This window comes from Collinsella sp. AM44-11 (genome assembly GCF_003467145.1).
In the GTDB taxonomy this organism is placed as follows: Bacteria; Actinomycetota; Coriobacteriia; order Coriobacteriales; family Coriobacteriaceae; genus Collinsella.
This window is the reverse complement of sequence record NZ_QSFE01000002.1, coordinates 1-57,363: the sequence shown is the minus strand read 5'-3', so window position 1 is coordinate 57,363 and position 57,363 is coordinate 1. Positions and strand designations below refer to the sequence as shown.

The 57,363-nt window shown below is 60.4% G+C and carries 57 protein-coding genes and 1 riboswitch (1 of these 58 only partly in view); of the genes, 14 read left to right on the top strand and 43 right to left on the bottom strand.

From position 1 onward, the window contains the following. From DW943_RS01685 to DW943_RS01655, 7 genes are all read right to left on the bottom strand, one after another. On the bottom strand, window positions 1-754 hold the 5' portion of the coding sequence (locus DW943_RS01685) for a YitT family protein (protein ID WP_117861998.1). The gene continues 137 nt to the left of window position 1, outside the view; only the first 754 of its 891 coding nucleotides appear in the window; its start codon is at window positions 752-754; the stop codon falls past the left edge of the window. A 131-nt stretch (window positions 755-885) separates the two neighbouring features. Next, window positions 886-2,034 (bottom strand): peptide chain release factor 2, encoded by a 1,149-nt coding sequence (prfB, locus tag DW943_RS01680; protein WP_117861997.1) that lies wholly within the window; start codon window positions 2,032-2,034, stop codon window positions 886-888. Then, window positions 2,034-4,841 (bottom strand): preprotein translocase subunit SecA, encoded by a 2,808-nt coding sequence (gene secA, locus DW943_RS01675; RefSeq protein WP_117861996.1) that lies wholly within the window; start codon window positions 4,839-4,841, stop codon window positions 2,034-2,036. Before secA ends, prfB begins: the two co-directional genes overlap by 1 nt. 306 nt (window positions 4,842-5,147) lie before the next feature. After that, window positions 5,148-5,573 (bottom strand): 50S ribosomal protein L31, encoded by a 426-nt coding sequence (gene rpmE, locus DW943_RS01670; protein WP_006235303.1) that lies wholly within the window; start codon window positions 5,571-5,573, stop codon window positions 5,148-5,150. A 186-nt stretch (window positions 5,574-5,759) separates the two neighbouring features. Further along, window positions 5,760-7,442 (bottom strand): ABC transporter ATP-binding protein, encoded by a 1,683-nt coding sequence (locus DW943_RS01665; RefSeq protein ID WP_158566051.1) that lies wholly within the window; start codon window positions 7,440-7,442, stop codon window positions 5,760-5,762. Between the two features lie 279 nt (window positions 7,443-7,721). Beyond that, window positions 7,722-8,462, bottom strand: a complete 741-nt coding sequence (locus DW943_RS01660; protein WP_117769450.1) for an ATP-binding cassette domain-containing protein — start codon at window positions 8,460-8,462, stop codon at window positions 7,722-7,724. Window positions 8,463-8,467: 5 nt separating this feature from the next. After that, window positions 8,468-10,690, bottom strand: coding sequence for a hypothetical protein (locus DW943_RS01655; protein ID WP_117734371.1), 2,223 nt, complete (start codon window positions 10,688-10,690; stop codon window positions 8,468-8,470). A 552-nt stretch (window positions 10,691-11,242) separates the two neighbouring features. On the opposite strand from DW943_RS01655, the gene DW943_RS01645 reads away from it, so the two are divergent. The 6 genes from DW943_RS01645 (at window position 11,243) to DW943_RS01620 (ending at window position 15,854) form a co-directional block, all read left to right on the top strand. Further along, window positions 11,243-11,755 (top strand): DUF2975 domain-containing protein, encoded by a 513-nt coding sequence (locus tag DW943_RS01645; RefSeq protein ID WP_006235293.1) that lies wholly within the window; start codon window positions 11,243-11,245, stop codon window positions 11,753-11,755. Between the two features lie 9 nt (window positions 11,756-11,764). Then, window positions 11,765-12,016, top strand: a complete 252-nt coding sequence (locus tag DW943_RS01640) for a helix-turn-helix transcriptional regulator (protein WP_006235292.1) — start codon at window positions 11,765-11,767, stop codon at window positions 12,014-12,016. A gap of 18 nt (window positions 12,017-12,034) precedes the next feature. Then, window positions 12,035-12,742, top strand: coding sequence for a site-specific integrase (locus DW943_RS01635; RefSeq protein ID WP_255360342.1), 708 nt, complete (start codon window positions 12,035-12,037; stop codon window positions 12,740-12,742). Window positions 12,743-13,139: 397 nt separating this feature from the next. After that, window positions 13,140-13,427 carry an ACT domain-containing protein gene (locus DW943_RS01630; protein ID WP_006235289.1) on the top strand — a complete coding sequence of 96 codons (288 nt, stop codon included), beginning with the start codon at window positions 13,140-13,142 and terminating at the stop codon, window positions 13,425-13,427. Between the two features lie 78 nt (window positions 13,428-13,505). Beyond that, window positions 13,506-14,924 (top strand): citrate synthase, encoded by a 1,419-nt coding sequence (locus DW943_RS01625; RefSeq protein ID WP_117757069.1) that lies wholly within the window; start codon window positions 13,506-13,508, stop codon window positions 14,922-14,924. Between the two features lie 87 nt (window positions 14,925-15,011). Continuing rightward, on the top strand, window positions 15,012-15,854 hold the full coding sequence (locus DW943_RS01620) for a Cof-type HAD-IIB family hydrolase (protein WP_117861993.1): 843 nt from the start codon (window positions 15,012-15,014) through the stop codon (window positions 15,852-15,854). A gap of 118 nt (window positions 15,855-15,972) precedes the next feature. On the opposite strand, the gene DW943_RS01615 is transcribed toward DW943_RS01620, so the two are convergent. The 4 genes from DW943_RS01615 to DW943_RS01600 all read right to left on the bottom strand — a co-directional run bounded on the left by DW943_RS01615 (window position 15,973) and on the right by DW943_RS01600 (window position 22,414). Beyond that, a complete protein-coding gene (locus DW943_RS01615; protein WP_006235286.1) occupies window positions 15,973-16,767 on the bottom strand; it encodes a Cof-type HAD-IIB family hydrolase in 795 nt (264 codons plus the stop codon). A gap of 206 nt (window positions 16,768-16,973) precedes the next feature. Then, on the bottom strand, window positions 16,974-18,794 hold the full coding sequence (locus DW943_RS01610) for an adenine deaminase (RefSeq protein WP_117861992.1): 1,821 nt from the start codon (window positions 18,792-18,794) through the stop codon (window positions 16,974-16,976). A 353-nt stretch (window positions 18,795-19,147) separates the two neighbouring features. After that, window positions 19,148-20,359: a tyrosine--tRNA ligase gene (gene tyrS / locus DW943_RS01605; protein ID WP_117743540.1), complete on the bottom strand. Its 1,212-nt coding sequence runs from the start codon at window positions 20,357-20,359 to the stop codon at window positions 19,148-19,150. 96 nt (window positions 20,360-20,455) lie between these two features. Beyond that, the gene (locus DW943_RS01600; RefSeq protein ID WP_158566049.1) at window positions 20,456-22,414 is read right to left on the bottom strand and encodes a U32 family peptidase; all 1,959 of its coding nucleotides are present in this window, start codon (window positions 22,412-22,414) and stop codon (window positions 20,456-20,458) included. 162 nt (window positions 22,415-22,576) lie between these two features. On the opposite strand from DW943_RS01600, the gene DW943_RS01595 reads away from it, so the two are divergent. After that, complete coding sequence (locus tag DW943_RS01595) at window positions 22,577-24,781, top strand: transglycosylase domain-containing protein (RefSeq protein ID WP_117861990.1); 2,205 nt, start codon at window positions 22,577-22,579, stop codon at window positions 24,779-24,781. 184 nt (window positions 24,782-24,965) lie between these two features. Here the strand turns inward: DW943_RS01595 and DW943_RS01590 are convergent, their stop codons facing one another. The 24 genes from DW943_RS01590 to yqeB form a co-directional block, all read right to left on the bottom strand. Next, on the bottom strand, window positions 24,966-25,403 hold the full coding sequence (locus DW943_RS01590; protein WP_117861989.1) for an arginine repressor: 438 nt from the start codon (window positions 25,401-25,403) through the stop codon (window positions 24,966-24,968). Between the two features lie 132 nt (window positions 25,404-25,535). Further along, on the bottom strand, window positions 25,536-26,534 hold the full coding sequence (locus tag DW943_RS01585) for a glycosyltransferase (protein ID WP_158566047.1): 999 nt from the start codon (window positions 26,532-26,534) through the stop codon (window positions 25,536-25,538). A 203-nt stretch (window positions 26,535-26,737) separates the two neighbouring features. Next, a complete protein-coding gene (gene truA, locus DW943_RS01580; RefSeq protein WP_117861987.1) occupies window positions 26,738-27,562 on the bottom strand; it encodes a tRNA pseudouridine(38-40) synthase TruA in 825 nt (274 codons plus the stop codon). A 92-nt stretch (window positions 27,563-27,654) separates the two neighbouring features. Beyond that, window positions 27,655-28,122: a 50S ribosomal protein L17 gene (rplQ, locus tag DW943_RS01575; RefSeq protein ID WP_006235277.1), complete on the bottom strand. Its 468-nt coding sequence runs from the start codon at window positions 28,120-28,122 to the stop codon at window positions 27,655-27,657. A gap of 30 nt (window positions 28,123-28,152) precedes the next feature. Further along, entirely contained in the window at window positions 28,153-29,094 is a 942-nt protein-coding gene (locus DW943_RS01570) for a DNA-directed RNA polymerase subunit alpha (RefSeq protein WP_117861986.1), read from the bottom strand. A 32-nt stretch (window positions 29,095-29,126) separates the two neighbouring features. After that, on the bottom strand, window positions 29,127-29,723 hold the full coding sequence (rpsD, locus tag DW943_RS01565) for a 30S ribosomal protein S4 (RefSeq protein WP_006235275.1): 597 nt from the start codon (window positions 29,721-29,723) through the stop codon (window positions 29,127-29,129). Window positions 29,724-29,742: 19 nt separating this feature from the next. Then, window positions 29,743-30,147, bottom strand: coding sequence for a 30S ribosomal protein S11 (rpsK, locus tag DW943_RS01560; protein ID WP_006235274.1), 405 nt, complete (start codon window positions 30,145-30,147; stop codon window positions 29,743-29,745). 14 nt (window positions 30,148-30,161) lie between these two features. Continuing rightward, the gene (gene rpsM / locus DW943_RS01555; protein WP_022094275.1) at window positions 30,162-30,536 is read right to left on the bottom strand and encodes a 30S ribosomal protein S13; all 375 of its coding nucleotides are present in this window, start codon (window positions 30,534-30,536) and stop codon (window positions 30,162-30,164) included. 14 nt (window positions 30,537-30,550) lie between these two features. Then, complete coding sequence (gene rpmJ / locus DW943_RS01550; RefSeq protein WP_006363204.1) at window positions 30,551-30,664, bottom strand: 50S ribosomal protein L36; 114 nt, start codon at window positions 30,662-30,664, stop codon at window positions 30,551-30,553. A gap of 150 nt (window positions 30,665-30,814) precedes the next feature. Next, window positions 30,815-31,033, bottom strand: coding sequence for a translation initiation factor IF-1 (gene infA / locus DW943_RS01545; RefSeq protein ID WP_035137443.1), 219 nt, complete (start codon window positions 31,031-31,033; stop codon window positions 30,815-30,817). A gap of 104 nt (window positions 31,034-31,137) precedes the next feature. Further along, window positions 31,138-31,926 (bottom strand): type I methionyl aminopeptidase, encoded by a 789-nt coding sequence (gene map, locus DW943_RS01540; protein WP_117564184.1) that lies wholly within the window; start codon window positions 31,924-31,926, stop codon window positions 31,138-31,140. Further along, entirely contained in the window at window positions 31,923-32,549 is a 627-nt protein-coding gene (locus tag DW943_RS01535; protein WP_055252238.1) for an adenylate kinase, read from the bottom strand. Before DW943_RS01535 ends, map begins: the two co-directional genes overlap by 4 nt. 18 nt (window positions 32,550-32,567) lie before the next feature. Further along, a complete protein-coding gene (gene secY / locus DW943_RS01530) occupies window positions 32,568-33,854 on the bottom strand; it encodes a preprotein translocase subunit SecY (RefSeq protein WP_117861985.1) in 1,287 nt (428 codons plus the stop codon). After that, window positions 33,848-34,297 (bottom strand): 50S ribosomal protein L15, encoded by a 450-nt coding sequence (gene rplO / locus DW943_RS01525; RefSeq protein ID WP_006235267.1) that lies wholly within the window; start codon window positions 34,295-34,297, stop codon window positions 33,848-33,850. The genes secY and rplO overlap by 7 nt, the downstream gene beginning before the upstream one ends. Before the next feature lie 3 nt (window positions 34,298-34,300). Continuing rightward, window positions 34,301-34,483: a 50S ribosomal protein L30 gene (gene rpmD, locus DW943_RS01520; protein ID WP_006235266.1), complete on the bottom strand. Its 183-nt coding sequence runs from the start codon at window positions 34,481-34,483 to the stop codon at window positions 34,301-34,303. A 2-nt stretch (window positions 34,484-34,485) separates the two neighbouring features. After that, window positions 34,486-35,010 carry a 30S ribosomal protein S5 gene (rpsE, locus tag DW943_RS01515; protein WP_055252236.1) on the bottom strand — a complete coding sequence of 175 codons (525 nt, stop codon included), beginning with the start codon at window positions 35,008-35,010 and terminating at the stop codon, window positions 34,486-34,488. Between the two features lie 14 nt (window positions 35,011-35,024). After that, complete coding sequence (gene rplR / locus DW943_RS01510; RefSeq protein WP_006235264.1) at window positions 35,025-35,393, bottom strand: 50S ribosomal protein L18; 369 nt, start codon at window positions 35,391-35,393, stop codon at window positions 35,025-35,027. A 75-nt stretch (window positions 35,394-35,468) separates the two neighbouring features. After that, window positions 35,469-36,005 (bottom strand): 50S ribosomal protein L6, encoded by a 537-nt coding sequence (gene rplF / locus DW943_RS01505; protein WP_117564182.1) that lies wholly within the window; start codon window positions 36,003-36,005, stop codon window positions 35,469-35,471. A gap of 33 nt (window positions 36,006-36,038) precedes the next feature. Then, complete coding sequence (gene rpsH / locus DW943_RS01500) at window positions 36,039-36,437, bottom strand: 30S ribosomal protein S8 (RefSeq protein ID WP_006235262.1); 399 nt, start codon at window positions 36,435-36,437, stop codon at window positions 36,039-36,041. 119 nt (window positions 36,438-36,556) lie between these two features. Beyond that, entirely contained in the window at window positions 36,557-36,742 is a 186-nt protein-coding gene (locus tag DW943_RS01495; RefSeq protein WP_022094280.1) for a type Z 30S ribosomal protein S14, read from the bottom strand. A gap of 79 nt (window positions 36,743-36,821) precedes the next feature. Then, a complete protein-coding gene (rplE, locus tag DW943_RS01490; protein ID WP_006235260.1) occupies window positions 36,822-37,379 on the bottom strand; it encodes a 50S ribosomal protein L5 in 558 nt (185 codons plus the stop codon). 307 nt (window positions 37,380-37,686) lie between these two features. After that, window positions 37,687-39,000 (bottom strand): uracil-xanthine permease family protein, encoded by a 1,314-nt coding sequence (locus tag DW943_RS01485; protein ID WP_158566045.1) that lies wholly within the window; start codon window positions 38,998-39,000, stop codon window positions 37,687-37,689. A 127-nt stretch (window positions 39,001-39,127) separates the two neighbouring features. After that, on the bottom strand, window positions 39,128-40,171 hold the full coding sequence (locus tag DW943_RS01480; RefSeq protein ID WP_117854458.1) for an XdhC family protein: 1,044 nt from the start codon (window positions 40,169-40,171) through the stop codon (window positions 39,128-39,130). Between the two features lie 9 nt (window positions 40,172-40,180). Beyond that, a complete protein-coding gene (gene yqeB, locus DW943_RS01475) occupies window positions 40,181-40,975 on the bottom strand; it encodes a selenium-dependent molybdenum cofactor biosynthesis protein YqeB (protein WP_117861983.1) in 795 nt (264 codons plus the stop codon). A 102-nt stretch (window positions 40,976-41,077) separates the two neighbouring features. Here yqeB and yqeC point away from each other — a divergent pair, with 102 nt between their 5' ends. After that, window positions 41,078-41,815 (top strand): selenium cofactor biosynthesis protein YqeC, encoded by a 738-nt coding sequence (gene yqeC, locus DW943_RS01470; protein ID WP_117861982.1) that lies wholly within the window; start codon window positions 41,078-41,080, stop codon window positions 41,813-41,815. Between the two features lie 79 nt (window positions 41,816-41,894). Here yqeC and hydA read toward each other — a convergent pair whose 3' ends face one another. The 5 genes from hydA to dpaL form a co-directional block, all read right to left on the bottom strand. Then, the gene (gene hydA, locus DW943_RS01465; protein WP_117861981.1) at window positions 41,895-43,262 is read right to left on the bottom strand and encodes a dihydropyrimidinase; all 1,368 of its coding nucleotides are present in this window, start codon (window positions 43,260-43,262) and stop codon (window positions 41,895-41,897) included. 9 nt (window positions 43,263-43,271) lie between these two features. Next, window positions 43,272-43,886 carry a nucleotidyltransferase family protein gene (locus DW943_RS01460; protein ID WP_158550967.1) on the bottom strand — a complete coding sequence of 205 codons (615 nt, stop codon included), beginning with the start codon at window positions 43,884-43,886 and terminating at the stop codon, window positions 43,272-43,274. Window positions 43,887-44,036: 150 nt separating this feature from the next. Next, window positions 44,037-45,239: a knotted carbamoyltransferase YgeW gene (gene ygeW, locus DW943_RS01455; RefSeq protein WP_117861980.1), complete on the bottom strand. Its 1,203-nt coding sequence runs from the start codon at window positions 45,237-45,239 to the stop codon at window positions 44,037-44,039. A gap of 201 nt (window positions 45,240-45,440) precedes the next feature. Then, on the bottom strand, window positions 45,441-46,826 hold the full coding sequence (locus DW943_RS01450; RefSeq protein WP_117861979.1) for a YgeY family selenium metabolism-linked hydrolase: 1,386 nt from the start codon (window positions 46,824-46,826) through the stop codon (window positions 45,441-45,443). Between the two features lie 238 nt (window positions 46,827-47,064). Beyond that, window positions 47,065-48,279 (bottom strand): diaminopropionate ammonia-lyase, encoded by a 1,215-nt coding sequence (gene dpaL, locus DW943_RS01445; protein WP_055252227.1) that lies wholly within the window; start codon window positions 48,277-48,279, stop codon window positions 47,065-47,067. A gap of 277 nt (window positions 48,280-48,556) precedes the next feature. Between dpaL and DW943_RS01440 the strand changes: the two genes are divergently transcribed. Beyond that, a complete protein-coding gene (locus DW943_RS01440) occupies window positions 48,557-49,210 on the top strand; it encodes a transcriptional regulator (RefSeq protein ID WP_117583047.1) in 654 nt (217 codons plus the stop codon). Window positions 49,211-49,333: 123 nt separating this feature from the next. After that, complete coding sequence (locus DW943_RS01435) at window positions 49,334-50,320, top strand: hypothetical protein (protein ID WP_117861978.1); 987 nt, start codon at window positions 49,334-49,336, stop codon at window positions 50,318-50,320. A 37-nt stretch (window positions 50,321-50,357) separates the two neighbouring features. Here DW943_RS01435 and DW943_RS01430 read toward each other — a convergent pair whose 3' ends face one another. Continuing rightward, the gene (locus tag DW943_RS01430; protein WP_117861977.1) at window positions 50,358-51,680 is read right to left on the bottom strand and encodes an ATP-binding protein; all 1,323 of its coding nucleotides are present in this window, start codon (window positions 51,678-51,680) and stop codon (window positions 50,358-50,360) included. 269 nt (window positions 51,681-51,949) lie between these two features. Then, window positions 51,950-52,040, top strand: a riboswitch (SAM riboswitch). A gap of 8 nt (window positions 52,041-52,048) precedes the next feature. Here DW943_RS01430 and DW943_RS01425 point away from each other — a divergent pair. The 3 genes from DW943_RS01425 to DW943_RS01415 all read left to right on the top strand — a co-directional run bounded on the left by DW943_RS01425 (window position 52,049) and on the right by DW943_RS01415 (window position 56,028). Beyond that, window positions 52,049-52,414 carry a hypothetical protein gene (locus tag DW943_RS01425; protein WP_117861976.1) on the top strand — a complete coding sequence of 122 codons (366 nt, stop codon included), beginning with the start codon at window positions 52,049-52,051 and terminating at the stop codon, window positions 52,412-52,414. Between the two features lie 381 nt (window positions 52,415-52,795). Continuing rightward, window positions 52,796-54,610 (top strand): hypothetical protein, encoded by a 1,815-nt coding sequence (locus tag DW943_RS01420; protein WP_117861975.1) that lies wholly within the window; start codon window positions 52,796-52,798, stop codon window positions 54,608-54,610. 182 nt (window positions 54,611-54,792) lie between these two features. Next, complete coding sequence (locus DW943_RS01415) at window positions 54,793-56,028, top strand: hypothetical protein (RefSeq protein ID WP_117786172.1); 1,236 nt, start codon at window positions 54,793-54,795, stop codon at window positions 56,026-56,028. A 43-nt stretch (window positions 56,029-56,071) separates the two neighbouring features. On the opposite strand, the gene DW943_RS01410 is transcribed toward DW943_RS01415, so the two are convergent. Beyond that, a complete protein-coding gene (locus DW943_RS01410; protein WP_147348613.1) occupies window positions 56,072-56,551 on the bottom strand; it encodes a hypothetical protein in 480 nt (159 codons plus the stop codon). A gap of 57 nt (window positions 56,552-56,608) precedes the next feature. Next, window positions 56,609-56,806: a hypothetical protein gene (locus DW943_RS01405; protein WP_117861972.1), complete on the bottom strand. Its 198-nt coding sequence runs from the start codon at window positions 56,804-56,806 to the stop codon at window positions 56,609-56,611. A gap of 258 nt (window positions 56,807-57,064) precedes the next feature. Between DW943_RS01405 and DW943_RS10740 the strand changes: the two genes are divergently transcribed. Continuing rightward, a complete protein-coding gene (locus DW943_RS10740) occupies window positions 57,065-57,190 on the top strand; it encodes a hypothetical protein (protein ID WP_255415004.1) in 126 nt (41 codons plus the stop codon). The last annotated feature ends 173 nt before the right edge of the window (window positions 57,191-57,363 follow it).

Below are 57,363 nucleotides of genomic sequence, written 5' to 3'. Positions count from 1 at the left end.
CCGGCTTCTCGGCACCCGAATACATGCCAGTCGCCTTAAACTTGGTACAACCACGACCCAGGCCATACATGATATCGGCAGCGATATCAGGGAACTTGTCCGAGATGATGAGTACCATACGGCGTTTGTTGCCACCATCGACCACGGCATCGATCACGTAGCCGCTAATGACCATCGAAAGGCCTGCATATAGTGCATTTTCGATTGAAAAGACCGGAGCCGACAGCGCGCATACGGCAACATCGATCGCCATGACGGTCGAGCCCACGGGCAGCGAGGTATTACGCGAGATGATTTGGCCAATCGTGTCAGAGCCGCCAGTGTTGGCACCGGCGCGCAACACCATGCCATACCCGATGCCCGTGATAATGCCGCCCCACATAGCGGGCAGCATCAGGTCGGCATGTGCCAGCGGCGCCACAAACGGAGCGAACAGGTCGGTGAAGAAGCCCAGCAGCACAAAGCCCGTCGCCGTCTGGACCACGTAGAACATGCCCCCCTCGCGCATAACGACCAGCAGCAGCAAGGCATTCATCACGATGGTTTGAATACCGACAGGCAGCGAGATGCCATGCGAGGCGCCGACCGCCTGGATAATCGTGGCGAGACCCGTAACGCCGCCGGCAGCAAGACCGTTGGGAATCAAAAACAGATCCGTCGCGATAGCTGCCAGGGCGCAGCCAAACATGATCTTGGGCAAGTCATGAAAGAAGTTCAGCGAAAGAATGCGCTTGATGTCCAGACGATATGCCATGCTGCCTCCCTCAAAAAAGCGCACCCAAACGAGTGCGCTTTGAACTTCTTACTGTATTCGATTCTACCGATTCACCGAGCAAATACCACCCCCTGCGAAGTGTTTGCATCGACCCGGAGCCAACCATGTGCCTAGGCGTCCGAGCCTTCCGCACCGGCGTTGCCGGTAGCCCAACGGTGATAGCCAATTACAAACGGATCCAGATCGCCATCGTCAAGAACGGCCTCGACATTGCTAGTCTCCACACCCGAGCGCAGGTCCTTGACCATCTGATACGGGTAGAGCACGTAGCTGCGAATCTGGTTACCAAAACCGATCGTGGTCTTGGGTCCACGAATCTCGTCGAGCGCCTCGGTGCGCTTCTCGAGCTCGATCTCGTACAGACGGGCCTTGAGAATCTGCATGCACGCGGCCTTGTTTTGAATCTGGCTGCGCTCGTTTTGGCAAGTGACAACGATGCCGCTGGGAAAATGCGTCACGCGTACGGCGGAGTCGGTGGTGTTGACGCCCTGTCCGCCCGGGCCGCTCGCGTGATACACGTCCACGCGGATATCGTCGGGACTGATCTCGATGTCGATATCGTCAGGCAGCACGGGGATGACCTCAACGCCGGCAAACGTGGTCTGGCGGCGCTTCTTGTCGTCGGTGGGGCTAATGCGCACCAGACGGTGGACGCCGGCCTCGGCGCGCAGCATGCCAAACGCGTCCTTACCCTCGACGGTAAAGGTCGCACGGTCGATGCCGATGACCTCGGCTGCGGGGCAGTCGTTAATGGTGACCTTCCAGCCGCGACGCTGGCAGTACTTCATGTACATCTTGAAGAGCATGAAGGTCCAGTCCTGCGCCTCCAGGCCGCCCTGTCCGGGCTTGATGGTCACAATCGCATCGCCGTGATCGAACTCACCGGTAAACCAACTCGAAAGCTCGAGCTCGTCGATAGCGCGGGCCAGGCGTTCTGCCGTAGCGGCAGCCTCCTCGCGCAATGCGGCGGCATCGGGGTCGTCGCCCATCTCCTCGGCAAGCTCCAGCGCCGCGCGGGCGTCAGATAGCTCGCCGCGCGCGGTATCCACGGCAGCGATATCTTCTTTGGCGCGAGCGATCTCCTCCATGGTGGCGCGAGCGGCGCTGGCGTCATCCCAAAAGCCGGGGGCCACGCTTTTGGCCTCGAGCTCGGTCACGCGCGTGCGCTTCTCGTCCAAATGAAGATACGACTCGACCTCGCCGAGCCGGTCCGCAAACGCGTCCAGCTCGGCGGGCGTTATCTCTAAAGCCTCGGCCATTAACGATTCCTGCCGTGGCAGTACTTGAACTTCTTGCCGCTGCCGCAGGGGCAAAGGTCATTGCGGCCAACGTTGACGTACGGATCGTCGCTCTCGTCCTTGCGGTAGGTGGTCACCTTGCCACCGTTGTTGACGGCAGCCGGGCCTCCCTGGACGGCCGTACGGGCCTGCACCTGTGCCTGCTTGCGCAGCACCGAGTTGCCGTTATCGCCATCGACATCGGCGGGGCCGGAGAAGCGCGCGCCCTCGAGCGCGGGGTCCTCCTTGTGCTCCACGGCGTGCGGGGCGGCCTTGATCTCGATGCGCAGGACGGTGCGCAGGTAATCCTCATACATGGTGTCGACGAGCATCTGGAAGGCACCATAAGCCTCGGTCTTGTACTCGACCAGCGGGTCGCGCTGACCAAAGCCGCGCAGTCCGATACCAGTCTTGAGGTAGTCCATCTCCTGCAGGTAGTTCATCCAGCGGGTATCGATGACGCGCAGCATGACCTGGGTGTTGAGCTCGCGCATGAGGTCCTCACCCAAGCGCTCGGCCTTCATGTTGTAGCACTTCTCGACGTAGGCCAGGACATCGGCAGCCAGGGCCTCAAAGTCCTCGTCGGGGAACTTGGGCGTATCGATATGCCCGGTGAGCTCCACGACCCACTTGCGCAGGCCCTCGAGATCGCGCTCGCCATCGTGGCTGTCCTTGGTGCAGAACTCCTGCACGCAGCGGTACACGGTGTCGTGCATGACCTCGGTGATGTGGTCGGTCAGATCCTTGCCGTCCAGAATCTTGTTGCGCTCGGCGTAGATGACCTGGCGCTGCTTGTTCATGACGTCATCGTACTCGAGGACGCTCTTGCGCATGGAGAAGTTGATGCTCTCGACCTTGTGCTGGGCGCTCTCGACGGCCTTGGAGATGATCTTGTGTTGGATGGGCATGTCGTCGCCCATGTCGGCGGTGACCATCATCTTGGAGACACGGTCCATCTTGTCGCCGCCGAACAGGCGCATGAGGTCGTCCTCGAGCGACAGGTAGAACTGAGTCTCGCCCGGATCGCCCTGACGACCGGAGCGGCCGCGTAGCTGGTTGTCGATACGACGGGACTCATGGCGCTCGGTGCCGATGACGGTCAGGCCGCCGGCGGCAAGCACGCGCTCGCGCTCGGCCTTGCAGGTCTCCTTGGCCTCGGCGTTAAACTGCTCGAGCTGCTCGGGTGTCACGTCCTCCATGGTCAGGCCCTCGTACTCAAGGCGCTCGCGCACCAGCTCGTCGGGGTTGCCGCCCAGCAGGATGTCGGTACCACGACCGGCCATGTTAGTAGCGATGGTCACGGCGCCGTAGCGTCCGGCCTGGGCAACGATATGAGCCTCGCGCTCGTGATGCTTAGCGTTGAGGACCTCGTGCGCGATGCCGCGCTTGGTAAGGGCGGCCGACAGTTTCTCGGAGCTTTCGATGGAGACGGTGCCCACCAGGACTGGCTGGCCCTTGGCGTGACGTCGCTCGACGTCGTCGGCAACGGCGTTGTATTTGGCCTGGATGGTGCGGTACACCAGGTCCTCGTGGTCAACACGCTGCACGGGCTTGTTGGAGGGGATGACCTCGACGGGTAGCTTGTAGATCTCGCGGAACTCGGCATCCTCGGTGAGTGCCGTACCGGTCATGCCGGAGAGCTTGTCATACAGACGGAAGTAGTTCTGCAAGGTGATGGTGGCCAGCGTCTGGTTCTCCTCGCGCACGAGCACGCCCTCTTTGGCCTCGATGGCCTGATGCAGGCCCTCGGAGTAGCGGCGGCCTTCCATGATGCGGCCGGTGAACTCGTCGACGATCTTGACCTCGCCGTTGGTGACCACGTACTGCTTGTCGCGGTGGAACATGTACTGGGCCTTCAGCGCCTGCTGCAGGTGGTTGACCAGCTGACCGGAGAGATCGGCATAGATGTCATCGATACCCAGGCGGCGCTCAATCTTCTTAAGGCCGCGCTCGGTGGCGGCGATGGTGTGCTTGGCCTCGTCCATGACGTAGTCGCCCGTGGGCTCGACGTCCTCGGTGGCGGTGAGCATGTCGTGCGAGACATCCTCGCCGCGCTCAAGGCCGCGCACGGCACGCGCGAAGTCCTTGTAGGTGCTGGCGGACTTGGTGCCGGCGCCCGAGATGATGAGAGGGGTACGTGCCTCGTCGATCAGGATGGAGTCGACCTCGTCGACGATGGCGTAGTTGTGGCCGCGCTGTACGCGCTGCTCGGGGCGGGTGACCATGTTGTCGCGCAGGTAGTCGAAACCGAACTCGGAGTTGGTGCCGTAGGTGACGTCTGCCTGGTAGGCCGGACGCTTGAGCTCGAGCGGCATGTTGTTCTGGAGCAGACCGACGGTCATCCCCAGGTACTTGTAGATGCGGCCCATCCACTCGGAGTCGCGCTTGGCAAGGTAATCATTGACAGTAACGACGTGCACGCCCTTGCCGGCAATAGCGTTGAGGTAGCCGGCCAGCGTGGAGACGAGCGTCTTGCCTTCGCCGGTCTTCATCTCGGCGATATGCCCCTCGTGCAGCGCCATGGCGCCGATGAGCTGTACGTCAAAGTGACGCATGCCCGTGATGCGCTTGGAAGCCTCGCGCACGGTGGCAAAAGCCTCGGGGAGCATGTCGTCGAGCGACTCGCCGTTGGCGTAACGCTCGCGGAACTTATCGGTCTGGCCGCGGAGTTCCTCCTCGGTCATCTTCTCAAACTGGGGCTCAAGACCGTTGATCTGGTCGACGATCTTGTAGTAGCGCTTAAGGTCCTTATCGGATCCAAAGGACAGCAGCTTTGACATGAATCCCATGTGGTTTTCCTTTTTGGCCATCGCCCACGCCGTGCAGCTGCGGGCGAGTTAAACACAGATGATTGTACTTTAGCCAAACAAGGCACGGCCTATACGGTCGACCTCGACCGCCACGTAATAACTATGACCAACCTGCCACAATGGGACAGGTTTATTTTGGCAAGTTTTATCTGAGCAAACGCCGTCTATCTGCCATTTGGTGCCACGGGGACAGGTTAGCTTGCACCAATAAAAAGAAAAGGGCCGCGCACCAAATGGATGCACGGCCCTTATGCCATGAATGCGAGCGATTCCGCGGCGAGCTATTTACTCAGCAGCCTCGGTGGTCTCGGCCTCGGCAGCGGCCTCCTCGACGGGAGCCTCTGCGGGAGCCTCGGCGGCCTGCTTGGCAGCCTCCTCGGCGAACTTAGCAGCACGCTTAGCCTTCTCGGCAGCCTTAGCCTCAGCGGCGGCCTTGCGAGCGGCCTCGGCCTCAGCAGCCTTGGCGGCCTTGGCAGCCTTGGCCTCCTCAGCCTTCTTGAGCTGGGCGGCAGCGGCGCCACCGAACTTGTCGGCGAAGCGCTGGACGCGTCCACCGGTGTCGACGAACTTCTGCTGGCCGGTGTAGAACGGGTGGCACTCGTTGCAAAGCTCAACCTTCATCTCGGACACGGTAGCGTGCGTCTTGAAGGTGTTGCCGCAGGAGCACGTCACCGTGCACTCGACATACTGGGGATGGATACCCTGCTTCATGGTAGGACTCCTTATTGGTCAGGCGCTGGTTACCGATCAGCGCATAAGGCGTCTTGGTTTCCGACCAAGACAACAAACTCGGCTATGGTACCACGGCGCCGCGTGTCCCACAAAAGGTTCACGGTCTTTTCGGAACGACACGAGCTGGACCTTAAATATCAACTTCATCCGAACACTCCCCCACATTCATCTCTCGTATGTATCGAGGTATTCCTGCTTGAGCGTCTGCGAGGACGACTTGATCTTTTCCACGAGCGTGCCGGCCTCGATGAAGTAGAACGAGTTGGTGAGGTCTGCCAGGTCGTCGAGCAGATGGCTTGAAATGAGCACGCTTCGTCCCCGCGCCACCTCGCTGCGCATCGCGTCGCAGGAGGTTTTCCGCTTTCCCGGATCGAGGCCGTTCAGCGGTTCATCGAGGATGAGGTACGGGCAATCGGTCGCTATCGCCATGGCAAGCTTTACCTGCTGCTTCATTCCTGTCGAGAGTTTACGGGTCGGCTTGTCGAGATATGGGGAGATTCCGAGGGAGTCGCAGAGCGAGTCGATGTCGGCGGCCGATTTCCACGCCTCCCTAACGAAAGCAAGGTGCTCGAGGGCTGATAGCGTGGGATAGAGATCCGCGCCGCCCGAAGAGCTCAGGTAGACGAGTTCTGCAAATTCGGCTGATCGACGTTGGCAGATTCCGTCTGCCGCCAGGCTTCCCGAGCGGATGCGGGTGGGAAATTGGCCCGACAGCGCTTCAAGAAGGGTGGTTTTCCCCGAGCCGTTGGGAGCAACGAGGCCCGCCGCCGTTCCCGGGCTCAGGAAAAGCGACCCGATTGAAAGTATCGTCGTGCTTCCGTATCCCACGCTCGCGTCCAGAAGCTCGAGCCCATGGTGCTTTTTCGCGGGTCCAGGCTGTTTGGGCGAACGTGTCGCAACGGCGCCGACCGCAAAAAGGACCGCGACGTATGCCAGGGCCACGGCAAGCATCGATGCGCTGCCTGAACCGGAGCCAATGAATTCTGTCGGGAAGCATCCTACGTAACCCGTTGCCTCGATAGGCGAGAATACGGCCAGCGGCAGGAGATTGAGCGCGGCGTTATGCTCCAGCGCCGAATCGGACAGTAACGGGAATGCCGGGGCCGCGACAAGCAGCGCGGAGGTGAGGGGGCCTGCGAAGACGCGCCTCGTTGCGGTCGATAGGACGGCGGAGCAAACGGATATCAAGGTTCCGCCCGCAAGCAGCGCGAGAAGCAGGGCTGTGAAGACGTTTCCCGCGGTCGTGGTGGTAAGCGCGCCGTCATGGAAGAAGGCGATCGGGTACCCAATTTGCCCGAAGCCGTTTAGGGCCAAGGCGTAAATGCCCCCGGGTGCGAGGCCGGCGAGGAGCATCGCGGTCCCCGCGGCGATTATCGAAAACACGATCTGGATAAGGCGCCGGAATTTGGGCGCGGGCGCCTTCGCCGCCAGGGTCGCAGGCCTTGTGGCCCCGAGCAGGAGTATCGACGAGAGAAGGAAGGGGATGAAGGGAAGGAAAGACGGCGCCGTGGCAATGGCGTAAGGCAGGAAGGAAAGGAATGGCAGGTCGTTTGCGGAGGCCGGGATATCCGTGATGCCGGAGCTGCTCAGGGCACGGCAATATGCGAGCGCTGCGTCATTGGTCTCTCGGTCTCCCACGATGGACCCGGATTGGAAGCCTTCGCCCATGAGCGCGTAGTAGCTCTCGGCAGAATCGAGAAAGGCGGCGTCGGTTTGAGCGGCAAGGGCGGCGTTCGCGTATCTTGCAAGCTCCGCGTCATTTTGCTGCTCTGGAGATAGGTCTGTGCCGCTGGCCTGGGGCGCGCGCGTATTGAATGCGTCGACAAAGCTCTGCATGCCCTGTTTCATAAAGAAGGGCCCGTAGATGGGTGAATTGAACGCAATGGGGACGGAAAAGGCTGCAGCGAGAACGAGCGTACAAATCCATACGGCCTTGTCTCTTAGGATTAGTTTGAGAAGAAGTCGACAGTACATTTAGAAGCACCTACGTTCCTCAAAGAATTGTTAGATTAAAAGTAACAGACCGGATGAAGATACGTGCGACGGGGGCGAGGCGAATGGCTGAGCGGTATCGATATGCGGGTTCAACGGTATCACATTGGCCACATAGATTTTTAACTTGCATTTCTACCCGCCCTTTTCGTAGAGTCGCCGATACGTGCTTAGCGCACCCTCGGCGCGTCCGGCAGGCTTTGCGAAATGGGATCCAGGAGACTTCGGCGCAGCATCATCTTGCGGAATGCTTCTAATGAGCCTCCCATCCTTCAAAAACAGAATCTCATCGCACAGCCTATCGACCGAATCCAAGATGTGGGATGACATGATGATGCACGTACCAGAATCGGCCAGCTTCCTGAGAATCTCGGAATGCAAGTCCACCCTGCTGGGGTCGAGCGCGTTCATGGGCTCATCTAATAGAAGGTACCGCGCGCCCGTCGCATACGCAATCGCCAGGGTAAGCTGCTGCTTCATGCCCTGGCTCAGAGTGCGGATCCTCATCTTCGCGAACTCGCCTATCTGCGTTTGTTCCACTATCTCTTCGATATCGCGAGCATGCGGCCACATATCGCAAACCATCTTGAGGTGATCTTCCGCACGCAATCCGGGATACAGCAGCGTCCCCTCACCAGGTGCATAGAAGATCATAGAACGGACCTCTCTCGCACCCGTACCCTGCACCTCATCCAGAACGATGCTCCCGTCCACGCGAGGACCCGGCAAACCTGCCATCGCACGCAGCAACGTCGTCTTTCCATGCCCGTTCGGAGCGACGAGACCGTAGACCGTACCCGGGGCAAACTCAGCGTTCACCGAATCTACGAGCACCTTCTTTCCATAAGAGATCGTCAGCGTTTGAAGGTCAATCATCGAGATCATCCCCTTTCGATCTTTGGAACACTCAGGCGCACCATCAACGGAGATACGGCGCCCAAGACCACCAGCAGAGCGCCCGATGCGCCGACGACCTCTCCAAAAGGCATCGCGTTCGTCCCTCGCCCAAGGAACCCAATCGTCCCCACCTGGGAAGCGGGATCAAACGAGGCGAATGGAGCCAGCAGCGCGACGCCCATGCCCACGCTTTCAACATGAGCGCTCAACGAACCCAACACCAAGAGAACCGCGCAAACCATTCCGGTGACAACGGGGTTGCGGCTAATCGCTGCTGTCAACGCAGCGACGACGGAAATCACGCCGTATGCCATGACCAGCAACGGAATACTGCACAACACCGCCTCCCCCACCATGGACGTTGTCGAAGCTCCCGCCCGAATGAGAGCGACGGGATACTCCGATCCACCCGCACCGTTCTTAATCACGGACACAACGACAGCGGGAACCATCGACACCAAAAGCAGCACCAAGCCAAGCAGGAGAGCCAGCGCAACAGCCGTCAGAAAACGCACATGCGCTGTTGCGGGGATCTGGAGAACCAGAAGGGAACGACACTGCAGGTGGGTGCACGCGAGCGATGTGACAACCACGGGCAACAGCAAAAATAAGGAGGGAAGCGCTGCCTGGAGATACGAAAGGAGGATTAATGGGGGCATCTTCGTACTTAACTCGTAAACCTTGGGGTCCGGCAAGCTCGCGATCGACTCAAGCAGAAGGGCGCGCGCCTCCGCACGAGAAGGAGTCTCCGGCTCGATTCCGATCGATTGCAGGAGAGTCGCATCTGCCGCGCCCAGCTCACCTCGAGCGCGCTCGTACGTCGCAAGGCTTCGAAACCCCTCCGCAGGCATAGGCGCGTACACGAAACCCGAAAGAGCATCCCGCATGTCTTCCAGGGCCGCTTTGCCCTCGACGTCCATATTCGCAGCGTTCTGCTCTAGATACCGATCTATTGAACGGAGCTCCCCATCCCTATACCGAACAGCGGAAACGTTATCAGCGTCAGGAAACATCTCGACCAGAGCCGGGGCCAGCATCGTCGTCGACATTGCAATCGCGCATACGGCGAGGGTAGGAGAACGCAGGAGCAGTTTCCCCATCGTTCTTACGTATGCAACGGCGGAGGCACAAGCGCTCGAACGAGTTGCCGTTCTCGATGCAGTGAAGGAACCTCTCTCAAGACAAATCGGGGATATCGGGCACGCGCAGCCGCTCTTTCCAGCAACGCAAAGCAGGCTAATTGCCAGCACCTCGATCCCGATTGCGCATACGAGGGCAATCGCGCCACGCTCGAAGCAAAGTCCAGGCAGATTCACTATCTGCGTTGTCGGGTACGGGCTATAGGCGCCGACGGTCAACTCAGTGTTCGCATACGTAAGGGGATTCAACAGGGCGAACTCACGTAAAGCGATGGATCTTCCGTAATACCCGGGAACCATCGTCACCCCCATCAGGGCACATACGAACACGATTCCAAGCGTAGGGTTATTGGCAATCTTCACGGCAAGGTGAACGACAAGCGAGATGAACGCTGCCACCAAGAATTGCAAGATGGCCGTCTGCGCGAACACCAGCCAAGCCGGTTTGATAACCGGAGTCGCATATTGAATGTAGCCTATCGGATAGAACGGCGAGCCCGGGCCATTCTTCACAAGCGCGGCGATTATCCCTGGAAGATTGATGGCGAGGACGGCAAGCATTGCAAAAACACTCGCCCATACGCTCGATGCAACAAGTCTACCCAGCTCGCCCATCGGTGCCTGGATGATGAGCTTTTCACGTTTGTTAAGACGCGCGGCAAGGAACGAGACGGCAACGGCCGTTGCGACCCATAGCAAGTACTCCTTCGATCCGTCATAATAGGTGTACTCTCCATCCGATATCTGCAGAAACGGAAGTAGGGGAGAGAGCGGTGCCAAGATAAGACGTCCCGCGGCAAGAGGGTACAGAAGCGCGGGCATGCTTGATGAAGAGGTATAGACACCGTCCTCCCCCGCATTCACAAGCGCATCCGCATAGGATGCTGACAATTCCTGCTCAACACGGGTTATTCCCGACTCGAGGTATTCGACCCGTCCGTCGATGCCAGCCGCGCTCCTGAAGACGGGCAGAGCACAAAGAACCATCAACGCAACAACGACAACACAGAGCGACCTGGAGGAGAGAAGCGACCTAAAGATCGCCTTCGAGATTTTGAGCATATTCATCGCCAACCTTAACCTCATCCAGTCGGAACAGAGGGGCCGAACAAAATGCTCGGCCCTTCCTCGCATCTAGTAGGTGCTATAGACAAATTGCCATTTATCAGTTGTGCCAAGAACACCACAGGAGCACATTGCAGCGAGGCGGGATTCCCTATGATGCGCGGATCGGCGATAGCCATTTCGGTAGGAGATCGTCTTGTAAGAGATGTTGAACATCGAGATGCTGTGCCCGCTTACGCCGCGAGGACAGCTGTAGCTCCAGTAGGTATCGACGACGTCGTCCGTATACCCGAGGGGCTCAACGAGGGCACACTGGCTGCTCTCCTGGGAAGGAGGCATCGGGGTATCCGCAAAAGCGGGGGCTCCCGGCAGCAACAGACAAAGAGCGAGGCCGAGGAAAACCAAGAGCTTACACGACTTAACAGTACCGAACATAATCCTCTCCAATCTAGAGGGGTTTCGGTTGCAGCATGCTGTGATTACTTGCCGGCAAAGTCAATTTAACATAAACTGTTAAAAAGTAACCTGAGTTTTTTAAATTCTTCGGAGGTTATTATGAGTTCCGACAATCGCACTCCCCGGCTTCATTCCTTCCGCATCGCATGTGCGATAGCCTCTGCGACCCTTTGCGCCACCGCCATCGCACAAGTGGCGTTCTCCTTAAAGCCAGCAATCGAAGTGCTCGACAACCCTGTAATTGCAGACTCCCCCGCGTATCCAGCCCTTGCGATCTCGACATTGGTCCCTGCCGTCATCGGTATCGCTACGACCATCCTCAGCGCCGTTCTCGTGTGGACGATCAAGAGCGGAGACCCCTTCAAGAAAGGGTCTGCGACATGCTTGAAGGTGCTCGGCATTCTCTTCGTTGTTCAAGCTGCCACCAGCCTCTACGCCGGCTCACTCAAAACCTCCGTTTCGATGTTTGGCGGCGAGGGGGCCGTCGGCGCCCAAGAGATCGCTTCATCATTCGATTGGACCTCTCTGGTTCTCGGCATCGTCCTGTTCATGCTTTCCCAGCTCTTCTTGTACGCCCGAGAGCTGTACCTCGACTCCGACGAGATTGCGTAAGGAAACGCCATGCCCGTAATTGTTCGCCTCGACAAGATCATGGCCGAGCGAAAGATTTCCTCGAACGAACTTGCCGAAAGGATTGGAACCACGCCCGTGAACCTGTCCCGTATTAAAAAAGGGCATATTCGCGGCATTCGCTTCAACACACTCGAGCAGCTATGCCTCGCCCTTCGTTGCCAACCCGGAGACCTTCTCGAAGTCATGAGCGAAGAGGATGCCCGAAAGGAGTTCGGACTCGATTGGTCCGCCGAGGATTAGAGGGCGGTCGTACTCGCCCTGCACACGGGAATGCGAATCGGCGAGGTCTGCGGCCTTCGGTGGTGCGATGTGGATTTCGAGACGGGCCTGATCTCGATCAGACACTCGGTGGCGTACGCGAAGGGAATGGGTTCGTTCATCAAGGACACCAAGACCCATGACGCCAGGGGTATCCCCATCGACCCGGTCGGCCTACTCCCCTTCCTGAAGGAGACCCACGAGATCGACTGCGGAAAGCTGCGCTTGCGCGGCCTTACCGGGGCGGTCGAGATCGGGGACTGCTACATCCTGTCGGAGCCGGGCGCGACCTTCGCGACGACAAGCTATATCCGCAGGGCGTTCAAGACGTTCTCGGAGACCAACGGCCTCATGGGCACCAACGACGAGCTGATCACGTTCCACGGCCTTCGCCACACGTTCGCAACGCAGTGGATCCGCCAAGGCGGCGATATCAAGGCGCTCCAATCGATCCTCGGCCACAAGGACGCCATGGCGACGCTCAACGTCTACGCCGACATCGAGCCCATCTCCAAAATCCATAACATGCTGCGCGCCACGCCGTGCCTTTGGCGCGGGCACCTCGGGCCGAGGGTCGATCCGGGTCCCATGTTCCAACAGAGGATCCAGGAGTCCATCGAGACGCTCCAGGCGTTCGGCTACGGCATCACCGAGCCGGACGACCGAAATATCGCCATACGCGACGTGAAGACGAACAGTTGGCTCTAGCTCACCGAGTACGCGGCAGTGCTGGGCCCATCCCAACTGAGGTCACGGTGGTCCGATAGGGGCGCCGCCCGCGGCATGCGCCGCGGAGCGGTATCCCCTACCGAAGGGCGGGGATGCCCTCCGCTTCCAGTTCGGAATCAGCCGTCGGAGGCGTTCGGCTGACTGCGGGAACGGCCTGTCCGCTCAATGTGTTCGGCTGAGATCGGAAATCAACCCAACACGAGCCGGACACGCGCCAGACGGCTCTTCCCCGTACGGCCTTCCCCCTTACGCTCATGTTGCAGACGTGTAACGCCGCTGTAAGCGCACCTCTTTTGGCGCCAGACAGGTACAATGATGAACACTGTACCGTAGCGGAGCGCCCCGCGCGCGCCGCAACCACGCGAAAGGGTTTCCCATGGCCGAGATCTCGTCCTCCCGTATCGTCATCACCGTCCTTGGCAAGAACCGCCCCGGCATCGTCGCCGGCGTCACCCGTGTCCTGGGCGAGGCCAACGTCGACATCCGCGACATCACGCAGTCCATTATCGAGGACATCTTCACCATGACCATGCTGGCCGATACCGCCGAGTCCAAGCTCGACTTCGCTGAGCTGCAGAAGGCCCTGGCCGAGGCCGGCGAGCTTTCGGGCGTCAACGTGTCCATCCAGCGCGAGGACGTCTTTAACTTTATGTACCGCCTGTAGCGAACAGGCCGTGCAGGAACAGGCCGGCGCATCTGCACTCAAGCACGCCGCCCCCACACGGCCCGGAGAGGAGCGCACATGGCCTACGACGCCAAGAAAATCTATTACCGCTTCGATGACCACTTGAGCCGACTGGTTCTGGATTACGAAGCAAGCCGCCAGATTTCGTCTGAGAGCGAAAGCCTCTACCACGGCCTGCCGACCGACCCTTATGACGAGGGCTTGTTCGAAGAGCACAATGTCAAGCGCGGCCTGCGCAATGCCGACGGCTCGGGCGTGGTCGCGGGCCTCACTCGTATCTCGGATGTGCACGGCTACAACAAGGTCGACGGAAAGGTCGTGCCCGATCAGGGCAAGCTCACGCTTCGCGGCTACAGCATCGAGGATCTGGTCAACAATGCCCAGGCCGAGAATCGCTACGGCTACGAGGAAGTCGCCTATCTGCTTATCACGGGTTCGCTGCCCAACAAGGAAGAGCTCGACGGCTTTTGCGAGCGCCTGGGCGCCTTTAGACATCTGAGCGACGAGTACGTTAAAGAGTTCCCTATGACCACGGTATCGTCGAGCATCATGAACGTGCTCCAGCGCGCCGTACTGCTGCTCTACGCCTTCGATGCCGAACCAGACGTGATCACGCCCGAGCACGAAATCGACGTCGCCATTTCCATGCTCGCACGTCTCCCGCGCATCGCCGCCTTCGCACACATGGCCTCGGTCGCCAAGCTTCGCGGCTCCGAGGTTCACGTGCCGCACCCCACGCCCGGTCTCTCCACCGCCGAGACCATCCTACAGGTCCTGCGCGGCGGCATGGCGTTCACCCGCGATGAGGCGATGCTGCTCGACGTTATGCTCATGCTGCATGCCGAGCACGGCGGCGGCAACAACTCCACCTTCGCTTGCCGCGTGCTGTCGTCTTCGGCCACCGACCCGTATTCCGCCTACGCCGCGGCTATCGGCTCGCTCAAGGGCCCGCGCCACGGTGGTGCCAATGCCAAGGTCGTGTCTATGCACGAGGACATCCGCGCGCATGTCTCCAACTGGGAGGACGAGGACGAGGTCGCGGCCTACCTGGGCAAGATCCTCGACAAGCAGGCCTTCGACGGCACGGGCCTCATCTACGGCATGGGCCACGCCGTCTATACGCTCAGCGACCCGCGCGCCGAGGTCTGCCGTCGTTACGCGCGCACACTTGCCGCCAAGAAGAACCTGGGCGATGAGTTCGCGCTCATCGAGCGCATCGAGCGCCTGGCACCCCAGGTCATGCGCGACCACGGCATGACCAAGCCCATCTGCGCCAACATCGACCTGTACACGGGCTTTATCTACAAGATGCTCGGCGTGCCCGAAACGCTCTTTACGCCGCTATTCGCCGTCGCCCGCATGGCCGGCTGGTCGGCACACCGTATGGAAGAGCTCTTCTGCGCGCACCGTATCATCCGCCCCGCCTATCGTCCGGTGATCGAGCCGCTGGAGTACAAGCCGCTCGCCGACCGCTAGGACGCGGACCGTTATAGAACTCGAGCGTGGCCAGGGCATCACCGCCCTCGGCCACGCTTTTTATGCCAGTAGAAAGGGCTGCATCAAATGATTGTGTTTTCCGATATGGACGGAACGCTGCTGACGAGCGATAAGCAAATGAGCGATGCCACCTGGGCGATGCTCGACGAGCTCGCACGTCGTGGCATCGAGTTTGTTCCCTGCACGGGACGTCCACTGTCGGGCATCTTTGAGCCCATTCTCGCCCATCCCGCCGTGCATTACGCGGTCTGTGCCAACGGCGCCAGCGTCTGGCAGCTCGACGAGGATACGCCCACCGACGCCTCGCGCGCCACGTGCATCTTGAGCCGTCCGCTCGACCGTGGCATTGCCCACCGCATCCATCGCATTGCCGCCGGCCACGATGTGACCTTCGATATCTTCGCGGATGGGCAGTGCTTCCTCCCCCGCTCGCTATACGGGCGTCTGGATGAGTTCTGTGGCGGCGACCCCCACATCGCGGCTTCGCTCAAGCGCACACGAACGCCGATCGACATGAATATCGACAGTAAGATCGACGGGGTCGAGACGCTCGAACGCATCGCCATGTACTGGCACGACCCGGCCGATCGCGACGCCATCGCGGCGGAGCTCGACACGCTCGGAGGCATTGAGGTCACGCGTTCTTACGCCATGAATATCGAGGTCATGGGTGAGGGCGCCACCAAGGGAACGGCCCTCACGTGGCTATGCGAGCACCTGGGCGAGCGTCTCGCCGACGCCTGGGCGTTCGGCGACAACATCAACGACATCCCCATGCTGCAGGCAGCGGGCCACGGCATGGCCATGATCAACGCCGAGCCCGAAGATCGCGAGGCCGCCGACGCCATCACCGAATACGACAACGACCACGACGGCGTCGCCCGCACCATCATGGCCGCCCTCGCCTAGTCATTGGTCAGTCATTGGGGACGTTCTTAAACGACTAGTCACTGGGGACACTCTTCGCAAAAAGCTGCAAGGACTGTCCCCCACTGTCGGCAGAAAAGGAACGTCCCCATCTGCCGGATTAGGAGAGACTCTCCAGCACGCGACGGAGCTCCTGCTGGACGGCGTGGTCGCGGTTACAACCCACCACGCGATCGGCCACCGCCTTAAGCGCGGGGCGCGCGTTTTCCATCGCGCAGCCCGTGCCGACAAAGCGAATGATCTCGTAGTCGTTCATCGAGTCGCCAAACGCCATGACCTCGTCGCGACCAATGCCGTAATGCTCCGCGAGCTGCGCGATACCCGAAGCCTTCGACACACCGGGCTGCATGGCATCGATCCACGCGTTGCCCGAAGGCGCAAAAGTAAAGAGCTGACCAAGTTCGCGCTGTAGCACGTACGCACTGTCCATAACCGCACTGTCGTCGCAAAAGATACTCGCTTTGATGATATTTACGCTGGGATCGGGCAGCTCCCAAATACGCTCGGCATTGGGAAGGTCCTTATCGACCTCACGCACGAACTTGCACTCGTCATCGAGCAGGAAGGACTTGGTTCGGTCAAAGAGCGCAAGATGCAGATTGGGAAACGTCCTGACGGCTTGGGCGAGCCTTCGAATCGCCAGGTGGGAATACACCTCACGGTCTACCATCTTACCGTCGGCGTAGACTTGGGCGCCGTTAGCGGCGACAAAGTCCATCTTGTCGCGAACGGGCGCAAAGAACTCGCACAGGCGATCGTAGCGACGACCTGACGATGCGGCGAAATGCACGCCATGCTCGTGTAGCGCCAGAATCAGTTCGTAGGTCTCGGGAGGCACCTGGCCGTTTTCGTCAAGCAGTGTGCCGTCCATATCGGATGCAATCAGTTTAAACATAGAAAAGCTCCCTTCGGGCTTGTTGGAATCGAACGTGTATCCGATTCCAACGTACCCAAAGGGAGCTCAAATAAGACTCCGCGGGCGTAAACGTTACATAGACCTGGCAAATAGCTCACGCGTGCCAGAGAGCCCACGACCGCGGCGGCAGGCGACACACGGAAGAGTGTCCCCGACGACTAGTCGTTTAAGAACGTCCCCGATGACTAGTCGGCGTAGGTAAAGGTGGTGACGTCGAACATGCCCTCGGGGCGGATGCGGAGCGTCGGGATCACCGGCAGGGGCAGGAAGATGATGCCCATGATGGGGTCGAGCGGCGGCTCGATGCCCATGGCGCGCGCCTTGACCATAAAGTCGTCGTGCTGCGCGGCGACATCCTCGGCCGTGCCCTCGCTCATCAGGCCACCGAGCGCCAGCGGGATGCGCGCTACGACCTCACCATCGCGTACCAGCACGTGGCCGCCCTGGCCAACAGCCTCGACGGCAGCCATCATGTCGGCCGCGTTGTCGCCCACCACGCACACGTTGTGCGAATCGTGGCCAATCGTCGAGGCGATGGCACCGCCCGTGATGGTAAAGCCGCGCACCCAGCCGCGACCAATGTGCTTGCCAACGAGACCCAGGCCCGCAGGACCATCACCGTCGGCGCCCTCGGCCTGCAGTGACACGCCGCGGCCGTAGCGCTCGATCAGCATAATGCGGCGCAGGCCCTCGGCGCTCTCGGGGCGAGCCATGCCCGTGATGGCCTTACCCGGCACCACGTCAATCACGGCCTCGCCCGGCTTAAAGGCATAGTCAAACACGTCGAGCGAAAGCTTCGGCAGCTTAACGGAGGCGCGCAGCTCATCGGCAAGGGCCGCAACCTCGGCCATCTCGGGTGCGATCTCGCCCACAAAGGTGCCGTCCTGCGCCACCAGAGCACCGGCGGCATATACGCGATGCGGAGCCTTGGCAAACGTCAGGTCATCGAGCAACAGCAGGTCGGCGCGTTTGCCCGGGGCGATCGCGCCACGGAGCTCATGCGGGTCGCGACAGCCGTGGTCCAGGCCAAATGCCTCAGCCGTGGAAAGGGACGCCATGGAGATGGCGACCACCGGGTCGATGCCGGCCTCGATGGCCACGCGGCAGGCATTGTCGATCATGCCGGTCGAAAGAGCATCGGAGGGAGCGCGGTCGTCGGTCGCAAAGCAGCAGCGGCGGGCGCGGGCAGGGTTCTCCAGCAGCATCGGAGACAAATTGGCCAGGTCATGGCTGCACGTGCCCTCGCGCAGCATCACGAACATGCCACGAGACAGTTTATCGAGCGCCTCCTCGGGAATCGTCGACTCGTGGTCGGCGATAATGCCCGCTGCGGCATAGGCGTTGAGGTCCATACCGGCAACGAGCGGCGCGTGGCCGTCAACCTGCTTGGACGGCGTCTGGTTGGCAGCATCGATGCGGGCACAGGTCTCGGGGTCGGCCATAAAGACGCCCGGCAGGTTCATCATTTCGCCCAGACCAAAGACATCGCCCGGATGCTCGGCAAAAAACGCCTGCATGTCAGCGGCGGTAATCACAGCGCCCGCTTGCTCGTCGGGCAGTGCGGGCACGCACGAAGGCATCATGTACTTGATGGAGATGGGCGCACGACGACCATCCTCGATCATAAAGCGCAGGCCGTCGAGACCGGCAACATTGGCAATCTCGTGGCTGTCGGCAATGGCGGTGGTAGTACCGCGCGTCGCGGCCATGCGAGCATACTCGGCGGGACGGATGTTCGAGGACTCAATGTGCAGATGCCCGTCAATAAAACCGGGAGCGAGATAGCGACCCTGGCAGTCGACGACCTCAGTTGCCTCGTAGGTGCCAGCGGCATCGTCGCGACCATCGTAGAGCACGCCGACGATCACACCGTCCTTGACGGCAACGCTACCGGGCGCCACACGCTGGCCATACACGTCGACGATCTGCGCATTGGTAAACAGCGTGTCGACGGGCACGCGGCCCTCGGCGGCCTCGATCACAGACCTCATGACCTCAACGGACATACATACTCCTTTAACCGTAGAAAAAAGCTGCGGAGCGGACAAGCCTTCACCGCAGCAAGCCAATAGCAATTGTATGCCCAAAAGAAAGTCCCGCTAACACCCCTTCCGCTTAACGGCACACGCCACCCCGCGCAATGAGAAGGAGTGTCCCCCTACGACTACTCATTTATGTCTGTCCCCAATGAGTACCCCGATGTTCTGGCAACGACAGCGAAAACCCGCCAGAGCGAGCAAGGTGCCTTGAAACGAGGCGGCATTGACCTTCTGGTCATGCCGCCGAAGTTGAAAGACAGATTGCCGCTCTGGCGGGTTTGCAGCGTCAACCGGTTACGCGGTTTGGTAAAACCGCGTAACTAAACCAGCTTGAAGCCCTTGCGCTTGCCCACGGAGAGGGTGTCGCCCAGCTTGAGCGCGCTGGGGTCGATGTTGTAGCTCTTGGGAGCCACGGCCTCGCCATTAATCTTGACGCCGCCGCCGTCGATATCGCGACGGGCCTGGCCGGCGCTGGCCGAAAGTCCCAGATCCTTGAGCAGGCCGGCGAGGTAGATCTGACCCTCGTCGTTGACGGTCAGCTCGACATGCTTCTCGGGGAAGTCGGCGAGCTGGCCTTCCTTGAACACGCGGTCGAACTCGGCCTGAGCCTCGTCGCCGGCACCGGCGCCGTGGTAGGTGTCGCACAGGTCGCGGCCCAGGGCACGCTTGAGCTCATAGGGGTCGGCAGAGCCATCGGCCAAAGCGGCGTCGATCTTGTCGACCTCGGCCGGGGTGAGCGAGCTGGCCAGACGATAGTACTTGCCGATCATCTCGTCGGGGATGGACATGGTCTTGCCGAACATATCCTTGGGGGCGTCGGTCAGGCCGATGTAGTTGCCATAGGACTTGGACATCTTACGAACGCCATCGGTGCCCTCGAGCAGCGGCATGGTGAGCGCGATCTGGGGCTCCATGCCCATCTTCTCCATGAGCTCGCGGCCGGCGAGCAGGTTGAAGAGCTGATCGGTGCCACCCATCTCCACGTCGGCCTTGATCTGCACAGAGTCGAAGGCCTGCATCACGGGATACAGGAACTCATGCAGGGCGATCGGCGTCTGAGACTGGTAGCGCTTGGTAAAGTCGTCGCGCTCAAGGATGCGGGCAACGGTGAACTTGGAGCACACCTGCAGCAGACCGGCCAGATCCATCGACAGAATCCAGTCACCGTTGTGCACGATGGTGGTCTTCTCGGGGTCCAGGATCTTCATGGCCTGGCTCACGTAGGTCTCGGCATTGGCCTCGATCTGCTCCTGCGAAAGCTGCGGGCGGGTGGAGTTCTTGCCCGAGGGGTCGCCGATCAGCGCGGTGCCGTTGCCGATGATAAGGGTGACGTTGTGGCCCAGGTCCTGGAACTGGCGCATCTTGCGCAGCGGCACGGCATGGCCCAGGTGCAGGTCGGGGCTGGTGGGGTCGACGCCGAGCTTGATGTTGAGGGGCTCGCCCTTCTCAAGCTTCTTACGAAGGTCGGCCTCGGGGACGATCTTCGCAGCGCCCGAGGTGATGATACGCATTTGCTCGTCAACAGACAGCATTGGGTATCCTCCTTTTGCTATAGCACCCTCACCGGATACGGCGGTGCTGGAAGTCCATAAACTCTCATATGATAACAAACTGACGCGACGCGGCACCTACGACAGGAAAATCCTCGTCCTGCCGCACGCGTCAACGGCGACCGGCAGACGTGTACCGTCACGCTCGACCAGATAGCGTACCTGCCGACGACGCAAGCAGTCGCGGCAACGGACCTGTCCCGTCGCATCGGTAGCGCAGACGCCCTCGGCGGTCAGCAGGCAGTGCTCGCACACCATAAGCTCGGGACGATCGGCGTCGACCGGACCCCAGACGCCGGGTTCAGCAGCCAGTTCGGCAATACGCTCCGCATCATTGCCGAGCAACTCGGCCGGCAAGTACACCCGCCCCGCACCGAGTCCGCGCAACCAGGTAAGCGTGGCCCGATTCGCGCAGAACACCGGCGCCGCCACGTCAAACGTCACGCCCAGCTCGCGAGCGATCACCACCTGTCCCAGGTTGCGGCAGACGACGCGCCCGGCACACTGCATCAGCGAGCGGGTCCGGTCAGCGTCACCCGTGCGGCACACCTCGTCAAGCACCACAACGGTGTCGGACAAATCGAGTTCTCTGCGCGGGTCGGTATCCATCAGCCGCCAAGCAAACACCATGCGAGCGGGAACCGCGCACTCCACCAACTCCGGCGACGCACCGCTATCCACCGCAACGTCCTCAAAGGGCAGCACCTCAACGGCACGCGCAACGGGCGCAATCGCATCCGCCTCGGCTCGCATGCGCTCCAACACCGCCGCCGTCTGATCCAACACGCCGGCGCTGCGAATCAGATAGACCTCGCAGCCCGCGTCCACCTTACGTTTGCAATGCACGACGACGCGCTTCCCCGCTGCGGCATCCACGGGGCAAGGCACCTGTGGCCAGCGCTTGGGCACATCGGGACGCGCGTCGGCACCCGGGTAAAATCGGATTTCGAGCGTATCGCCCGCCGCCACGGCGGCATCAAGCTCAACCGTCACCTCTTCGTGACCCACCGCCACCAAGTGGCCCACGCGCACGCCCTGGTTAATTGCGCGCTCAAAGCTCATCAGCTCGGCACCCGAACGCCCTCGCAGGTACGCATCGGTAAACCCACGGTTAAACGACCTTCCCAGCTCGCGCTCAAGCTCTTCCACGGCACCGGGGTCCCACGCGCCGTCGCACAGCATATCGAGTGCCCGGCGCCACACCCGCACCACGTTGAATACGTAATCGGGGTTCTTCATGCGCCCCTCGATCTTGAGCGATGCCACGCCGGCGGCAACAAGCTCGGGCAGGTGCGCGATACCCAGATAGTCACGCGGACAAAGCAGGCGGTCTCCCTCGACGGCAACAACACTCTGCCCCGCCTCGTCCACTAGGTCGTACGCCAGACGGCACGGCTGCGTGCAGTCGCCGCGCATCGCCGAGCGCCCACGCCGCAGGGCCGAGAACTCGCACGCCCCCGAATAGCCGATGCAAATCGCACCGTGGCAGAATACCTCGATGGGCGCGCCCGTGGCACATAGCGCCGCAATCTCGTCGACCGTCAGCTCGCGTGCCGTCGTCACGCGCTCGACCCCCAGCTCATCGGCGGCAAGCCGCACGGCACCCTCGCTATGAGCGCCCGCCTGCGTGGACAGGTGAATCTCGACCCCGGGAATCGCCACGCGCAGCGCGCAGGCCAACCCGGCATCGGCGACAATCAGAGCATCGGCGCCCAGCTCCAGTGCATGAGCTCCCAACGCCACCGCGTCGGACAACTCATCGTCAAACACGAACACGTTGAGCGTTACGTACACACGCACGCCATGGGCATGCGCCACGGCGCAGCCGCGCGCAAACTCATCATCCGTAAAGCCATGGGCGCTCACACGGGCGTTAAAGCCGCCCAACCCCGCATAGATGGCATCGGCACCCGCGGCGATGGCCGCAAGCATCTGGTCGAGCCCGCCCGCCGGCGCCAGCAGCTCGGGTAGCGCCGCACCGGCAGCATCCAATCCAGTCTCGTATTGTCCGCTCGGCCCCATCGTCCGAATCGCCATCGACAAACTCCTTACCAAGGTATGCATTCACTCTGAAAAATGCCGTCTTCCAGCATACACGAGGCCTCGCGCGCCCCGTTTGGTTTATCGTGTAATAACTTATGTCCATCCTGCCCCGACGGCACATCCGCCGTCCGGCACGACATACCTGGAGGTCAATATATGGGTCCTCGCCAACGACAGGGACGCAGCCGTTCAAAGACGCATGCTCTGCCCATAATCCTGCTCTCGTTTTTGGGCTTTCTGCTGATTGCGGGCGTGGCATTTGGCATCGGCATGGTCGGCAACGTCAACCGCTGGCTGTCCGATCTGCCCGACTACACCGACGCCAACGCGTATCTGGTGAGCGAGCCCACCGAGATCGTCGACTGCAACGGCAACAAGATCGCGAGCTTCTACACGCAAAACCGCAAGTCTATCACCAAGGACGAGGTCTCCCCCTACGTGCTGCAGGGCACCGTTGACGTCGAGGACGAGCGCTTCTACGAGCACGGCGGTATCGACCTGTGGGGTATCGCGCGTGCTGCGGTGGCAACCCTCGGTGGCGGGCACGAAGGCGCCTCGACTATCACCCAGCAGCTTGTGCGCAACACCATCCTGCAGGAGGAGCAGTTCGACTCGACCATTGAGCGTAAGGTGCGCGAGGCCTACATCGCCATCAAGATGGAGGACATGTACTCCAAAGACGAGATCCTCATGATGTACCTCAACACCATCTATTACGGCCACGGCGCTTACGGCATCGAGGCCGCAGCCGAGACCTATCTGTCCAAGAGCGCCGCCGACCTCACCCTCAGCGAGGCCGCGCTGCTCATCGGCCTTCCCAACTCGCCTTCGCAGTACGACCCCACGGTCAACCCCGATCTGGCACTGTCTCGCCGCAACAAGGTTCTCGACAACATGCTGCGCCTGGGCCACATCACCCAGGAGGAGCACGATGCCGCACAGGGCGAGCCCATCACCCTCAACGTGACCGAAATCTCGGGCAGCGGCGTCGACGTATACTCGCAGCCCTACTTTGTCTCCTACGTCAAGCAGCTACTGGAGCAGGAGTTCTCGACCGACGTGCTCTTTAAGGGCGGCCTGACCGTCAAGACCACCATCGACCCCACGATGCAGCAGGTGGCAGAGAATGCCGTCCGCGAGCAGCTCGACACGCTCTCGCTTGACGGCCTGGACATGGGCATGGTCGTCGTCGACCCCAAGACCGGCTACATCAAGTGCATGGTGGGCGGCTACGACTACAACGCCGACGAGAACCACGTAAACCATGCCACGGCCAAGCGTCCCGTCGGCTCCACCTTTAAGGCCTTTACGCTGGCAACTGCCATCCAAAACGGCATGAACCCCAACGTCACCCTCAACTGCAACTCGCCGCTCAAGGCCAAGGGCACCACGACCGAGGTCCAAAATTACGCCAACCAGAGCTATGGCAACATCACGCTTAAGCAGGCGACGGCATACTCCTCCAACACCGGCTACATCCAGGTGGCGGAAGCCGTCGGTAACAGCAAGATCATCTCGCTCGTCAAAAAGCTCGGCATCGACCCCGCCAAGGACAACATCGAGGACGTTCCCGTCATGACGCTCGGCACCGGCTCGATCTCGCCGCTCGAGATGGCCGCCGCCTACGCGACGTTTGCCAACGGCGGCTACTATCGCCAGCCGATCGCCATCACCGAGATTGACTCTCGTACCGGTTCGGTGCTGTACCAGCACACCGACAATCCCTCACAGGTGCTTACCGAGGGCGAGGCCGCCGCGGTCACCGATGTTCTGTCCGGCGTCATGAAGGGCAGCGGTACGGGTGCTGCCGGCGCTCTGAGTGTCAACCAGCCCTATGCCGGCAAGACGGGCACCACCGACAACACCACCAACCTGTGGTTCTGCGGCTATACCCCGCAGCTGGCGTGCGCCCTGTGGACCGGCTATTCCGCGGGCGAGATCCCCATCCAAAAGTACGGCACGGACCTGCTGGGCGACAGCACCAACCTGCCTGTCTTTAAGCGGTTTATGAACACCGTTCTGACCGGTACCGAGCGCGAGGAGTTTGCGACCGGAACGGCGCCCACCTACAAGAACAACAGCGTCTGGAAGTTCTACGGCACCAACAACACCAAGAAGTCGGAGAACGACGACAAGGACAAGGACGAAGAGGAAGAGGAAACCACCACAACGACTACCACGACGACCACGACCACCGAGACCACGGGCGGCGACACCACCGGCGGCACCGGTACGACCGGTGGCTCGACGGGTGGCCCCACTGGTGGTTCGACCGGCGGCGATGGCGGCACGCCTACGCCTACGCCTACGCCTACGCCCACTCCCGACCCCTCGCCCACGCCTGACGATACGGTCGGCTAAGAAGTACGCGACTAAAGCCAACAAGGCCCCGAGCAGCTTATTGAACTGCTCGGGGCCTTTTAGTTTGAAGCGACCTGGTGGGCGGTCTTTATACCGGCAAACAAAAAGGGGTACCGACCAACGTCGATGCCCCTTACAAGCCACTATGTCAGCGCACACAATGCCGAGCGCACGACCCGCACACCTACTTGCGAGAATTGCTCAACTTATTGATCAGCGCCTCGAGACGCTCGCCGTCCTCGGCCGTCTGGGCAATAACCAAAATCGTATCGTTGCCGGCAAGCGAGCCAAGCACATCGGGTAACTCTGCCGCATCAACGGCGGCGGCGATGCCGGAAGCCGTGCCAGGCTGAGCCTTGATCATAACCAGATTATCAGTACGCAGAACGCCCGTTACGAGCTCGGAAACCATACGCTGCAGGTGCAGGTCCTCTGCCAGAACATAGATGCCCTCAGGGAGCTTACGCAGCCCCATATCGGCAATATCGCGAGAGACAGTCGCCTGCGTGCAATCAAAGCCCATAGCACGGAGCTCATCGACCAGCACGCGCTGCGTGCGGACATCCTTATTGCGCACAATATCTCTAATGGCATCCTGGCGCCCACTGCGTTTTTTAGCCATACAAACCCTCTCTCCAAAAGATGGCGGAGACAATCAATCAGTGATTGAATAGTTTAACGCTATTTGAAGGCTTTTGTGTATAAGAACGCATTTCGAAACAATTCTATGCAAGTTTGTTTCGTAATGAGCCGTTTAGGCGGTTTTTGCGCCCGTCCGGTTAAGAAAAGCTGCCAGATGCGTACACATCACGCAGCGCGCGGGCTTGGCGCTGGCGATCGGCCCAAACAACAGACCGAGTCCCCGATGGTTATCCTTGAGCGCGGCGACCATCTGACGGGTTCGAGGCGCCTCGAGCATATCACGCATGCGGGCGGAACGCTCGATTGACGACACCCCATGCGGGCTCAGACACAAATTCTCGATGCAGGCGACCAGTCCGGCAAAGTAGAACTTTTGGCTTGCCAGCTTGAGCCGACCACCGCTATCTGCTTCCGAGAGTGAGTCCGCAAGCTCGTCGAGCGCTCGAGTGTCATCGGATATCCTGGCATACATGGTGGGATCAAAGGCATCTGTAAGCTTAGGTGCCGCCGCGTGGAAACAAGCGTCGCCGCAGCCGGACACGAATCGTGCCTGCGAGAGCGCATAAGCCATAAACTCAACCGTACGGTACGCCTTGCCGCGCGACAGGCATGCCTCAAACAGCGGACGGCTATACATCACGCCAGAGGTCTGAGCGACTAGGCCGCCCAAAATCAACTGGGGCAGCCCAGTCACCATAGAAGACTCGTCTTCTATGGCAATAGAGGCAGCATCCAAGACGCGCGAATGACGCTCGCGATGCGCATCATAGCGGTCGAGCGACACCGTGGGGAACACTATGTCTGCCGCAGTATCGCACGCGGTATCGACCATCTTGGAAAGGGACTGCGGAGCAAACCACTCATCGGCGTTCATAGCGATGATTTGAGAGCCGCGCGAGGCAGCAAAACCAGCACGAAGACAAGTGCCGCGCTTCGCGTCCTCGACGTCAATCAAATCAATATGGATGTCCCTGTCGGCAGCAACTTGAAGCGAATGGCGCACACCAGGCGCAGCATCGCGGCAGACAACGACAATCTGCAAATCATAGAGGTCTTGGTTCTGGATACTCTCGAGCGCACGCATCGCATAGCTGGGCGAACCTTCTACCACAAGGATCACCGAAAGTCGCGGATGCGAGCCACGTCGAACCAAGTTATCCGTCCTCTCGACAGCAATGAATCTAACTGTCGTTCATGGTACACCCCGGCAATAAAAGCAATGAGACACCGGTTGCGCTGCACGCCAAGAACAGATGTTGCACACGCGCAGCCCACAGATGACAGGTGCCGACGCACGACACGTCGAGCCCTCCCCTAGTCGAGCACGACAAGCTCGGCGGGATCGTAATCCACGCCCATAAACGTAAGGCCGCAGGCAGGAGCCGTGGGGCCCGCAGCGGTACGATCGCAAGCATCGATGACCTCGCGCATCCACTCGGGTTCACGGCGATGCATGCCAATCTCGACAAGCGTGCCCACAATCGTGCGGACCATCGAATGCAGAAACGCATTGCCCTCGATGGTGAACGTCAGGATGTCCTCGCCAAACGCAACCTCATGGCCAAACTCGGCACGCATCACGCAGCGATGCGTGGGCTTGCCAACGGCCGAGGCAACCTTGCAAAAGCTTTTAAAGTCCTGCTCGCCCAGCAGCGCGGGGCAGGCAGCAGACATAGCCTCAACATCCAAGGGACAGCGATGCCACCACACGGCACCGCGGGACAGCACAGGGCGCGCATCTCGATCGGCAATACGGTACGTATACGTACGGGAACGCGCGTCAAAACGTGCAGAAAAGCCTTTACGAGCCTTGTAGACCTCGTTGATGGCGATATCTTTGGGCAGCAGGGCATCCATAGCCCGCAGCCACCTACGGCGCGTCAGAGCAAGCTCAGCGTCCGTTACGGGCACGCTAATGTACTGGGCCACCGCATGCACGCCGGCATCGGTACGACCCGCACACGTCAGATCGATCGGGCGGCGCAGCAGCGTCTCGATAGCGCGGCGTAACTCGCCCGCAACGGTCGTCTGGCCCGGCTGCTCGGCAAATCCGCTATAGGACGAGCCATCATAGGCAACACGGAATACAAGCGTGGCATCGAGCTCAGGAATCGAATTGAAATCAGACGGCGCGGTCATGGGCGCTCCCAACAAACAATCAACGGTATCGCGACAAAAAAAGAGGGGTACGCGAACGTACCCCTCGAATATAGCCTATGCAGACGGATTGTCTACTCAGCGGTCTCCTCAGCAGGAGCCTCCTCGACGGCCTCGACCTTCTTGGGAGCAGCGGCCTTCTTGGGGGCCGGAGCAGCCTTCTTGGCCTTAGGCGTGCAAGGCTCGGTGACGAGCTCCATGATAACGATAGGAGCGTTGTCGCCCTTACGGTTGCCGAGCTTCATGATGCGGGTGTAACCGCCGTTGCGGTCCTGCCACATGCCCTGGGCAGCCTTGTCGAAGATCTCGGCAACGAGCTGCTTATCGCCGAGCTTGGCGATGGCCAGACGACGAGAGTGCAGGTCGCCCTTCTTGGCCCAGGTGATGATCGGATCGACGACCGAACGCAGCGCCTTAGCGCGGGTCTCGGTGGTCTTGATGCGGTCGTTCTCGAAGAGGGCCTTGGCCAGGCTCTTCTTCATGGCCTTGGTGTGGCTCGCATCGGTGCCGAGCTTCAGGCCCTTCTTAACGTTGTGACGCATGGTCTAGTTTCTCCTCAAATATGCGAAGCATTAAGCCTTCAGGCTCAGGCCCATGGACTCAAGCTTGTCCTTCACTTCCTCGATCGACTTAACACCGAAGTTACGGATGTTAAGCAGATCGTTCTCCGAGAACTCAACGAGCTGACGGACCGAGTGAATGCTGGCGCGCTTAAGGCAGTTGTAGGAACGGACGGAAAGGTCCAGATCCTCGATCTGCTTGTCCAGCTCGGCGTTGTCGTTGGTGACCTCGGGAGCGAAGATCGAAGCCTCCTCCTCGACCTCGGGGGTCTCGGCAAGGTTCATAAAGGCAGTCATATGCTGGTTGATGATATTGGCAGCCTGGACCACGGCGTCGCGCGGAGCGATGGAGCCGTTGGTCTCGATCTCGAGGACAAGGCGGTCGTAGTCGGTGTGCTGACCGACACGGCAAGCCTCAACGAGCTTGGCGCAACGGGAAACCGGCGAGTACAGCGAGTCGACGTGGATCACACCGATGGGATCGTTGTCGCGCTTGTTAGCCTCGCCAGAAACATAGCCGCGGCCATAGCCGATGCGCATGCTCATGGTGAGATGGCCACCCTCGGTGAGCGTAGCGATGTGCTGCTCGGGGTTGACCAGCTCAAACTCGGACGGAATAAAGAAGTCCGCACCGGTGACCTCGCAGGGGCCGTCAACCGAGATGGTGGCGGTCGCCTCGTCGGTCGTGCCGAGAGCCCTGAAGACAAGACCCTTGACATTCAGGACGATGTCGGTGACATCCTCGACCATGTTAGGGATGGTCATGAACTCGTGCTGCGCACCATCGATCTGAATAGCCTCGACGGCGGCACCCTCGAGCGAGGACAGAAGAACGCGACGAAGGGAGTTACCCAGCGTATCGCCGTAACCACGCTCGAGCGGCTCGACGGAGACACGAGCAGACGTCTCGTTGATCTCTTCGACCTGAACCTGAGGCCTAATGAATTCTGACATGTATTACCTCCAGCCTCAGCAGCCCGGATGGACTACTTAGAGTAGAGCTCGACGATGAGCTGCTCGTTGATATCACCGCTGATCTGCTCACGCGTCGGCAGAGCGAGCACGTTACCAGACAGCTTCTCGATATCGACCTCGAGCCAGCCAGGGACCTCAAAGCGCTCGGAGGAAATCAGGGCCTCCTTGATGGGGAGGAGGTCACGGAACTTCTCGCCGACAGCGACGACGTCGCCGGCCTTGACGCGGTAGGACGGGATGTCCACGCGCTTGCCGTTCACGGTGAAGTGACCGTGACGGACGGACTGACGAGCCTCTTTGCGGGTGCGGGCGAAGCCAAGACGGAAGACGACGTTGTCGAGGCGAGACTCAAGGATGATCATGAGGTTCTCACCGGTGACGCCGTTCATCTTGCGGGCCTTGTTGAAGTAGCCGTGGAACTGCTTCTCCAGAACGCCATAGATGAACTTGACCTTCTGCTTCTCGCGCAGCTGCATGCCGTACTCAGATTCCTTGCGACGGCGCTTGGGCTGACGGATAGATTCCTTCTTGCTGCTGTAACCGAGCTCAGCGGGATCGATCCCGAGCTGACGGCAGCGCTTAAGAACAGGAGTCCTGTCGATTGCCATATTGATACGATCCTTTCAGTTACACGCGGCGACGCTTCTTGGGGCGGCAGCCGTTGTGCGGGATGGGGGTCTTGTCCTGGATGCTCGAGACCTCGAGGCCAGCAGCCTGGAGGGAGCGGATGGCGGTCTCACGACCGGAGCCGGGGCCCTTGACGAAGACAGAAACCTTCTTCATACCGTGCTCCATGGCCTGCTTGGCAGCAGCCTCGGCAGCCATCTGGGCAGCGAACGGCGTGGACTTACGGGAGCCCTTGAAGCCCACCTGGCCAGCCGACTTCCAGGAAATGACGTTGCCCTGGGGATCGGTGATCGAAACGATCGTGTTGTTGAACGTAGAACGGATGTGAGCCTGGCCCACGGAAATGTTCTTACGGTCCGCGCGCTTCAGACGGGCAGCGCGAACGTTCTTCTTAGCAGTAGCCATCTATCTAGCGCTCCTTATTTCTTCTTCTTAGCACCGATCTGACGCTTCGGGCCCTTGCGGGTACGAGCGTTAGTGTGGGTGCGCTGGCCGCGGACCGGGAGGCCCTTGCGGTGACGAAGGCCGCGGTTGCAGCCGATGTCCATAAGGCGCTTGACGTTCTGATTGCGCTCACGGCGGAGGTCGCCCTCAACCATGATCTGGTTCTTATCGATATAATCACGGATGGCGTTAACCTCATCCTCGGTGAGGTCCTTAACACGCGTATCCACGTTAACGTTGCACTCGACGCAGATCTTCGTCGCAGTGGTGCGGCCGATGCCGTAAATGTAGGTCAGACCGATCTCAACGCGCTTCTCACGCGGGAGGTCGACACCATTAATACGGGCCAACGTAGTCTCCTCTCTTAACCCTGACGCTGCTTATGACGGGGGTTCTCGCAAATGACGAGGACCTTGCCATGGCGCCTAATGATTTTGCACTTATCGCACATCTTCTTGACCGAAGGACGTACCTTCATCGTTCTTCCTTTCGGTAGCGCTCAAACTACTTCCCTACTATCTACTCGCCCAGCCGCAGGCGTTTAAAACTATGGCTGGTCTTCACACACAATCCGACCGTAGGTTGAGCTAAGCCTGCAGTCGGAAATGGAGTGCGCGTATGCGTGCCGCTATTTGTAGCGATAGGTGATGCGGCCGCGGGTCAGGTCGTACGGGGAAAGCTCCACGACAACCCTGTCACCGGGGAGAATACGGATGTAATTCATTCGGATCTTGCCAGAAATGTTGCACAGAACCGAATGACCGTTCTCGAGCTCGACCTTAAACATGGCATTGGGCAGCGGTTCCTTTACCGTACCCTCGAGCTCAATTGCGTCTTCCTTCTTCACAAGCAATCATCTTTCTCTAGAAAACGACAGCGATTGAGTATTCTACAACACGTATGCACGCATCGTAATAACTTCGTAATGGCTCCACAACTAAGTGGAACTTGTTACATTTCTCCGCCTTGGAGCGAACACCAAGCACCTTGGGCATCCGTGGTGATAATCACCGGACCGTCATTGGTAATGGCGACGGTGTTCTCGTAGTGCGCGGCGGGCAGGTGGTCGTTGGTCGTAACAATCCAACCGTCGGAGCCCGTGCTCACATGGTTGGAACCCATCGTAACCATCGGCTCGATGGCAATGACCATGCCGGCCTGGAGGCGAACGCCCCTCCCCTTCTTTCCATAGTTAGGAACGTTGGGGTCCTCGTGCATCACGCGGCCAATGCCATGGCCCACATAGTCACGAAGCACGCCGTAACCGTGAGACTCGGCGAGGGACTGAACGGCGTAACCAACATCCCCGATATGGTTACCGGGAACAGCCTGCTCGATGGCAGCCTTAAGGCAATCGCGCGTGACCTCGCACAGGGCCTTGGCCTCGGGCGTGGGTGTGCCGACAAAAAACGTCCAAGCGTTATCGCCAACCCAACCGTCGACAACGGCTCCCGTATCGATGGAGATGATATCGCCATCGCGCAGGATCATGTCGGGGTTGGGAATACCGTGGACCACGGCATCGTTAATCGATGCGCAAATGGTACCGGGGAACCCGCCGTAACCCTTAAAGGCCGGGGTGCCGCCATGCATACGGATAATCTGCTCCGCGAGCTGATCGAGCTCAAAGGTCGAAACACCAGGGCGCACCATGGCTCCAACGTGGCGGAGCGCCATCTTAGATAGCGCTCCTGCCTTCTTCATCTGCTCGATTTGCGTTGCAGACTTAATCTTGATCATAGACCGAGAGCCTCTTTGACATCCCCGTACACGGTCTCGCGAGCCTGGTCACCGTTGACCGACTTGAGCAGACCCTGGCCACGATAGTAGTCGACGAGCGGGCTCGTGGACTTCTCGTAGACGTCGAGACGGTTCTTGATGGTCTCGGGCTTGTCGTCGTCGCGCTGATACATCTCGCCGGCGCACTTGGGGCAGGTAGCATCGGCAGCGGTGCCGGTGTAACCGCAAGCGCGGCAGGTGCGACGCGAAGACAGACGATCGATGATGACCTCGGGGGCCACGTCGACCAGAAGGGCGCAGTCGATCTCGCGACCCATGGCGGAGAGCTCGGAATCGAGCGTCACAGCCTGGGCGGTGTTGCGCGGGAAGCCGTCGAGGATGAAGCCCTGCTGGGCGTCATCGGCAGCAAGGCGCTCCTTGACAAGGTCGATCACGAGCTGGTCGGGAACGAGCTCGCCAGCGTCCATGTACTTCTTAGCCTGAATACCAAGCTCGGTGCCACCCTTGACGGCAGCACGCAGCAGGTCGCCCGTGGAAATGTGAGCGACGCCAAACTCGGCGACGAGCTCCTGCGCGACGGTGCCCTTACCGGCACCCGGAGCTCCGAGCAATACGAGGTTCATGAGCAATCCTCCTCTAGCCTATTTAAAGAATCCATCGTAATCATACATCTTGATCTGGCCTTCGAGCTTATCGACCGTGTCGAGCACGACGCCGACCATGATGAGGATGGACGTGCCGCCAAATGCCTGGATCAGATGGTTACCCGTGAAGGAGAAGATGATCGAAGGCACGATGGCGATGAGCGCCAAAAAGACAGCGCTGGGAAGCGTGATCTTGTTGAGCGCGTTCTTGATGTAGGCCGCGGTAGCCCTACCCGGACGGACGCCCGGAATAAAGCCACCCTGCTTCTTAAGGTTGTCGGCCGTGTCATCGGGGTTGAACACCATGGAGGTGTAGAAGTACGCGAAGAACACGATGAGGACAACGTTAAGCACCCAGTTGAGCCAACCGGTCGAAAGCGCAGAGGCAACTGCCTGAATCCAGCCGATGCCGGGGAAGAACACGGCAATCTGAGCCGGGAAGTACAGCAGCGCCGAGGCAAAGATGATCGGCACGACGCCCGCGGTGTTGACCTTGATGGGCAGGTAGGTGGTCTGGCAACCCATCATGCGACGGCCCACGACGCGCTTGGCATAGGAGACCGGGATGCGGCGCTGGCCGCGCTCAAGGAAAACAATCAGCGGGATAACCAGCAGGATGATGGCGCAGATGATCACCATGGTGATGATGCCACCGGCATTACCCTCGGTGCTGGAGAAGATAGCCTGCGGAAGGCCGGCCATGATGTTCGCAAAGATGATCAGCGACATGCCATTGCCAATACCGCGCTGGGTGATGAGCTCACCAATCCACATGATCAGCATAGCGCCTGCGGTGAGCGTACCGACGATCATGAGGTCGAAGATGATCTCGGGAGCGCCGGCGCCATTGAAGCTGATGCCGAAGCTCTTAAAGAGGAAGAGGTAACCCACGGAGTTGAGGATTGCCAGAGCCAGGGTGAGGTAACGCGAATACTGCGTAATCTTGGTCTGACCGACCTCGCCCTCGCGGGCAAGCTCATGCAGGGAAGGCACGACGGCCTGGAGCATCTGGAGGATGATCGAGCTGGTGATGTAAGGCATGATGCCCAGCGAAAACACCGACACATAGCTCAACGCGCCGCCAGAGAAAAGATTCAGGAGGGCCATAGCACCTGCGGCGACCGAATTGTTATCGGTCGAGAAAAGGCCCAGCATCCCCTGGAAGGGAATGCCGGGCACAGGAACGTGCGCACCAATGCGGTACACGACGAGCATAGCTATGGTAAAAAGAATCTTTTCGCGCAATTCTTTGATGCGGAAAGCATTCTTAAGACCATTTAGCACGGCAGCTCGACCTTTCCGCCAGCGGCCTCGATCTTGGCCTGCGCAGAAGCGCTGACCTTGTCGACCTTGACCGTGAACTTCTTGGTGAGCTCACCATTGCCGAGCACCTTGACGGGCTCGAACTCGCTCTTGGTGATGCGAGCGGCCTTAAGAGCGGCACCGTCGATTACAGCGCCGTCCTCGAACTTACGCTCGAGACGCTCAACGTTAACAGCGGTGTACTCGATACGACGGGGGTTGCGGAAGCCCGGAAGCTTGGGCAGGCGCATAGCCAGCGGAGTCTGGCCACCCTCGAAGCCGGCACCCTTGGTGCCACCAGAGCGGGAACCCTGGCCCTTCTGGCCGCGGCCAGAAGTGGTGCCGTGACCCGAAGAATTGCCACGGCCGACGCGCTTGCGGTTCTTGGTGGAACCGGGCGCGGGAGTAAGATCGTGAAGCTGCATTTGCTACTCCTCTACAATCTCGACAAGGTGCTTGACCTTGAAGATCATGCCGCGGACGGACTCGTTGTCAGCAATCTCGCGAACCTCGCGGATCCTGTGGAGACCGAGGGCACGGACAGTACGGACCTGGTCCTGCTTGCAACCGTTGGTGCTGCGGACCTGCTTGATCTTGATGGTGTCAGCCATGCTTAGTTCTCCTTACCGACGAACATCTCGGAGACCGTCAGGCCACGGCGAGCCGCGACGTCCTCAGGGCTGGAGAGCTCCTTGAGGCCCTCGACGGCAGCCTTGATGATGTTGAGGCCGTTGTCGGTACCGAGGGACTTGGACAGGACGTTCTTGATGCCAGCAAGCTCGAAGAGGGGACGCACAGCGCCGCCGGCGATAACGCCGGTACCCTCGACAGCGGGCTTGATGATGATGCGGCCGGCACCAAAGTGGCCGAGAACCTCGTGCGGGATGGTGCCCTGCTCGGTCACCGGCACGTGGAACATGTTCTTCTTGGCATCGAGAGACGCCTTGGAGATGGCCAGGGGCACCTCAGCGGACTTGCCCATGCCAACGCCGACGTTGCCCTTGCCGTCGCCAACGACGACGAGAGCGACGAGGCTCATGCGACGACCACCCTTGACGGTCTTCGACACGCGGTTGATGTAAACGACGCGCTCCTCGAACTCGGAGGCCTCGCGCTGCTGCTTCTGATTACGAGCCATGTGCTACATACCTCCTAGAACTCGAGACCGGCGGCACGAGCACCGTCGGCGAGGGCCTTGACGCGGCCATGGTAGATACGGCCACCGCGATCGAAGGCGACCTTGGTGATGCCGGCCTCGATGGCACGCTTGCCAACGAGCTGACCGACCTTCTCCGCAGCCTCCTTGTTCGAGGTGTGGGTGCCCTTGAACTCGGCCTCGAGGGTCGAGGCAGAGACGAGCGTCAGGCTGGAGCCCTTGCTGTCGTCGATGATCTGGGCATAGATGTTGGCGTTAGTACGGGTCACGCGAAGACGCGGACGCTCGGAGGTACCCGAGACCTTGCCGCGAACACGACGCTGACGACGCTTGAGGCCTTCCAGCTTCGCCTTATGCTTGTTCATACGTAAACTCCTAAAAAGGTTGATCTTGCCAGCACCTGACGGGGTGCTGGTCTTATGCGAGTGAGTCGGTTACGACTACTTGGCGGCCTTACCCAGCTTGCGGCGGATGTGCTCGCCAACGTAGTGGATACCCTTGCCCTTGTAAGGCTCGGGAGGACGATGGCCGCGGATCTCAGCGGCGATCTGACCGACCTGCTGCTTGTTGATACCCTTGACGTTCACGTGGGTGTTGTCGGGAACCTCGAAGGTGATGCCCTCGGGAGCCTCGACGATCACGGGGTGCGAGAAGCCCAGGGAGAACTCGAGGTTCTTGCCCTTCTGCTGCACGCGGTAACCGACGCCGGCGAGCTCGAGCTTCTTCTCGAAGCCCTCGGAAACGCCAACAACCATGTTGTGGATGAGGGCACGGGTGAGGCCGTGGCGGGCACGGGTCTCACGCTCGTCGTCGGGACGGGAAACGGTGAGGACGTTGTCCTCGATGTTGATAGCGAGCTTCTCAAAGACATCGAGCTCGAGCTGGCCCTTGGGGCCCTTGACGACAACGTTGTTGCCGTTGACTGCCACTTCGACTCCGGCGGGAATCTGGACAGGCTTATTACCGATACGAGACACGGTGATCTCCTTTCCTTCTACCTACCGAGCGAATTACCAGACGTAAGCGATGATCTCGCCGCCGACGTTGTGCTTGCGAGCATCGCGGTCGGTCATAACGCCATGGCTGGTGGAAATAATGGCGGTACCAAGGCCACCGCGGACGCGGGGCATGTCGGCAACGCCGGTGTACTTACGCAGGCCCGGCTTGGAAATGCGGCGGATGCCGTTGATGACCTTAGCCTTCTTGGGACCATACTTAAGCGTGATGTGCAGAGTCTTCTGGGGAACGGTGTCCTCGACATCGTAGCCCTCGATGTAGCCCTCCTCGTGCAGAACACGAGCGATCTCGACGAGCTTCTTGCTGCTCGGCATGGAGACCGTGGCCTTGTTCACAGAGTTAGCGTTACGGATGCGCGTAAGCATATCTGCGATCGGGTCTGTAAGGTTCATACAGATTCTCCTTCGTTCTTGATGAACACGTGCTCTTGGTTCTTCGCCGCCCTTAACGGCAAAGCCTTTTTAGCGCGTTTTCCCTGTTCCAAACTGATGCTTGAAACGCTGGTAGTGACTTACCAGCTGGCCTTCTTAACGCCGGGAAGCTCGCCCTTGAGTGCAAGCTCGCGGAAGCAGACACGGCACAGGCCGAACTTGCGGTACACAGAGTGCGGACGGCCGCAGCGCTGGCAGCGCGTGTACTCACGAGTAGAGAACTTCTGCTTGCGATTGCACTTGACGATCATCGATGTCTTAGCCACTTATATCCTCCTCACATAGAGTATTGTTCGCCCCAAGCGCCGCCCCCTTGTGGGAACGGCGCTTATAGGGCAGGTGAACCTATTTCTTGAACGGGAAACCGAAGGCGTCCAGAAGGGCCTTGGCCTCCTCATCGGTGTTGGCGGTGGTCACGAAAGTGATGTCCATACCACGCTGGTGATCGACGGAGTCGAAGTCGATCTCGGGGAAGATGAGCTGCTCGGTAACGCCCATGGAGAAGTTACCACGGCCGTCGAAGCTCTTGGCGGAGATGCCGCGGAAGTCGCGGATACGGGGAATCGCGACGGAGGTCAGACGATCGAAGAACTCCCACATACGGTCGCCACGCAGGGTAACCTTGCAGCCGATCGGCATACCAGCGCGCAGGCGGAAGGTAGCGATGGACTTGCGGGCACGGGTGATCATCGGCTGCTGGCCGGTGATGGCGCGCAGGTCGCGCACGGCACCGTCGATGGCCTTGGAATCGGTAGCGGCCTCGCCGACACCCATGTTCACAACGATCTTCTCAAACTTGGGGATCATCATGACGTTCTCGTACTGGAACTTGTCCTGAAGCTGCTGCTTGACCTCGTTGTTGTACTTGGTCTTCAGACGCGGCACATACTTCTCTTCTGCCATTGTTCACTCCTTCTTGGGGTTTTAAGCACGGGGCGTGGCCACGATGGGTTGTCCTCGTGCCTCCTGGCTGCATCCGCGCCGCTCATGGCATTTTGCGGTTTGGACTCGACGCAGCAGGAGCCGACAAAACAATCGGTACTATACGCGCATCGGGAGCGTATTTCCAGAAAAACCTCGTCTGCCTGCACAACTCCACAACTCCCCCGCACAAATGGGTCCCAACAAGCAGTTGCGGTGAAATAAGGACTGTTGGGCGGCCTAACAGGCTTAAACAATCCGTATTTCACCGCAACTCATATATGGGGCGTTATTTTTGGCGTGGGAGGACCAGGTTGAGGATCACAGCAACGAGTGCGGCGACGGCAATGGAGGATCCGCCAAAGACGGTGCCGACCCATGCGGGGAATCCAGCGCCGGCAAGCGCGCCGGCCGTGCGCTCAATACCCGTGCCAAAGGCGATAGAGAGACCCATGAGCGTGGTATCGCGCTGAGACAGGCCGTGGCGGGCAAACATGACAACGCCGTTCATGCCGATGGTCGCGAACACGCCGATCGTGGCGCCGCCGATTACCGGCTGCGGAATGGACGTGAGCACTGCCGCGCACTTGGGCAGCAGGCCCGCGATGAGCAAGATGGCGGCGGCAAGCGTAAAGACCATACGGTTGACGACCTTGTTCTCGGCGATAATGCCCACATTCTGGCCAAAGGTTGCCGTGGGGACGCCGCCCAAAAAGCCCGACAGCATACCGACCAGGCCGTTGGCGATCAGACCGCCCGAAATCTGGCTATCGGTCGCAGGGGTATCGAGCGCAGCGGACGAGACAGCGGCAAACTCGCCCATGACCTGCACGGCGTTGACAATGGCGACAACGCCCACGACGGCGCACGCGGCCGGGTCGAACACCAGGCGATGGGCGCCCAGGGCAGGCGGAGCAAACCAGCTGGCGGTCGCGATGGCCGAGAAATCGACCATGCCCAACACTGCAGCCAAAACAAAGCCCGCGCAGATACCGGCCAGGATGCTGCCCAGCCTAAGCGCGCCCTTGCCGTAGTTACCGGCCATAAAGGTGACGACAAACGTCACGAGCGCGACGGCCCAGTTGGTGACACTGCCAAAATCGGCCGCGCCCTCCCCGCCCGCCATGGAGGCAACTGCCACTGGGCATAGCGACAGGCCAATGACAAAGATGACGGTGCCAAGCACCGGGGCCGGAAACAGAAAACTCACGCGCCTAAACAGTAGGCCGAAGAGCGCGACGAGCGCGCCGCCGATTACCTGGGCGCCCAGTACGGCCTCAAAACCAAGCTCAAGACCGACTGCCTTGAGCGCCGGCACGAAGGTAAAGCTCGCACCCATCACAATGGGCAGGCCCGAACCGACGACACCTTTTATGGGAAACTGTTGAAGGAAAATGTCAAGCGCCGAGAGGACGAGCGACGCCTGGATGACAGCGGCTTCCTCTTGAGGGGTAAAGCCACAGACCGACGCGATAATGATGGCGGGCGTGACGATACCCGCGAATGCCGCCAGCACATGTTGCAGTGCATGGGGTAATACCTGCACAAACGAAACTTTTCCCGTACGCTCGAACAGGGCATCCCCTGCTGCCGACTCTGCCATTTGCGCCTCCCATACCCTAGGCAGCGGCCCCATGCCGCTCAACGGTCGGACATTATAGGGCATATGGCACAGGTAGCATTTTGACCCGCATGCGGCAGAGGGCTGGGGCAGCTCATTTGGGATACGACTATCGCTTGCGGGGGACGAGTTTGGTGCGGCGCAGGTGGATCATCTCGGCGGCGATGGAGATGGCAATCTCCTCGGGATCCTCGGCCTCGATGGCGACACCGATCGGCAGGTGCAGCTCGTCGATCTGGCCCTGCGTGAAGCCCTCCTGCTCCAGGCGGGCGCGCACAAAGGCGGTCTTGCGGCGCGAGCCCAGGCAGCCCAGATAGGCGGGTTTAGCGCGCATGGCCTGAATCACCACGTCGATATCGGACTTGTGACCCGCTGTGGCGACGACCACCAAGTCGCGCGGGCCGATGGGACACAGCTCGCTCAGGTTCTTATAATCGACCAGACGACGGTCGTAGACGCCGGGCACCCATTCGGGGGTCAGCGTGCCGGGGCGGTCGTCGCAAGCCACGACGGCAAAGCCCGCCGCCGTGAGCACCCGCGCCGTCGCAGCGCCCACGTGGCCGCAGCCAAAGATATAGGTCAGGCCCTCGGGGCAGAGCGTCTCGATGTGCGCCGGGGGAATCTCGGAGGCGGCGTTGGTGTAGGTGACCTTACTCCCCTCCTCCACCAGCGAAAGCTCGGGGCAGCCGGCAATGGTATGGCGCGATGTCTCGCCATGGTACTCAACCACATCGCCCTCGAGCGCGCTCGCGATAAACGGCTCAAAGTCGATGACGAAGTCGCCGATGCGCCGATAGGCCAAGACGTCGGCAACCGACTGGAACAACGGTGCCTGGGTCGAGTCCAGATGCAGGTAGCACAGGCAGATGGCCCCGCCGCAGATCATGCCGGTATCGGAGTTCTCGCCGCCCATGGTGTAGCGGACCAGACGCGATTGCCCTGCGGCCAGCAGCTCGCGCGCCTCGTCCAGCGCAAAAAGCTCAATCTTGCCGCCGCCGATGGTGCCCGCTTGGCTGCCATCGGCAAAGACGGCCATCCAGGCGCCCACGCCGCGTGGTGATGACCCCGCCGTACCGGCCACGACCACGAGCTCGCACGTCTCGCCAGCACGCAGGGCGGCAAGCGCCGCATTCACAACATCGAGCTTTTCCATTGCCGCCTTCTATCCTCTAAAGACATCGGTGAGCATAGCGAGTGCCTCGAGCACGCCGCCGCCGACCGATGTCGCCTTGTCCGAAATATAGTTGATGTAGCTGGCGTCGCCGCGCGGATCGACATCGGCGCATTTAAAGCCCTTAGTCACCTGCACGCCGTTCGCCAAAAGCCCGCGCAGACAGCCATCGATCTGCGTGCACATGGGCGTATCGCCCGCGTAGCCAATCACGTCTCCGGCGCTCACGATGTCGCCGATTGCGCGGTCGGACCGAAACACGCCGGCGGCGGGGCTGTGGATAACACGTTCCTTGCCATAGCCGGCGATAATGCCCGGCACGCCCGTGTTAGGCTGGGGCGAACCTTGGGTAATGACACGGCCGAGAAAATGCCCGCGCATGGTCTCGACCACGGCGTCGCAGTCAACCGGCGCGGTAAAGCCCGGCCCCACAGCGATGACGGCAGGCGCCATGTCGCGCGTGGTGCCCAAGTTGCGCTTAGCCAAAATCGCGTCGACCACAGCCGTGGGTTTAAGCTCATCGAGCATCTTGGCCTGAGGGTCCACCACAACGGCGACGTCTCCAGCCTTGGTAATCTCAAGCGCCTCAGCCGGCGTCTGTGCCAAGCGAGCGCGAATGCCTTCGACCTCGACCTCGCCCAGGCGAATGGCCTCGCAAAAACAGATTGTGCGGCGGATGCACGTGGGAACCGCGATATCGGCCATAACGACCGAAACGCCGGCGCGCACCAAGCGAACGGCGACGCCCGTGGCGATATCACCGGCGCCGCGAACATAAACGAGCATTCCCGGGGCACCTCCCTGTGCTACGGTTTGAGCAGAGCAAAAGCGGTTCGGCCGCTACTCTGATGATTATTTATTATCACAGTATTATACGGCGGTGAACAGATGGAAACGGTTAGCGGCAATCTTGCCTCGGCGCTCAGGATCGAGCCGGGCATTACCGCGATTATCGGCAGTGGCGGCAAGTCGACGTTGCTGAAGACGCTGGGGCTCGAGCTCATGCGCGCTGGCGGCCGCGTGCTCCTCTGTACCACCACGCACATGTTTCCCGTCGCCGGCGTGCCATGGGACGGGTCGAGCCGTCGTCTGGACGCCGCGCCTTGGAAGCCGGGCGCCGCACATGTCCCCGGTTGCACTTGCGAGGCCTGCGCGGGCCTTGCGCGCGGAAGCATCTGCCAGGCAGGCGTCTTGAACCCCCAGACGGGCAAGCTCTCCGCCCCCGCCGAGCCGCTCGGCGAGCTGGCACAGTGCTTTGACTACGTCCTGGCCGAGGCGGACGGCAGCAAGCGGCTCCCGCTCAAGGCCCACGCCGCCTGGGAGCCGGTCGTTCCCGCCGGCACGGCAAACGTTGTCTGGGTCATCGGCGCCTCGGGGCTGGGCAAGCCCGTCGCCGAGGTTGTCCACCGCCCCGAGGTCTTCTGCGAGCGCTGCGGCTGCGAGCCCACCGACACCGCCACCCCAGAGCGCGTCGCTATGGCGCTCAATGCCGAGCTGCAGATGCTGAACCTCAGCAATGCCCGCATTATGCTCAACCAAGTCGACACGCTTGCCGATCCAACGATGGCAGATTGCTTCGAGGCAGCCCTCGGCCGCCCCCTCATCGCCACCAGCCTCCAGGGGTAGCAAATTTGGGACGGGGCTCTTTTTGCTACCCCGTCCCAAAAAATCATCTCCCAAATTAGCTACCCCGGCGGTCTTCCCGTTAGCGGGGCACGTAGCGGCCGGGTTGGGCTCCGGTGGGCTCGCCGTCGCGCGCAGCCAGTACGCCGTTCACAAACACGGCCTTGGCGCGGCCGTGCGCCTCAAAGCCCTCGAGCGGCGTGTAGTCCACGGCCTGATGCTGCGTCGCGGCGCTAATCGTCCAGCGCGCCTTGGGATCCCACACGCACACGTCGGCATCGGCGCCCTCGGCAAGACAGCCCTTGTGCGGATACATGCCAAAGACGCGCGCCGGGTTCTCGCTCATCAGGCGGCACAGATCCTCGGGACCCAGCTGTCCCTCAAAGCTCGTAGCGATCGCGACGGGACGATGCTCCACGCCGGGTCCGCCGTTGGGAATCGCGCGGAAGTCGTCGCGCCCGCGGTCCTTTTGCCCGTGCAGGTTAAAGCTACAGTGGTCGGTCGCAATCGTATCGATCTCGCCGGCCACAAGCGCCTCGCGCAGTGCCGCACGGTCGCCGGCATGGCGCAGCGGCGGACTCATCACGTACTTGGCGCCCGCAAAGCCGTCCTCGCCCTGCTCCAAGTAGCACGTGTCGTCGAGCATCAGATACTGAGGGCATGTCTCGACATAGATGTTCTTCTGCCCGCGCGCTTTGGCAGCGCGAATGGCCTCGAGCCCCAGCTTGGTCGAAAGGTGCACCACGTTGACCGGAGCGTCCCCGGCCAAGTGCGCCAGATACAGCAGGCGGCTCACGGCCTCGGCCTCACACACGTCTGGACGGCTGAGCGCATGGCCCTCGGGCCCGTGGATACCCTGCTCAAACACGCGCTTCTGCAGCGCGTTGACCAACGTGCCGTTCTCGCAATGCACGCACAGGATACCGCCCACGCGCTTGAGCTCCTCCAGCACCTCGAGCGTCTCGGCATCGTCCAGGCGCAGATGGTCGTAGGCAAAGTAGGTCTTAAACGACGACACGCCCGCCTCGCGCATGGCCGAAAGATCGGCGCGGTTGCGCTCATTCCACTCGGCAAGCGCCATATGGAAGGCATAGTTGGCGGTGCAGGTGCCGTCGGCGCGATGATGCCACTCGACCAAGGCATCGGGCATGGTCACGCCGCGATCGGCCGTCGCGTAGTCCACAATGGTCGTCGTGCCGCCGCAGGCAGCCGCGCGCGTGCCGGTCTCAAAGCTATCGGCTGTCCAATCCATGCCGGTCCAGCACTGCATGTGCGTGTGGCCGTCGATAAAGCCGGGAAACACCCAACAGTCGGTGGCGTCCTCGACGGTATCGCCCTCGCCCGGCTCGATTGCCGCGGCAATCCGCACAATCTTGTCGCCCTCCATGACAAGATCGGCGCGGCGAAGCCCCTGGGGCGTCACGAGTGCGCCGTTTTTGATGATGATCATAATTGCTCCTTATTGATTGATGCAGTTGGCCACGCGATCAAAATACGAGCAGGCGGCGATATGCTCCGTTATGCGTCGCTGTCCTTTGACGGTATCGACGTCCCACAGCTCGTAGGCACGCGCCTCGACCAGCACCACGTCGGCACGGTCCTTGAGGATCGAACCGCCGCCGTCCTTACCCTCAAGACACATAAGTGCATCGAACAGTTCCGCCGGAAAGATCACCGGGCTCGAAGGCTCACCGTTGCACGCAAGGCGCACCGGATGCTTGCGGCCACGCTCGTCAAATGCACGAACCATAGCCTCAAAAGAATCCGAACTCACGAGCGGCTGGTCGCCCGGCAAAAAGAGGCAACCTTTCCAGTTGCGTTCGACTCCCCACGAAAGCCCCGCACGGACGCTTTCGCTGCGCAGCTCGCCATCGTGCAGCACACACGGGCAATGCTTATCCTCGCAAATCCGAGCGACCTCGGGCCAACGCGTCGAAACCACAACGTCAAAGCCCCGGGGAACCGAATCAATGGTCCGGGCAATCAGCGGCTCGTCATAGATATCGGCGAGCATCTTGTTAGAGCCAAATCGCTTGCCCTCGCCCGAAGCCATAATCACGCAACCAAGTTTCATGGCGATACCTCCCCTGAAACCATCGTACCCATAACTCGCGTCGCGGGGCATCTACATCGAAAGCGCTTATCCCGCACGCCCACGATGCAAAAAGGGGCACCCCGCCGGTTGGCAGAGCGCCCCCTTTACATGGCTTACCTCAACCCAGCTTTAGGCCTGGAACCAACGGGCGGTGTTGCGCTCGTCGAGGGCCTTGAGGGTAGCGGCGGGATCGGCAACCTTCTGCAGGAACATCATGGCTGCGATGGCGTACGGCTTGTAGCTGGCCTCCTTGTACATGCCCACGCGGTGCATGTCGAAGACGTCGGCGTTGACCTCGCCGTGCTCGCAAGAGACACCAGAGATGTCGGCGGGCAGCGGATGCATAAAGATGGTGTCCTGGCCGTTGGCGGTCTTCTCCATGAGCTCGGTCGTGGAGCACCAATCCTGATGCGTAGCGTTCTGAGCGAGCAGCTCCTTCTCGAGTGCAGCGATGCCGGCGTCGTCGCCCTCGGCGTACAGGTTGGTGCGCTTCTCCATGGCGGCAAACGGAGCCCAGCTCTTCGGGATCACGATGTCGGCGCCCTCGAAGGCCTCGGCCATGGTGTTGACCTGCTTAAAGGTGGTGCCGGACTCGGCGGCGTAGCCCTTGGCGCGCTCGACGACCTCGGGCATGAGGTCGTAGCCCTCGGGGTGGGCCAAAGTGACGTCCATGCCAAAACGGGGCAGCAGGCTGATCAGCGACTGCGGACAGGACAGCGGCTTGCCGTAAGAGGGCGAGTAGGCCCAGGTGACGGCAACCTTCTTGCCCTTGAGGTTCTCGAGGCCGCCAAACTCGTTGATGAGGTAGAGCATGTCGGCAGAGGACTGCGTGGGGTGATCGGAGTCGGACTGCAAGGAGATGAGCGTGGGACGGTGATCCAGAACGCCGTCCTCGTAGGCCTGCTGGACAGACTCGGAGACCTCGGCCATGTAGGCGTCGCCCTTGCCGATGTACATGTCGTCGCGGATGCCGATGACGTCGGCCATGAAGGAGATCATGGTAGCGGTCTCGCGGACGGTCTCGCCGTGAGCGATCTGGGACTTCTTCTCGTCCAGGTCCTGCAGCTCAAGGCCGAGCAGGTTGGCGGCCTTAGAGAAGGAGAAACGCGTACGGGTGGAGTTGTCGCGGAATAGGGAGACGGCCAGACCCGAGTCGAAGATCTTGGGAGAGACGTTGTTCTCGCGCAGCTGGCGCAGGGCGTCGGCGACGATGTAGAGCGCCTTGAGCTCATCGGTGGTCTTATCCCAGGTGTGCAGGAAGTCGCTGCCGTACATACCCTTAAAATCGAGGCCGTTCAGCTGCTCGACGAGCTCGGTAAACTTGGCGTCCATGGAAATGTCCTTTCTAAAGATGAAACGATCGCAATGAGTAGATGCGCTCCGGCATGCGCGTGTGGCTAGAACATGCAGAGCGCTATGACGAGGACCCGCTACCGTCGAGGAAGCATGGGAGATAACGACCGCGGGCCCCAAGTCGACAGGGGGTGCCGGGGACGCGAGCGGCCCCCGGCTCAACAAAATCGAGGAATGGGACTAATCGATCTTGTTGTTGGTCAGACCGGCGCGGAACACGGTGGCGTCGCCATCGGCCTGGCTCGGATCGTAGAGGTTCAGGGCAGCCACATACATGGCGGCAGCGGTGACCAGGTCGTCCTTGTAGGTAACCTCGTTGGGAGCGTGAGCCTGAGACTCGGCACCCGGGCCAAAGCCCACGCAGGGGATGCCGTAGCGGCCCTGGATGGAGACGCAGTTCGTGGAGAAGGTCCACTTGTCGCACAGCGGACGACCGGTGCGCTTGTCCATGCTGGGCTCGCAGCCGATGCGCTCGTCACCAAACATGGCCTTGTGAGCGTCGACGAGGGCCTTGACGTGCGGAGCAGTCTCCTTGTTGATCCACGTGGGGAAGTAAGCCTCGGTCTCGTAGACCTCACCGGTCCAGGACGGACGGTCGTACATGTACATGGAGACCTTCACGTCGTCGCCGTACTTCTTGGCGGCCGGCAGGTTACGGATCTCGTCCAGGCAGGACTCCCAGGTCTCGCCGGCGGTCATGCGACGGTCGATGGAGATGGCGCAGGAGTCAGCGACAGCGCAGCGGCTGGGGCTGGTGTAGAAGATCTGGCTGACGGTGCAGGTGCCGCGGCCCAGGAAGCGGGCGTCCTCGAAGTGCTCGGGGTTGTACTTGGGGTCGAGCATCTTGACGAGACCCTTGATGTCGGTCGACTCGTCGCAGCCGTTGTTGTTGAGGGCGCGGACGTCGGCGATGATGTCGGCCATCTTGTAGATGGCGTTGTCGCCGCGGTCGGGAGCGGAGCCGTGGCAGGAGGTGCCGTGAACGTCGACGCGGATCTCCATGCGGCCGCGGTGACCGCGATAGATGCCGCCGTCGGTGGGCTCGGTGGAAATGACGAACTCGGGCTTAATGCCGTCCTTGTTGTAAATGTACTGCCAGCACATGCCGTCGCAGTCCTCTTCCTGGACGGTGCCGACGACCATGATCTTATAGCCCTCGGGGATAAGGCCCATGTCCTTCATCATCTTGGCAGCATAGGTAGCAGAAGCCATGCCGCCCTCCTGGTCGGAGCCGCCGCGGCCGTAGATGATCTCATCGGTCTCGTAGCCCTCATAGGGATCGGCATCCCAGTTCTCGATGTTGCCGATGCCGACGGTGTCGATGTGGGAGTCGATGGCGATGATCTTGTCGCCCTCGCCCATAAAGCCCATGACGTTGCCCAGGCCGTCGACCTTGACCTCGTCATAGCCAAGGTTCTCCATCTCGGCCTTGATGCAGGCGACAACCTCGCCCTCCTCGCAGGACTCAGAGGGATGGGAGATCATAGCGCGCAGGAAGCGAGTCATATCAGCACGGTGAGACTCGGCAGCGTTTTTAATTGCCTCAAAATCGAGTTCCTTAGTCATAACAGTTAACCTTTCTACAAGGGTTTACCTACAGGTAGATATTTCAGATAGATCACTTGTGCCAAGCAGCGTGAGGTCGAGCACCCCACAAGCAAGTAACCATAGGAGGCGGACGGAGGACTTTGCTCCGTCGCGAGTTCCGCACGAGCCGGAGAGCACTTAATGTGCTCTCCGTGCGAGCAGGACTGTCCGAGCAGGGAGTAAAGTCCTCCGGCTGCCTCCGGACAGGTCAGACCTGCTAGCAGGTGGGGTACTCGCCCTCCCAGACGATGCGACGGTACTGATCCGGATCGGTGTCGCCCTCGGTGGAGAAGCAGAGCACAGAGCTCGTCTTGTCCAGGCCGATGAGCTCCTTGAGCTCGGCGTACTCGGGATCAAGCATGAGAGTCTCGACCAGGCCGGTGGTCACAGCGCCGGACTCGCCGGAGATGACGCGCGGGTCACCCTTCTCGGGAGCACCCAGGGTGCGCATGCCGCGAGCGGTGACCCAGTCGGGGCAGGACACGAAGGCAGTGGTGTGGTTGCGCAGGATATCCCAGCCCAAGATGTTGGGCTCGCCGCAGCACAGGCCGGCCATGATGGAGGGCATGTCGCCGTCCACGATGCGCGGATCGCCGTCGCCGGCGGCAGCACCCTTGTACAGGCAGGCGGCCGGAGCGCACTCGACCACAACGAAGGTGGGCGGGTTATCGGGATACAGGTTGGTGAAGTAGCCCACCACGGCGCCGGCCAGCGAGCCCACGCCAGCCTGGACAAAGACGTGCGTCGGGCGGTTGATGGCCATCTCGCGCAGCTGCTCGGCAGCCTCGGAAGCCATGGTGCCGTAGCCCTCCATGATCCAAGACGGAATCTTCTCGTAGCCCTCCCAGGCGGTGTCCTGAACGATGACGCCGCGCTCGCAGGCATCGGCCTCGGCGGCGGCCATGCGCACGCACTCGTCGTAGTTGACCTCTTCGATGGTCACCGTGGCGCCCTCGGCGGCGATGTTATCGAAGCGGGGCTTGGTGGAACCCTTGGGCATGTGCACGACGGCCTTCTGGCCCAACTTGTTGGCAGCCCACGCCACGCCGCGGCCATGGTTGCCGTCGGTGGCGGTAAAGAAGGTGGCCTGGCCAAAGTCCTTGGCAAGCTGATCGGAGGTCAGGTAATCGAAGGTGCACTCGGCAACGTCCTTGCCGGTCTCGTCGGCAATGTAGTTGGCCATGGCAAACGAACCGCCCAGGACCTTAAAGGCGTTGAGGCCAAAGCGATAGCTCTCGTCCTTAACGCACAGGTTGGACAGGCCCAGGCGCGCGGCCTGGCCGTCCAGGCGGGCAAGTGGAGTGACGGTGTACTGGGGGAACGACTGGTGGAAGGCACGGGCCTTCTTCACGTGGTCGAGACTCATGATTCCCAAGTGCTTGTCATCGCTCTTGGGCATCGTGTTGCCCGCCCACTGGATCTTATCGGCCATACGGTGAACTCCTTAAGTCCTCTCTTGCCGGCCCCCGCATACGCGTTTCAGCCCATTCCCATTCATGCGACTGAACTTTTATGTGGATGCCAAACAAAAAGTTTGTTAGCACTGTTCTATCACACTTTTTGATTGGTAAACCTAACAAATTGTTTGTTGCCGTAATCGGTACCTTTTCGCCGCCGAACGGTCACATAACGCAGCGACGCTTTCGTTATTTGCGAACAAGTGTGGTTTATGGCAAAGTGTGCCCAAACTAATTTTTAGGAAGGCACCCATGACCCCCGCACAGATTGAGTTTTATAAGCGCCTTGCACACGGCCTGGCGCTCCAATTTGGCCCCAACTGCGAAGTCGTCGTCCACGATCTGGAGACCGAGGACGTGGACCACTCCATCGTAGTGATCGAAAACGGCCACGTCAGCGGGCGCAAACTGGGTGACGGCCCCAGCCATATCGTGTTTGAGTCCATGCACGAGGGCACCACCGACGTGCACGACCGCGAGCCATACCTCACCAAAACCACCGACGGCAAGCTGCTCAAGTCCTCGACCATCTTTATCCGCAACGACGAGGGCAAGCCCGTCGGCATTTTGGGCATTAACTTTGACATTACGCTTATGAAGGCTTTTGAGCGTTCGCTCGACGCCTTTACCGGCACCGGCGGCACGGGCTACACCGAGCCCGAGCCCATTACCAAGAACATCGGCGACCTGCTCGAGGACCTGCTGCACGAGTGCGAGCAGTTTGTGGGCAAGCCCGCGGCGCTCATGACCAAAGACGAGCGCATTCGTGCCATTGGCTACCTCGACCGTCGCGGCGCCTTCCTCATTTCCAAGTCGAGCGAGCGCGCCTGCGAGTTCTTTGGCATCTCCAAGTACAGCTTCTATAGCTACCTCAATGAGGCCAAGGCGGCGGCCGACGACAAGTAGGCACTCGCCCAGATTGCCCCTCCCCTTTTGGGCGCGAGTTCTGGAGAGCATGAATCCAAGACCGAGCCGCTTGGAAAGTTCCATATAATCGATGTCATTAGTATTTCGAAAGGGTGGAACAGAATGGCGTTGAGCAAGGCATCATGCACCGGTCGCGGATTGATTCCGGCAATTGGTGGACATGTGGACCGCATGTTCGATGAGGGTGAAGACGACCTGTTTTCGCTGAGCCTTGACGACGTGATGGATGATCGCCCGTGGACCGCCGACGAACTCATGGGCGGTGGGGTTCGCCCGTCAAGCCCCAATTCCGCACTTGCGCCTAAGCCCGCATCTGCGCCGACTTCTGCGCAGCCGCCTGTTTCGACGCCCGCGTCTACGCCCGCACCCATTTCGGCGCCCACGCCCACTCCCCGCCCCGCAAGCGACCCGTCCGAGACGGCGGCATTTCTCGCTGCGGCGACGCGGAACAAATCGGCCGACAGCACCGTTATGTACAGCGCCCAGCAGTTGCCTGTTCCTGCGGCACGCAAGTCTCCGGTCACAAGGCTCGATGAGCCCGTTGCCCATCAGGTTGCCTACGATTCCTGGGCTGCAGCCGATCTGGATGAGACCTCTACCGGCATGCCGGCGCTCGACGTTCCAGTTAACCCGCTTTTTGCCGCCAACACGAGCGCCGCGGACTATGAGGGCGGTGCGGCATATTCCGATTATTCCGATGGCTATGCTGGCACCGATCGCATCGAGACCGAGGATTATGGCACCGCATCGAGCGATTATCTCAACGATCCGTACGCTGCCACGCCTGCACCGGAATATGACCCGGAGGCCGCGTCCGCGCCGGCGTATACCAAAAGCACGGGCGAAGAGCGCTTCGCCGATTATTACGCCGAGGAAAAGGCACTGCATTTCTCGGAATTTCCGCAGGCAGTCAAGGTTGCCTTTATCGCCATTGTCATTGCCCTGCTCGGCGTCATTGCGTTTGAGGGATTCCGTCTGTTCTCCGGCCCCACCCAAGCGGAGTCGGAGACCCAGCAAAAAGAGAACGATGACGAGTACCTGGACATCAACACCCTCAAGGGCGACCCCAACGACGGAGACGACGAGTAGCGAGGGTTAAGGGAGGGCCGGAAGAGCCGGCGGCATGTTACGGCTCCAAAAGCCCTGCCATAAAGATGGGCAGATACAGCACGTCACCATCGCGGTGAAGATTACATTCCGCAAGTACCAGGGCGCGATCGATTCCGTAGCCCTTCGTCGCGAGCGCGTTGTCGAGCGCCGCGTGGGACTTAAAGCTCTTGCCCGACTTGACCTCGATGGCAAGGACCTCCCCATCGAGCGTCTCCTCCACAAAATCGAGCTCGCCGACTTTTTTAGACGTAAAGTAGCGCAATCTGAATCCGTGGGCTTTGAGCTCTTGGGCAACGAAGCCCTCAAACGCCGCCCCCATGTTCATGCCAAAGGCGTCTTCCGCCTCCCCATCAAAAACTCCTTGGGCGACCCTTTTGGAATACGACGACATGAGCATTCCGGTGTCCAAGTAAAACAGCTTGAACAGATTTCGTTGCTCCCCCAATAAAAGGGGTGCCACGGGCGCCGCTACGTTATACACGGGAAGCGCGACACCCGCCTCCGATAGCCAGAGAAAATGATCTGTCACCTGCGAAAAACGTTTGACACCGTTAATCGATGACAGTTTGAATCGCTTGTTTTTGGAGCCGGCCTCGCTGGGAATCAGATCATAGATATCGCGAATAACCAAGCGTAGCTCAGGCGGAGCGTACTTTGCGATGTCATCGCGATACAGGGCGTGAAGATCGCGATGGATGTTTCGAACCTCGTCGACATTGCGCGTCGCCAAGAAGGAATTGACCGCGTCGGGCATGCCCCCCACCACCACATACTGATGGAACAGATTGAGCAAGCGGTCATACAGATAGCCGGGGAGCTCCTTTTCGTCCTTTAGACAACCCCTGAGCATGTCAAACGCTCCGGCAGCAACGCCGCTTGCCCAGCAGAACTCCTCAAAGTCGAGCGGGTACATCTGGACCTGCTCGACATACCCCACCGGCAGGGAATCGATGCCCTCGAGCTCAACGCCAAGGAGCGATCCGGTAAGGATGTATCGAAAGTCGCCGCGCTGGACCAGGTATTTGATAAACGTCACTACGTTGGGGCATCGCTGCACCTCGTCGATAACCACAACGGTCTTGTTCGCAACCATCGGCTGCGTTGCAGCAATAGACATGCGCATAAGCAGGTCATCCGCGCTTTTTGCCGCCAAAAACGAATCGCGCACGGACGCGTCGGCGATAAGGTCGAACGTCGCGACATTTTCGAACGATTCGCTTGCAAAGACGTTGACCAAATATGACTTTCCTACCTGTCGGGCGCCCTTGACCAAAAGAGCCTTGTTAGGCGACGAGGCAAGCCAAGATTCAAACTGTGCTTTCGCTTTTCTCTGTAGCATAAGCGTACCCCTTATTACGTGCTGTTTTAGCACTAGGATACACTTTTCCGTGGTTGCTAGATGCTCATTTCGACACTTTTTCGAGTTTTTGAAGTGTGTATTACGACACTTTTCCGTACTTTTACACGGGATATTTCGACACTTTTTCGGATTTAAGCCTAACAGCAGCCGGCGAAATCAAGCGCCGTCTGCACATCATTTCGCAGGCGGCGCTTGATTTGTGTCCGCGCGCGCTGATAGACTTCCTCTTGCCCGCAGGGAGCGGGCGCGTTTTATCCAGAGTCGGGGTAGAGAGTTGGCTCCACGATCCCGACGCCAACCGGCCAAGAGGCACGGTGGCCCTGCCAACATCGATGAAAGGAGTCCGTATGGACAATTTCTCTGTGCGCAGTGAGCGCAACTTCCACAACCTGGCAGCCAAGCCAAAACGAATGCATCTTCTGGATAAGCCAAATGGCTACGCCTCGGCTTTGGTGAAGAGCGGCCTCTCCCACCAGATGCGCTTTACCATACAGAAGCTCGAGGAAGAGCTCTGTGTTGCTGGCAACCCACATGTTCTGCAGATCAAGCTGCTCGGAGACGACTCGCGCGAGCCGTCCAACTGGAAGCTCTTCGCCGACGGAGCGTGCGTCGCAAGCGGCTCGGGTGACTTTGCCCGCGAGTGCTTCTACGAGGGAGCTGAGGTGTTTCTGGACCTGTGTCGCGACGCCGTACGCACGGCCGAGCTGTACTAGTGGAGCCAGAGGGAGTATGAGCTGTTGAGTGCGGCCCGCGGGATTGCGGGGGCGTAGGAACAGAAGCCTCATGATGGTGGCCTCGGCTGGAATGACGTATCGCTCGATAAATGATCTCAACAACGTAGCCGATGCGCCGCATTTCGCCTCAAAGGCATTGAGCGATCGGGCGGCGTCCAGCATTTCTTTGATATCCCCAATTGATTGTTCCGAGAAAGTCTCTTCATGCCCTCATAATCGCCCTTACGAGAAACTTGGACGAGACGGGCGTCCATACGCCGTCTCTAAACTAACGAGCCGTTCGCGGAAAGAACATCAGGCTAGCGTGGGCCAAAGATATACTGGTATCGTTGCAACAATTATGGAAGATCGGCATCGTCAATGACCTCCTTGAAATTCTCCAGGCGCTTCGCGCTTAGCCTGCTCGTCCCGCTGTCCGCCGCCGTAGCGCTAGCTTTGCCCTCAACCGCCCTCGCTGCGTCGGACCCGAACCCGCCCAGCATCTCCAACGTGACGTTATCCGCGACGACAGTCACGGCCGGCTCCACGCTGCATGTCGGCTACGATGTGGACGACCCCGATGGGGTGCGGTCAGTCACGCCGATAGTCGAGGTCGTCGTCGATAGCGATGACGGGGACCAGGGCAACAGCTCCCGCCTCGCCTTCCGGTCGACCGGCGACACGACCGCGGGCTTCGATATCCCCACCTCCCCGAGCGACCGGCCCTGCAGGTACCGGATCATCGGCCTCGGCGTGACCGATAGCCTTGGATGGGTTACCGATGTCTACGACGCGGCGTATGCCGAGGAGAAGGGACTCAACTCTCCGACCTTCGCCACCAGCCCCCTCGTCTATGAGGTGACCGAGGGGCCCGCGGACCAGAACCCGCCGACCGTGTCCTCCGTGTCGTTCTCGAGCAGGGAGGTCGCGACCGGTGCCGACTTCCACATCTCTTGGTCCGTCGCGGACCCGGACGGCGTTCGCTCCGTTTCCCCCATACTGCAGCGGGGCTGGGAGGATAAGGACGACGGCTGCTCCGTTTCGTCGGCCTATTATCACGGAGGCTCGTCTATCGACGGGTTCGACCTCACATTCGACAGCAATAGGATCGGAAGGCACAGGCTGATCGGCCTTTCGGTCACCGATGACCTAGGGTTCGAGACCGATGTGTACGAGAGTTCCTACGCCAGGGCCAACGGCATCTCGGGCGCGACTTTCTCGGTTGCCGACCCGAGCGAGCTGTGCTTCGAGGTGACCGGCAGCGCGATCGACCGGAACCCGCCCACGGTCTCGAACGTTTCCATCTCCGCGAAGAGAGTCCCTGTCGGCGGGCTCCTCCGCATCTATTGCAATGTAGGCGACGCGGACGGCGTGAAGTCTGTCTCCCCGATTCTCGGCGACCCCGGCTATGTCGAGGACCCGAACTCTGTAAAGGCCCGTAAAACGTTGAGCTGCAGCTACGATGCGGCAAGAGGCTATATCGAAATCGAGTTCCCCACGTCGCTCTCGATGGGCTCGTTTGAAATCCATGCCCTCGCGGTCCTCGACAAGGCGGGTCATGAGACCTTCGTCTACAGCTCCGCCTACGCCGAGCGTAACGGCAAGACCGGCGTCCGGACCTTTGATGTCGACGACGCGGAGAACGTCACCTTCGACGTGACCGCCCCGCTGTATGCCGCCACCAAGGGCAACGGGCAGGCATATGCAAAGGGCAACGAGAACGGTCTGACCTTCCGCTTCAGCGGTCCTCTCGATGAGTTCACGCGTCTCCTCGTGGACGGAAATGAGGCCTCCGCTGAGAACTACACCGCAACCAAGGGCAGCACGATTATCGAGCTCAAGCCGGCCTACCTGGACACGCTTGCCGCCGGCGGACACACCGTCACGGCCGTCTGGAAGGACGGGACGGCGACCGATGCATCCTTCACCGTGGAGGGGAAGGCCCAAGGGGAGCAGGCGGGCGGCAAGACCGATGTAGATTCACCCGGCGACAACAAAAGTGATCCTGCCACTCCTGAAAAGGACGCCGACGAGGCGTCTACAAAAAGGTCGGGACACACGACAACCGATGAACTAAAGCTCGCCGTAACCGGCGACTCCGCTTGGATGGCCAGCATCGCATTAGCCATGGCGGCCACGGCCTGCTTCGCGGCAGCGAGAAGGCTTGAGCCCAAGCAGCATAGGCACGAACAGTAGCTCAAAGCGAACTCAACTGGGAAGGGCAGATGGATAGCCGTCCTTCTCTTGCAATCAACCCAATCCGCTGAAATGCAATCAGTTAACGAGTTTTGCCAGACGCTCGGTCTCTACCCCGCTCTGGCAAGCCACCTAGCAATGAGATAATGCCCACGGCGATCAACGCAAACAAGGAGCACGCTATGGCAGACAACGAGATCAAACCCTCAACGGACGGCGGCCGAGAGGAACTCGTGGCAAAACAGCTCGCATCGACCAAAATCCACCTCGCGCTCACCCAGGAGCGGGCGGACATCTCCGGCGCCATCAAGCTGCCGCTCGAGCGAATTCCCCAGCTCGGCGTGGCGTTCGCCTCGCTCCCCTCGATGTTTCGCACCGTCACTAACACGGTGAGCGTACCCACGTTGCTCCAGGCGACTGACAAATTTGGCAACCCGCTCGATCCGTCGAAACTCAACTCGTTCAAGGACGGCAGCGGTCTCACAGGGGGCTACCGCGACGCAGTCAAGGGCTTTGGACAGGCGCGCTTCCACGTAGTCGAGGGCGACATCGCCACGAGCGTCACTCAAGTGCCTTACGACCCGACGTCGTTGTTCATGGCAGCCGCAATCGCGCAGATAAACCAAAAGCTCGACTCCATCCAGGAGTCCGTCGACGAGATGTTCGAGTACATGCGTCAGCGCGACAAGGCCAACATGCGTGGCAACCTCAAGACGCTCGCAGACATCCTCAACGGTTACGGCCTCAACTACGGCAACGCCACCTACATGGCAAACGCCCATATGAAGGTGCTCGACATCAAACAGTCGTCCGCGCAGGACATGGAACTCTTCCGCTCGCAGGCGCAAGCGGATCTGAAAAAGAAAGGGTTCATCGAGGTGCGAGACGGCTTAGGCAGACGCCTCGACAAGGTGCTCGACTACCTCAAAGACTGCCAGCTCGCCACCTACATCCACGCGTTCTCACTGTTCCTCGAACCCATGCTCGCCCAGAACTTCGAGCCCGCAAAGCTCGCGGACGCCACCGCGAAGATCGAGGCCGATTCGATTGCGTATCGCGAGCTCTACACCGAGTGTTACGACGCCCTCGAGGCGGGAACTGCCGACACCGTCGATGCGGCACTGCTGGGCGGCATCGCGTCCGCGGGCAAATTGCTCGGTCACGCCATCGCAAAGACCCCCGTGGGCGAACATACGCTCATCGACGAGGCACTCGAGGGTGCAGGAGAGGACATCGGCAGGTTCAACGACAGGCAATCCGAGAAACTCCTCGAAAAGCTCCATCGGGCAAAGACGCCTGACGTCGCACCGTTCAAGCAGAGCGTAATGGAAGTAGACACCCTCTACAACCGCCCCACGCAGATCGCCGTGGACGCCGAGAACGTCTACATCCTGCCTGCCAAGCGGCAGGAAGAGTAGCGATACGCGACAGGCCACGCGCCATGCAGACGGCCAACGCCGCCTATCTCCCCTCCGCCTTCAACTTCAGCAACAGATCGCTCAGCTCGGGGCACTTGCTGGAAAGGCGTGTCTCCGCTCGCTCGCCCATCCCCCACCGCTGGCGGATCTCCTGGGCATGCGGACTCACGCGATAGTCCCCCTCCATCATCTGCTTGAGCAACTTGGCGGTTACACGTGCATCGGCCAGGGCGCTATGGGCGTGGCCCGTCGACTCGTCGAACTCGATGCCAAACCACGTTGCCGCGTCACTCAAAGAGACGCGCCCGTGGCTACCCACGTCCATGATCGAGGTGTAAAACGCCTGCAGGTCGGCCCAGTCCGTAGGAAATGCGGAAAGATCGATATGCTTTGCCTGGCACTCAGTCAAAAGCTGTCGACGATCCGCCCCGCTCCAACAGACCACCTGGGCGGAGTAGCGACCGATCCAATCGCTGAGCCTTTTGATCACCATGTAGAGCGGATCGGCCATCGCAGTGTCCACGGCCGATATCCCCGTAAGCTCGCGAACGGGGAACGCAACGCCTTCGGCATATTCCGTCTACACAAACTGCGAGAACTCGCCCATCACGTTGCCGCGGTTATCGAGCTTAACCGCGCCGACCTCGATAATCTCGTTGCGCAACCCGCGGCGCTGGCGCTGCCTTGACACCGGCGCAAACTCGAAGTCGAGCACAATCTGACGCGCAAAGTTCGTCGTATCGATAGCCGAGATACACGGCGTCTTTTTGTCTGGCACGGTGAGGGCCTTTCTCCGTCAACTGCCGCCTGTTTCACAGGCAGCTACATTGCCGTAAGGATAAGTGTCCGTGCGGACATGAAATCGCACAGTGCAGCTTTCCGACATCCTTGCGTAAGGCTGCGCTTTGAAATGGTCACGTCGTTGTTATTATCGAACATATATTCGTATTTATGGCTGCAGTTTGATAGACTGGTTATTGTTGACGGCAGTTCCATGTGCCGGGCAGCGCCCTCCATGCGACGGGAGGTGATGCCCATGACCGATCTGACTGATTTCGTGAAGCTCCTGACCGCTTTGGTCTCGCTCCTCACGGCGCTTATCGGACTTACCGAGGCACTCAAGCAGCGTACGAAGCTTAAAAAGAGGGGTCGACGCCGCTAAGGCGATGACCCCTTAATCCAAGCAACGGCGCTGCCCAGCTCTTCACTACTTGGGCTGCCGTCGACCTTATTTTACCCACGGGCGCCGGGTTTACCAAATGGATTTTCGGTAAAGGAAGCACGGCACGCCCGCACCTTGATTATCGACTTTATCCGAACACCTCCCACATTCAT

Excerpts from the sequence above, each read along its gene's own strand:
- DW943_RS01625 (WP_117757069.1), top strand. The coding sequence starts at position 13,506 with ATGGCCTACGACGCCAAGAAAATCTATTACCGCTTCGATGACCACTTG.
- DW943_RS01600 (WP_158566049.1), bottom strand. The coding sequence starts at position 22,414 with ATGGCGATTCGGACGATGGGGCCGAGCGGACAATACGAGACTGGATTG.
- DW943_RS01450 (WP_117861979.1), bottom strand. The coding sequence starts at position 46,826 with ATGACTAAGGAACTCGATTTTGAGGCAATTAAAAACGCTGCCGAGTCT.
- DW943_RS10740 (WP_255415004.1), top strand. The coding sequence starts at position 57,065 with ATGACCGATCTGACTGATTTCGTGAAGCTCCTGACCGCTTTGGTCTCG.
- DW943_RS01535 (WP_055252238.1), bottom strand. The coding sequence starts at position 32,549 with ATGAACCTCGTATTGCTCGGAGCTCCGGGTGCCGGTAAGGGCACCGTC.
- DW943_RS01630 (WP_006235289.1), top strand. The coding sequence starts at position 13,140 with ATGGCCGAGATCTCGTCCTCCCGTATCGTCATCACCGTCCTTGGCAAG.
- DW943_RS01460 (WP_158550967.1), bottom strand. The coding sequence starts at position 43,886 with ATGAAACTTGGTTGCGTGATTATGGCTTCGGGCGAGGGCAAGCGATTT.
- rpsE (WP_055252236.1), bottom strand. The coding sequence starts at position 35,010 with ATGGCTCGTAATCAGAAGCAGCAGCGCGAGGCCTCCGAGTTCGAGGAG.
- DW943_RS01645 (WP_006235293.1), top strand. The coding sequence starts at position 11,243 with ATGAGTTCCGACAATCGCACTCCCCGGCTTCATTCCTTCCGCATCGCA.
- DW943_RS01620 (WP_117861993.1), top strand. The coding sequence starts at position 15,012 with ATGATTGTGTTTTCCGATATGGACGGAACGCTGCTGACGAGCGATAAG.
- DW943_RS01610 (WP_117861992.1), bottom strand. The coding sequence starts at position 18,794 with ATGTCCGTTGAGGTCATGAGGTCTGTGATCGAGGCCGCCGAGGGCCGC.
- DW943_RS01660 (WP_117769450.1), bottom strand. The coding sequence starts at position 8,462 with ATGATTGACCTTCAAACGCTGACGATCTCTTATGGAAAGAAGGTGCTC.
- DW943_RS01590 (WP_117861989.1), bottom strand. The coding sequence starts at position 25,403 with ATGGCTAAAAAACGCAGTGGGCGCCAGGATGCCATTAGAGATATTGTG.
- DW943_RS01480 (WP_117854458.1), bottom strand. The coding sequence starts at position 40,171 with ATGGAAAAGCTCGATGTTGTGAATGCGGCGCTTGCCGCCCTGCGTGCT.
- tyrS (WP_117743540.1), bottom strand. The coding sequence starts at position 20,359 with ATGCTGTCTGTTGACGAGCAAATGCGTATCATCACCTCGGGCGCTGCG.
- DW943_RS01415 (WP_117786172.1), top strand. The coding sequence starts at position 54,793 with ATGGCAGACAACGAGATCAAACCCTCAACGGACGGCGGCCGAGAGGAA.
- rpmE (WP_006235303.1), bottom strand. The coding sequence starts at position 5,573 with ATGAAGCAGGGTATCCATCCCCAGTATGTCGAGTGCACGGTGACGTGC.
- ygeW (WP_117861980.1), bottom strand. The coding sequence starts at position 45,239 with ATGGACGCCAAGTTTACCGAGCTCGTCGAGCAGCTGAACGGCCTCGAT.
- DW943_RS01655 (WP_117734371.1), bottom strand. The coding sequence starts at position 10,690 with ATGAATATGCTCAAAATCTCGAAGGCGATCTTTAGGTCGCTTCTCTCC.
- DW943_RS01570 (WP_117861986.1), bottom strand. The coding sequence starts at position 29,094 with ATGTCAGAATTCATTAGGCCTCAGGTTCAGGTCGAAGAGATCAACGAG.
- yqeB (WP_117861983.1), bottom strand. The coding sequence starts at position 40,975 with ATGCTCGTTTATGTTCGCGGCGCCGGTGATATCGCCACGGGCGTCGCC.
- rpsH (WP_006235262.1), bottom strand. The coding sequence starts at position 36,437 with ATGAACCTTACAGACCCGATCGCAGATATGCTTACGCGCATCCGTAAC.
- DW943_RS01595 (WP_117861990.1), top strand. The coding sequence starts at position 22,577 with ATGGGTCCTCGCCAACGACAGGGACGCAGCCGTTCAAAGACGCATGCT.
- rpmD (WP_006235266.1), bottom strand. The coding sequence starts at position 34,483 with ATGGCTGACACCATCAAGATCAAGCAGGTCCGCAGCACCAACGGTTGC.
- rplR (WP_006235264.1), bottom strand. The coding sequence starts at position 35,393 with ATGAACAAGCATAAGGCGAAGCTGGAAGGCCTCAAGCGTCGTCAGCGT.
- yqeC (WP_117861982.1), top strand. The coding sequence starts at position 41,078 with ATGGAAACGGTTAGCGGCAATCTTGCCTCGGCGCTCAGGATCGAGCCG.
- rplQ (WP_006235277.1), bottom strand. The coding sequence starts at position 28,122 with ATGCGTCACAACGTTAAGAAGGGCCTGAAGCTCGGCACCGATGCGAGC.
- DW943_RS01440 (WP_117583047.1), top strand. The coding sequence starts at position 48,557 with ATGACCCCCGCACAGATTGAGTTTTATAAGCGCCTTGCACACGGCCTG.
- rplO (WP_006235267.1), bottom strand. The coding sequence starts at position 34,297 with ATGCAGCTTCACGATCTTACTCCCGCGCCCGGTTCCACCAAGAACCGC.
- rpsD (WP_006235275.1), bottom strand. The coding sequence starts at position 29,723 with ATGGCAATCGACAGGACTCCTGTTCTTAAGCGCTGCCGTCAGCTCGGG.
- DW943_RS01420 (WP_117861975.1), top strand. The coding sequence starts at position 52,796 with ATGACCTCCTTGAAATTCTCCAGGCGCTTCGCGCTTAGCCTGCTCGTC.
- DW943_RS01435 (WP_117861978.1), top strand. The coding sequence starts at position 49,334 with ATGGCGTTGAGCAAGGCATCATGCACCGGTCGCGGATTGATTCCGGCA.
- rpmJ (WP_006363204.1), bottom strand. The coding sequence starts at position 30,664 with ATGAAGGTACGTCCTTCGGTCAAGAAGATGTGCGATAAGTGCAAAATC.
- DW943_RS01640 (WP_006235292.1), top strand. The coding sequence starts at position 11,765 with ATGCCCGTAATTGTTCGCCTCGACAAGATCATGGCCGAGCGAAAGATT.
- DW943_RS01430 (WP_117861977.1), bottom strand. The coding sequence starts at position 51,680 with ATGCTACAGAGAAAAGCGAAAGCACAGTTTGAATCTTGGCTTGCCTCG.
- DW943_RS01425 (WP_117861976.1), top strand. The coding sequence starts at position 52,049 with ATGGACAATTTCTCTGTGCGCAGTGAGCGCAACTTCCACAACCTGGCA.
- DW943_RS01615 (WP_006235286.1), bottom strand. The coding sequence starts at position 16,767 with ATGTTTAAACTGATTGCATCCGATATGGACGGCACACTGCTTGACGAA.
- map (WP_117564184.1), bottom strand. The coding sequence starts at position 31,926 with ATGATCAAGATTAAGTCTGCAACGCAAATCGAGCAGATGAAGAAGGCA.
- rplE (WP_006235260.1), bottom strand. The coding sequence starts at position 37,379 with ATGGCAGAAGAGAAGTATGTGCCGCGTCTGAAGACCAAGTACAACAAC.
- prfB (WP_117861997.1), bottom strand. The coding sequence starts at position 2,034 with ATGGCCGAGGCTTTAGAGATAACGCCCGCCGAGCTGGACGCGTTTGCG.
- DW943_RS01665 (WP_158566051.1), bottom strand. The coding sequence starts at position 7,442 with ATGAAACAGGGCATGCAGAGCTTTGTCGACGCATTCAATACGCGCGCG.
- rpsK (WP_006235274.1), bottom strand. The coding sequence starts at position 30,147 with ATGGCTACTGCTAAGAAGAACGTTCGCGCTGCCCGTCTGAAGCGCGCG.
- truA (WP_117861987.1), bottom strand. The coding sequence starts at position 27,562 with ATGACCGCGCCGTCTGATTTCAATTCGATTCCTGAGCTCGATGCCACG.
- dpaL (WP_055252227.1), bottom strand. The coding sequence starts at position 48,279 with ATGGCCGATAAGATCCAGTGGGCGGGCAACACGATGCCCAAGAGCGAT.
- DW943_RS01485 (WP_158566045.1), bottom strand. The coding sequence starts at position 39,000 with ATGGCAGAGTCGGCAGCAGGGGATGCCCTGTTCGAGCGTACGGGAAAA.
- hydA (WP_117861981.1), bottom strand. The coding sequence starts at position 43,262 with ATGATCATCATCAAAAACGGCGCACTCGTGACGCCCCAGGGGCTTCGC.
- secA (WP_117861996.1), bottom strand. The coding sequence starts at position 4,841 with ATGGGATTCATGTCAAAGCTGCTGTCCTTTGGATCCGATAAGGACCTT.